The organism is Paenalcaligenes sp. Me52 (assembly GCF_050487965.1).
Classification (GTDB): Bacteria; Pseudomonadota; Gammaproteobacteria; order Burkholderiales; family Burkholderiaceae_B; genus Paenalcaligenes.
The window spans coordinates 2,243,972-2,300,066 of record NZ_JBKQFO010000001.1 but is presented as its reverse complement, the minus strand read 5'-3'; the positions used below and the strand labels follow the sequence as shown (position 1 = coordinate 2,300,066).

General features: G+C 50.0%; 58 protein-coding genes (2 of these 58 cut by a window edge). 34 read left to right on the top strand and 24 right to left on the bottom strand.

Features of this window, described 5'->3' with window-relative positions; genetic code table 11:
* Positions 1-272, bottom strand: the 5' portion of a protein-coding gene (locus ACLO87_RS10895; RefSeq protein ID WP_135866817.1) for a MarR family winged helix-turn-helix transcriptional regulator. It extends 220 nt beyond the left edge of the window; 272 of the gene's 492 nt are visible here — the first part of the coding sequence; the start codon lies at positions 270-272; the stop codon falls past the left edge of the window.
* A gap of 109 nt (positions 273-381) precedes the next feature.
* Between ACLO87_RS10895 and ACLO87_RS10890 the strand changes: the two genes are divergently transcribed.
* On the top strand, positions 382-1,305 hold the full coding sequence (locus ACLO87_RS10890) for a DMT family transporter (protein WP_135866815.1): 924 nt from the start codon (positions 382-384) through the stop codon (positions 1,303-1,305).
* An 8-nt stretch (positions 1,306-1,313) separates the two neighbouring features.
* Here the strand turns inward: ACLO87_RS10890 and ACLO87_RS10885 are convergent, their stop codons facing one another.
* On the bottom strand, positions 1,314-1,691 hold the full coding sequence (locus ACLO87_RS10885) for a SirB2 family protein (protein WP_135866813.1): 378 nt from the start codon (positions 1,689-1,691) through the stop codon (positions 1,314-1,316).
* Between the two features lie 208 nt (positions 1,692-1,899).
* Here ACLO87_RS10885 and ACLO87_RS10880 point away from each other — a divergent pair, with 208 nt between their 5' ends.
* Together ACLO87_RS10880 and ACLO87_RS10875 are read left to right on the top strand one after the other, a co-directional pair.
* Positions 1,900-2,331 (top strand): YeeE/YedE family protein, encoded by a 432-nt coding sequence (locus tag ACLO87_RS10880; protein WP_135865614.1) that lies wholly within the window; start codon positions 1,900-1,902, stop codon positions 2,329-2,331.
* 2 nt (positions 2,332-2,333) lie between these two features.
* Positions 2,334-2,747 carry a DUF6691 family protein gene (locus ACLO87_RS10875; RefSeq protein WP_430223667.1) on the top strand — a complete coding sequence of 138 codons (414 nt, stop codon included), beginning with the start codon at positions 2,334-2,336 and terminating at the stop codon, positions 2,745-2,747.
* Between the two features lie 30 nt (positions 2,748-2,777).
* Here the strand turns inward: ACLO87_RS10875 and cadR are convergent, their stop codons facing one another.
* Positions 2,778-3,209: a Cd(II)/Pb(II)-responsive transcriptional regulator gene (gene cadR / locus ACLO87_RS10870; RefSeq protein ID WP_135865616.1), complete on the bottom strand. Its 432-nt coding sequence runs from the start codon at positions 3,207-3,209 to the stop codon at positions 2,778-2,780.
* A gap of 94 nt (positions 3,210-3,303) precedes the next feature.
* On the opposite strand from cadR, the gene ACLO87_RS10865 reads away from it, so the two are divergent.
* Both ACLO87_RS10865 and ACLO87_RS10860 read left to right on the top strand, forming a co-directional pair.
* Positions 3,304-5,577 carry a heavy metal translocating P-type ATPase gene (locus ACLO87_RS10865; RefSeq protein ID WP_430223666.1) on the top strand — a complete coding sequence of 758 codons (2,274 nt, stop codon included), beginning with the start codon at positions 3,304-3,306 and terminating at the stop codon, positions 5,575-5,577.
* A 135-nt stretch (positions 5,578-5,712) separates the two neighbouring features.
* On the top strand, positions 5,713-7,407 hold the full coding sequence (locus ACLO87_RS10860) for a SulP family inorganic anion transporter (protein ID WP_430223665.1): 1,695 nt from the start codon (positions 5,713-5,715) through the stop codon (positions 7,405-7,407).
* Positions 7,408-7,542: 135 nt separating this feature from the next.
* On the opposite strand, the gene ACLO87_RS10855 is transcribed toward ACLO87_RS10860, so the two are convergent.
* Positions 7,543-8,022: a TM2 domain-containing protein gene (locus tag ACLO87_RS10855; protein WP_135865622.1), complete on the bottom strand. Its 480-nt coding sequence runs from the start codon at positions 8,020-8,022 to the stop codon at positions 7,543-7,545.
* A gap of 14 nt (positions 8,023-8,036) precedes the next feature.
* On the bottom strand, positions 8,037-9,530 hold the full coding sequence (gene glpK, locus ACLO87_RS10850; RefSeq protein WP_430223664.1) for a glycerol kinase GlpK: 1,494 nt from the start codon (positions 9,528-9,530) through the stop codon (positions 8,037-8,039).
* Positions 9,531-10,092: 562 nt separating this feature from the next.
* Between glpK and flhD the strand changes: the two genes are divergently transcribed.
* The 14 genes from flhD to flhF all read left to right on the top strand — a co-directional run bounded on the left by flhD (position 10,093) and on the right by flhF (position 26,324).
* Positions 10,093-10,413 carry a flagellar transcriptional regulator FlhD gene (gene flhD / locus ACLO87_RS10845; RefSeq protein ID WP_166408342.1) on the top strand — a complete coding sequence of 107 codons (321 nt, stop codon included), beginning with the start codon at positions 10,093-10,095 and terminating at the stop codon, positions 10,411-10,413.
* Positions 10,414-10,432: 19 nt separating this feature from the next.
* Positions 10,433-11,023, top strand: a complete 591-nt coding sequence (gene flhC, locus ACLO87_RS10840) for a flagellar transcriptional regulator FlhC (protein ID WP_135867233.1) — start codon at positions 10,433-10,435, stop codon at positions 11,021-11,023.
* A 185-nt stretch (positions 11,024-11,208) separates the two neighbouring features.
* On the top strand, positions 11,209-12,084 hold the full coding sequence (motA, locus tag ACLO87_RS10835) for a flagellar motor stator protein MotA (RefSeq protein WP_135866874.1): 876 nt from the start codon (positions 11,209-11,211) through the stop codon (positions 12,082-12,084).
* 2 nt (positions 12,085-12,086) lie between these two features.
* On the top strand, positions 12,087-13,001 hold the full coding sequence (gene motB, locus ACLO87_RS10830) for a flagellar motor protein MotB (protein WP_135866872.1): 915 nt from the start codon (positions 12,087-12,089) through the stop codon (positions 12,999-13,001).
* Between the two features lie 62 nt (positions 13,002-13,063).
* Complete coding sequence (gene cheA, locus ACLO87_RS10825) at positions 13,064-15,130, top strand: chemotaxis protein CheA (RefSeq protein WP_430223663.1); 2,067 nt, start codon at positions 13,064-13,066, stop codon at positions 15,128-15,130.
* A 23-nt stretch (positions 15,131-15,153) separates the two neighbouring features.
* Positions 15,154-15,654: a chemotaxis protein CheW gene (locus ACLO87_RS10820; protein ID WP_135862107.1), complete on the top strand. Its 501-nt coding sequence runs from the start codon at positions 15,154-15,156 to the stop codon at positions 15,652-15,654.
* A gap of 46 nt (positions 15,655-15,700) precedes the next feature.
* Positions 15,701-17,428 (top strand): methyl-accepting chemotaxis protein, encoded by a 1,728-nt coding sequence (locus tag ACLO87_RS10815; protein ID WP_135862104.1) that lies wholly within the window; start codon positions 15,701-15,703, stop codon positions 17,426-17,428.
* 12 nt (positions 17,429-17,440) lie between these two features.
* Entirely contained in the window at positions 17,441-18,289 is an 849-nt protein-coding gene (locus tag ACLO87_RS10810; protein WP_135862103.1) for a CheR family methyltransferase, read from the top strand.
* A gap of 44 nt (positions 18,290-18,333) precedes the next feature.
* Positions 18,334-19,389 carry a protein-glutamate methylesterase/protein-glutamine glutaminase gene (locus tag ACLO87_RS10805; RefSeq protein WP_135862101.1) on the top strand — a complete coding sequence of 352 codons (1,056 nt, stop codon included), beginning with the start codon at positions 18,334-18,336 and terminating at the stop codon, positions 19,387-19,389.
* 49 nt (positions 19,390-19,438) lie between these two features.
* On the top strand, positions 19,439-19,825 hold the full coding sequence (gene cheY, locus ACLO87_RS10800) for a chemotaxis response regulator CheY (RefSeq protein ID WP_135862099.1): 387 nt from the start codon (positions 19,439-19,441) through the stop codon (positions 19,823-19,825).
* 15 nt (positions 19,826-19,840) lie between these two features.
* Positions 19,841-20,488, top strand: coding sequence for a protein phosphatase CheZ (gene cheZ / locus ACLO87_RS10795; protein ID WP_135862097.1), 648 nt, complete (start codon positions 19,841-19,843; stop codon positions 20,486-20,488).
* Between the two features lie 177 nt (positions 20,489-20,665).
* The gene (gene flhB / locus ACLO87_RS10790; RefSeq protein WP_430223662.1) at positions 20,666-21,823 is read left to right on the top strand and encodes a flagellar biosynthesis protein FlhB; all 1,158 of its coding nucleotides are present in this window, start codon (positions 20,666-20,668) and stop codon (positions 21,821-21,823) included.
* Positions 21,820-23,934, top strand: a complete 2,115-nt coding sequence (gene flhA, locus ACLO87_RS10785; RefSeq protein ID WP_135862093.1) for a flagellar biosynthesis protein FlhA — start codon at positions 21,820-21,822, stop codon at positions 23,932-23,934. The genes flhB and flhA overlap by 4 nt, the downstream gene beginning before the upstream one ends.
* Complete coding sequence (gene flhF / locus ACLO87_RS10780; RefSeq protein ID WP_430223661.1) at positions 23,931-26,324, top strand: flagellar biosynthesis protein FlhF; 2,394 nt, start codon at positions 23,931-23,933, stop codon at positions 26,322-26,324. The genes flhA and flhF overlap by 4 nt, the downstream gene beginning before the upstream one ends.
* Positions 26,325-26,328: 4 nt before the next feature.
* On the opposite strand, the gene ACLO87_RS10775 is transcribed toward flhF, so the two are convergent.
* The 3 genes from ACLO87_RS10775 to flgA all read right to left on the bottom strand — a co-directional run bounded on the left by ACLO87_RS10775 (position 26,329) and on the right by flgA (position 27,896).
* Positions 26,329-26,796 carry a flagella synthesis protein FlgN gene (locus ACLO87_RS10775; RefSeq protein ID WP_430223660.1) on the bottom strand — a complete coding sequence of 156 codons (468 nt, stop codon included), beginning with the start codon at positions 26,794-26,796 and terminating at the stop codon, positions 26,329-26,331.
* 16 nt (positions 26,797-26,812) lie between these two features.
* On the bottom strand, positions 26,813-27,103 hold the full coding sequence (gene flgM, locus ACLO87_RS10770; RefSeq protein ID WP_430223659.1) for a flagellar biosynthesis anti-sigma factor FlgM: 291 nt from the start codon (positions 27,101-27,103) through the stop codon (positions 26,813-26,815).
* 106 nt (positions 27,104-27,209) lie between these two features.
* The gene (gene flgA, locus ACLO87_RS10765; RefSeq protein ID WP_135862087.1) at positions 27,210-27,896 is read right to left on the bottom strand and encodes a flagellar basal body P-ring formation chaperone FlgA; all 687 of its coding nucleotides are present in this window, start codon (positions 27,894-27,896) and stop codon (positions 27,210-27,212) included.
* 170 nt (positions 27,897-28,066) lie between these two features.
* Here flgA and flgB point away from each other — a divergent pair, with 170 nt between their 5' ends.
* The 15 genes from flgB to ACLO87_RS10690 all read left to right on the top strand — a co-directional run bounded on the left by flgB (position 28,067) and on the right by ACLO87_RS10690 (position 43,000).
* On the top strand, positions 28,067-28,474 hold the full coding sequence (gene flgB / locus ACLO87_RS10760) for a flagellar basal body rod protein FlgB (protein WP_135862085.1): 408 nt from the start codon (positions 28,067-28,069) through the stop codon (positions 28,472-28,474).
* Between the two features lie 8 nt (positions 28,475-28,482).
* Entirely contained in the window at positions 28,483-28,890 is a 408-nt protein-coding gene (flgC, locus tag ACLO87_RS10755; RefSeq protein WP_430219336.1) for a flagellar basal body rod protein FlgC, read from the top strand.
* A gap of 11 nt (positions 28,891-28,901) precedes the next feature.
* On the top strand, positions 28,902-29,591 hold the full coding sequence (locus tag ACLO87_RS10750) for a flagellar hook capping FlgD N-terminal domain-containing protein (protein WP_135862081.1): 690 nt from the start codon (positions 28,902-28,904) through the stop codon (positions 29,589-29,591).
* Positions 29,592-29,642: 51 nt separating this feature from the next.
* On the top strand, positions 29,643-30,887 hold the full coding sequence (gene flgE, locus ACLO87_RS10745) for a flagellar hook protein FlgE (RefSeq protein ID WP_135862079.1): 1,245 nt from the start codon (positions 29,643-29,645) through the stop codon (positions 30,885-30,887).
* A gap of 9 nt (positions 30,888-30,896) precedes the next feature.
* The gene (gene flgF, locus ACLO87_RS10740) at positions 30,897-31,643 is read left to right on the top strand and encodes a flagellar basal-body rod protein FlgF (RefSeq protein WP_135862077.1); all 747 of its coding nucleotides are present in this window, start codon (positions 30,897-30,899) and stop codon (positions 31,641-31,643) included.
* 32 nt (positions 31,644-31,675) lie between these two features.
* On the top strand, positions 31,676-32,461 hold the full coding sequence (flgG, locus tag ACLO87_RS10735; RefSeq protein WP_135862075.1) for a flagellar basal-body rod protein FlgG: 786 nt from the start codon (positions 31,676-31,678) through the stop codon (positions 32,459-32,461).
* A gap of 37 nt (positions 32,462-32,498) precedes the next feature.
* Positions 32,499-33,182 carry a flagellar basal body L-ring protein FlgH gene (locus tag ACLO87_RS10730; protein ID WP_135862109.1) on the top strand — a complete coding sequence of 228 codons (684 nt, stop codon included), beginning with the start codon at positions 32,499-32,501 and terminating at the stop codon, positions 33,180-33,182.
* 9 nt (positions 33,183-33,191) lie between these two features.
* A complete protein-coding gene (locus tag ACLO87_RS10725; RefSeq protein WP_430223658.1) occupies positions 33,192-34,313 on the top strand; it encodes a flagellar basal body P-ring protein FlgI in 1,122 nt (373 codons plus the stop codon).
* A 4-nt stretch (positions 34,314-34,317) separates the two neighbouring features.
* On the top strand, positions 34,318-35,274 hold the full coding sequence (gene flgJ, locus ACLO87_RS10720) for a flagellar assembly peptidoglycan hydrolase FlgJ (protein WP_430223657.1): 957 nt from the start codon (positions 34,318-34,320) through the stop codon (positions 35,272-35,274).
* Positions 35,275-35,371: 97 nt separating this feature from the next.
* Positions 35,372-37,051 carry a flagellar hook-associated protein FlgK gene (gene flgK, locus ACLO87_RS10715; protein WP_135862069.1) on the top strand — a complete coding sequence of 560 codons (1,680 nt, stop codon included), beginning with the start codon at positions 35,372-35,374 and terminating at the stop codon, positions 37,049-37,051.
* Positions 37,052-37,077: 26 nt separating this feature from the next.
* Positions 37,078-38,367, top strand: coding sequence for a flagellar hook-associated protein FlgL (flgL, locus tag ACLO87_RS10710; RefSeq protein WP_135862067.1), 1,290 nt, complete (start codon positions 37,078-37,080; stop codon positions 38,365-38,367).
* Between the two features lie 65 nt (positions 38,368-38,432).
* Positions 38,433-39,899, top strand: coding sequence for a methyl-accepting chemotaxis protein (locus tag ACLO87_RS10705; protein ID WP_430223656.1), 1,467 nt, complete (start codon positions 38,433-38,435; stop codon positions 39,897-39,899).
* Between the two features lie 3 nt (positions 39,900-39,902).
* The gene (locus ACLO87_RS10700) at positions 39,903-40,211 is read left to right on the top strand and encodes a hypothetical protein (RefSeq protein ID WP_135862063.1); all 309 of its coding nucleotides are present in this window, start codon (positions 39,903-39,905) and stop codon (positions 40,209-40,211) included.
* A gap of 171 nt (positions 40,212-40,382) precedes the next feature.
* Entirely contained in the window at positions 40,383-42,308 is a 1,926-nt protein-coding gene (locus tag ACLO87_RS10695; RefSeq protein WP_430223655.1) for a DUF294 nucleotidyltransferase-like domain-containing protein, read from the top strand.
* Positions 42,305-43,000, top strand: a complete 696-nt coding sequence (locus tag ACLO87_RS10690) for a 3'-5' exonuclease (RefSeq protein ID WP_430223654.1) — start codon at positions 42,305-42,307, stop codon at positions 42,998-43,000. Before ACLO87_RS10695 ends, ACLO87_RS10690 begins: the two co-directional genes overlap by 4 nt.
* 15 nt (positions 43,001-43,015) lie before the next feature.
* On the opposite strand, the gene fliR is transcribed toward ACLO87_RS10690, so the two are convergent.
* From fliR to fliK, 16 genes are all read right to left on the bottom strand, one after another.
* Positions 43,016-43,804 (bottom strand): flagellar biosynthetic protein FliR, encoded by a 789-nt coding sequence (fliR, locus tag ACLO87_RS10685; protein WP_135866319.1) that lies wholly within the window; start codon positions 43,802-43,804, stop codon positions 43,016-43,018.
* Positions 43,805-43,813: 9 nt separating this feature from the next.
* Positions 43,814-44,083: a flagellar biosynthesis protein FliQ gene (fliQ, locus tag ACLO87_RS10680; RefSeq protein WP_135866321.1), complete on the bottom strand. Its 270-nt coding sequence runs from the start codon at positions 44,081-44,083 to the stop codon at positions 43,814-43,816.
* Between the two features lie 10 nt (positions 44,084-44,093).
* Complete coding sequence (gene fliP, locus ACLO87_RS10675) at positions 44,094-44,897, bottom strand: flagellar type III secretion system pore protein FliP (RefSeq protein ID WP_430223653.1); 804 nt, start codon at positions 44,895-44,897, stop codon at positions 44,094-44,096.
* Positions 44,875-45,195 (bottom strand): FliO/MopB family protein, encoded by a 321-nt coding sequence (locus tag ACLO87_RS10670; protein ID WP_430223652.1) that lies wholly within the window; start codon positions 45,193-45,195, stop codon positions 44,875-44,877. Before ACLO87_RS10670 ends, fliP begins: the two co-directional genes overlap by 23 nt.
* Before the next feature lie 5 nt (positions 45,196-45,200).
* On the bottom strand, positions 45,201-45,746 hold the full coding sequence (gene fliN / locus ACLO87_RS10665; protein WP_430223651.1) for a flagellar motor switch protein FliN: 546 nt from the start codon (positions 45,744-45,746) through the stop codon (positions 45,201-45,203).
* On the bottom strand, positions 45,727-46,749 hold the full coding sequence (gene fliM / locus ACLO87_RS10660) for a flagellar motor switch protein FliM (protein ID WP_430223650.1): 1,023 nt from the start codon (positions 46,747-46,749) through the stop codon (positions 45,727-45,729). The genes fliN and fliM overlap by 20 nt, the downstream gene beginning before the upstream one ends.
* Positions 46,750-47,349, bottom strand: coding sequence for a flagellar basal body-associated FliL family protein (locus tag ACLO87_RS10655; RefSeq protein WP_430223649.1), 600 nt, complete (start codon positions 47,347-47,349; stop codon positions 46,750-46,752).
* A 157-nt stretch (positions 47,350-47,506) separates the two neighbouring features.
* Positions 47,507-48,775: a flagellar hook-length control protein FliK gene (locus ACLO87_RS10650; protein WP_430223648.1), complete on the bottom strand. Its 1,269-nt coding sequence runs from the start codon at positions 48,773-48,775 to the stop codon at positions 47,507-47,509.
* 12 nt (positions 48,776-48,787) lie between these two features.
* Positions 48,788-49,237, bottom strand: a complete 450-nt coding sequence (gene fliJ, locus ACLO87_RS10645; protein WP_430223647.1) for a flagellar export protein FliJ — start codon at positions 49,235-49,237, stop codon at positions 48,788-48,790.
* Positions 49,234-50,682: a flagellar protein export ATPase FliI gene (fliI, locus tag ACLO87_RS10640; RefSeq protein ID WP_430223646.1), complete on the bottom strand. Its 1,449-nt coding sequence runs from the start codon at positions 50,680-50,682 to the stop codon at positions 49,234-49,236. The genes fliJ and fliI overlap by 4 nt, the downstream gene beginning before the upstream one ends.
* Positions 50,679-51,446 (bottom strand): flagellar assembly protein FliH, encoded by a 768-nt coding sequence (gene fliH / locus ACLO87_RS10635; protein ID WP_430223645.1) that lies wholly within the window; start codon positions 51,444-51,446, stop codon positions 50,679-50,681. The genes fliI and fliH overlap by 4 nt, the downstream gene beginning before the upstream one ends.
* Positions 51,439-52,443, bottom strand: coding sequence for a flagellar motor switch protein FliG (fliG, locus tag ACLO87_RS10630; RefSeq protein WP_135865348.1), 1,005 nt, complete (start codon positions 52,441-52,443; stop codon positions 51,439-51,441). The genes fliH and fliG overlap by 8 nt, the downstream gene beginning before the upstream one ends.
* Positions 52,427-54,112 (bottom strand): flagellar basal-body MS-ring/collar protein FliF, encoded by a 1,686-nt coding sequence (fliF, locus tag ACLO87_RS10625; RefSeq protein WP_135865349.1) that lies wholly within the window; start codon positions 54,110-54,112, stop codon positions 52,427-52,429. Before fliF ends, fliG begins: the two co-directional genes overlap by 17 nt.
* A gap of 125 nt (positions 54,113-54,237) precedes the next feature.
* A complete protein-coding gene (gene fliE, locus ACLO87_RS10620) occupies positions 54,238-54,570 on the bottom strand; it encodes a flagellar hook-basal body complex protein FliE (protein ID WP_135865350.1) in 333 nt (110 codons plus the stop codon).
* A 120-nt stretch (positions 54,571-54,690) separates the two neighbouring features.
* Positions 54,691-55,008 (bottom strand): EscU/YscU/HrcU family type III secretion system export apparatus switch protein, encoded by a 318-nt coding sequence (locus ACLO87_RS10615; RefSeq protein WP_135865351.1) that lies wholly within the window; start codon positions 55,006-55,008, stop codon positions 54,691-54,693.
* Positions 55,005-56,095 carry the 3' portion of a flagellar hook-length control protein FliK gene (gene fliK / locus ACLO87_RS10610; RefSeq protein WP_430223644.1) on the bottom strand. Its footprint extends 154 nt past the window's final position, so the window shows 1,091 of its 1,245 coding nt (coding positions 155-1,245); its start codon lies off the right edge, out of view; it ends in the stop codon at positions 55,005-55,007. The genes ACLO87_RS10615 and fliK overlap by 4 nt, the downstream gene beginning before the upstream one ends.

The window sequence follows — 56,095 nt, the reverse complement described above, 5'->3', positions numbered from 1 at the left end:
AACAAGCCTTTAGCTTCCAGTCGGTCTAGTGTGCGCGTCATAGCTCCTGTGTCCATACCCATTTTTTTGGCAAGACCGGCAGGTGTATTAATGTGCTCGTGATAGCGCAGAGTGACTAGAGGGCGCCATTGCATGGCAGTGAGCCCTAAGTGTGCAATGCGCAACGCAATCACCGCATGTATGGAACCCAATACATGTTTGGTGAGTAGCCCCAAGTTGGCCTGGGTTTTCAGAACATCTGTTCCTTCTTTGTAGAAAGAAGATTTTGTCATGGCGTCGCGTATATGTAGCACTGCATGCAAAAAATTGCGTGAAGAATGCATTGTATGGTGTACTTATCTGCCTAGGCAATCTTTTTTACATCTTTAGCATCAAACCCCCATGCATAATGAAGCTCGCGCGGCGTTGCGCTCTAACTCTTTGTACACCGGGCTGTTACTGGCAGGCCTTGGTTCCATTTTGTTTTCAGCTAAAGCCATTGTGGCCAAGCTGACGTATCAATATGGCGTCAATGCACTGACGGTGTTGGGGTTTAGGATGCTGTTGGCGCTACCCGTGTTCTTGCTGATTGCGTATTGGCAGATGCGCAAAGTGAAAGCAGGGCAGCTAAAGCCTTTAACGCTTAAGCAAATGTTCGAGCTGCTGGTGTTGGGCTTTTTAGGCTATTACTTAGCTAGCTTGCTGGATTTCATGGGCTTGGAGCGTATTTCAGCCAGTTTAGAGCGGCTGATTTTGTTCTTGTCACCCACCTTTGTTCTGTTGTTATCGGCAGTATTTCTGCGTAAAAAAATCTTGCCCAAGCAGTGGTTGGCGCTTGCGTTATCGTACTTAGGAGTAGGGTTGGTGTTTGTGCAGGACTTATCCTTTTCTGGGGATGATGTACTGCTAGGTTCGTTTTTTGTGCTGGGTTCAGCGCTGTCTTACTCTATTTATTTGATTGCTTCTGGTGAGCTTATTAAGAATATAGGTTCGACGCGATTGGTGGCGTACGCCATGAGTATTTCCGCTGTGTATACACTGATCCACTTGATCTCGGCACAAGGGTGGGGCGTCTTGATACAGCCGGCTCCCGTGTATGGGTTATCGGTGTTGCATGCTGTATTTCACACTGTATTGCCAACGTTTATGACCATGTGGGCAGTAGAGCGCATTGGCGCCCCCATGAGTGCTCAGATGGGGTTGGTAGGGCCCGTCTCTGTACTGTTCTTGGCCAGTTGGTTCTTAGACGAGCCCATCACCGTGGTGCAAATTCTCGGTACGGTGTGTGTGTTAGCCGGGGCTTTAGTATTAGGTAAAAAACGCTAATTTCGTGCTTAGATAAACCACGAAGCTGGGCTGCGGTAAAGGGCTACACCGACTATATACATAAAGATCAGCACCGCAATGACGGCTGCAATGGCGCGGGTTTGTGGTGTGCGACCACGCTTAATGGCGTAGGTGCCCACAATAATATACGCCACTAACAATACGATTTTGGTGTATAGCCACGGGGCTGCGGCGGCGGCTCCCAACATGCCAGCCATCCCCAAACCACAGGCTAACAGCACGGTATCAATCACATGAGGGGCGATGCGTACAAATTTCTTTTGTAGCAGCGCAGAGCCTGATACCGACCACCAGGCACGAATAATGAAAAAACAGATGCTGAGTACGGCAGCCGTGACGTGAGTGTGTTTGAGGGCTAAATACATAAAAGTCCTGTTTTAAAGGCGATAAAGTGGTCTCAGTATAGGTCACGATTTTGCACGGCGACCACCAAACCCTACAGTCTTTCACGTCATTGATTGCCGCTTCATTTTAATATTATAAAAACATAATATATAATTATGTATATTGATTGAGACTATGTGGAAATATCTCCATAGCGTTTCACATGTGTGGTGTGTTTAAGGAAAGGCAATGCATATCAATTGGGAGGCGTTTACGCCCTGGGCGTCTTTGGCTGGCGGCGCATTAATAGGTGCAGCGGTCAGTATTTTGCTGTTGATGAACGGTAGAGTATTGGGAGTAAGTGGCATCGTAGCGGGGCTATTTAAAAACTCAGGTGTGACATGGCGGTGGTGGTTTATTGCCGGTGTTTTTGCTGCACCTTGGTTGTATGGTTTGATAGGTGGTGCGTTGCCACAGCCGTCAGAGCAATCCGTACTGGGTATTGTGGTGGCAGGGTTATTAGTAGGTGTAGGTACTAGATTGGGCTCTGGCTGTACCAGTGGTCATGGGGTGTGTGGTCTAGCGCGTTTATCGAAGCGCTCGTTGGCGGCAACAGTGATGTTTATTGTGGCAGGTGGTGCAACGGTATATCTCTTGCGTCACGTATGGGGAGGGCTGTAATTATGGGAGCGCTAGGTGCATTAGTAGCAGGGCTACTTTTTGGCGTGGGGTTAATGCTATCGGGCATGGGGCAGCCTACCAAAGTGCAAAACTTCTTGGACTTTTTTGGTCAGTGGGATCCCTCGCTGGCATTTGTGATGGTAGGGGCAATTGCTGTCGCTTGGTGGCCTTTTCACACTGCTAAACATGCAGTCAGTCCACCTGTTGCTGCGGTGGCGTTTGAGTTACCTACTTCAACGAAAATTGATGCTCGCTTGTTGATAGGGGCTGCTTTGTTTGGCGTAGGTTGGGGTCTAGCGGGCTATTGTCCGGGGCCAGCCTTAGTGTCATGGAGCGCGCTTATCGGCACTGCATGGTGGTTTGTACCTGCCATGTTGGTGGGGATGTGGCTAAGTGATCGTTTCTTAGCTAAATAAGTAGGTGCATCGCTCGCAAAGCAGCAGGGCTTAACCTAGATGGCTTTGCGAGTTTCTTTCTTCTAGCGGCAGTTTGCTGAGATTTTCCAAAATGCCGCAGTCACTAACCTGCCCAGGGTGCTGGCACTGTTGGTACAAATCACGCAATTGCGTTTCCAAAGATTGCAGCTCTTGAATGCGTATGGTCACGTGCTGCAAGTGTTCTTGTATTAAGTCATTGATGGGGCTGCAGTCTGGCGTAGGACCAGCTTTGCTGTAATCCAGCAGTGTACGAATCTCTTCATGTGTCATGTCCAGGCTGCGGCAATTACGTATAAAGCGCAGTTGCTCTACATGTTTGTCGGTGTAACGGCGGTAATTGTTGTCACCCCGTATCGGTGGCGGCAGCAGTCCTATACGTTCGTAATAGCGTATTGTTTCTGTACCGCAACGGGCTAATTGAGCTAATTCACCAATTTTCATGATGTTTGTCATCCTGATAAAGAATGAGGGCTTGACCTTAAAGCCACTACAAGGTGTGTACTGTTCAAAACATTGTGAGAAAGAGGTTTTGTGTATGACACGTTTACCGCATGAACATAATCATGATCATAACCATGATCACAGCGATCATGAACATAATCATAGCGATAGAGCTGAACAGCAGCCTACATCGTGCTGCGTGCCCTCAGATTTGACAGCCTCTGCGGTTGAGAAGTTTGCCGGTGCGGGTGATAACCAGCAACAAACTATTTTGCGTATTGAGCAAATGGATTGCCCTAATGAAGAGGCTCTGTTGCGCAAGGCATTAACACCACGCGCAGAGGTTGCTGGGTTGGAGTTCAACTTGATGCAGCGGCAATTAAGTGTAGTGCATCAACCTGGTTTTCGCGAGGCTCTGATTAAGATCGTATCCGGTTTAGGGATGAGTCCTGAACTGTTGGAAAGTAAGGGCGCAGCTCTATCGTCGCGCTCATCTGCTGATACCAAACCCTCATGGTTTGCTGCTTGGGGGCGTATTAGCGCTGGGGTTGGCTTAGCCTTGGCGGCAGAGGTTGCCGCATGGTCCTCGGCTCCCTTCTGGTTAGTAGTGACGATGTCCGTAGCGGCGATCTTGTTGTCTGGTTTGAGCGTATACCGCAAAGGCTGGATCGCCATTCGTTATTTGGACTTGAATATCAATGCCTTGATGAGCATTGCGGTAACGGGTGCCGTATTGCTAGGTGAGTGGCCTGAAGCCGCGATGGTGATGTCGCTATTTAGCTTGGCGGAAATTATCGAAGCTCGATCGTTAGACCGAGCACGACAAGCGGTAGACAGTCTCTTAGCCTTGGCACCCGAAACCGTAGAGGTATGGAATGATGCTGATGGCTGGGTATCTGCACATCCCTCAGAAGTGGCATTAAATACACTGGTTCGCGTAGTGCCAGGTGGCAGGCTGGGGTTGGACGGCGTTGTTGAAACCGGTCAATCCGCGGTGAACCAAGCATCCATTACGGGCGAAAGTTTGCCGGTTAGTAAAAGTGCAGGTGACAGCGTGTTTGCAGGCACTATCAATGGTATGGGTGAGCTGCAATACCGCGTCTCCTCGGCTTATGACCAAAGCTTGTTGGCTCGCATTACCTATGCGGTACAAGATGCGCAGCAAAACAAAGCGCCTGTACAGCGTTTTGTAGATAAGTTTTCGCGCATTTACACGCCTATAGTGGTGTTGTTTGCGATTGCGATTGCTGTGATCCCTCCGCTGTTCATGGGTGGTGTGTGGGCCGATTGGCTGTACCGTGCTCTGGTGTTGCTGGTGATTGCTTGCCCATGCGCCTTGGTGATCTCTACGCCTGTAGCAGTGGTGAGTGCTTTGACACACGCCGCTAGACAAGGGCTGTTGGTGAAAGGTGGGGCGTATCTGGAAAAACTGCGTCAAGTGCGTAATTTGATGGTGGATAAAACAGGTACGCTGACTGAAGGTAGACCTGTATTGCGTGACCACTTCATCCGTGAGGATGCAGAGCCTAGCACTACCTTAGCGGTAGCTCATGCGTTGGCAAGTTTGTCTGATCATCCAGCATCACAAGCCTTGGCCGAAGCGAAATTGTCTGATGACCGTTTGGCCATGGTTGGGTTTGAGGCCATTCCTGGTAAAGGCGTGCAAGCGGTACTAGTAGAAAAAACCTACAGTTTGGGTAGCCGCGCGTGGGCTGAGGCACAAGGTGCAGTTGATAACTCCACGGCATTGCAAGAGTGGGAGCAGCGTTGGCAGTCGGAAGGGGCAAGCTTTGTGTTCCTGTATGACGGCAAACAGATTGTGGCTGCTTTTGCCATCAGTGATCCAGTGAAAGCGGGTGCGCCAGCAGCATTACAAGAACTGAAGCGATTGGGTGTAAATGTGTACTTGGCTTCGGGTGACAATCCTTATGCGGTAGGTTCGGTTGCCAACACATTGGGTATTGCGCAGTACAAAGCTGAAATGCTGCCAGAGCAAAAGTTGGAGTGGTTGCAGCAGTTGCAACAACAAGCCCCAACAGCGATGGTAGGTGACGGTATTAATGATGCGCCAGCCTTGGCTAAAGCTGATGTGGGTTTTGCGATGGGGGCGATGGGGTCTGATATCGCTATTGAAACCGCCGATATTGCCATCCTGAATGACGATTTAGCAAAACTACCTGCTAGCTGGAAATTGTCTCAAGAGCTACACGTAGTGTTGGTACAAAATATTACAGCAGCACTAGCCATTAAAGCCGTGTTCTTAGTATTAGCGTTGTTTGGTAATGCGGCCATGTGGATGGCGGTATTGGCTGACGTAGGGGCAAGCTTGCTGGTGATTATGAATAGCTTGCGTATCTTAAAGAAGTAAATTTCATCGCATAAAAAGCCGCTGTATCGCAGAGTAACGTTCTGTGATACAGCGGCTTTTTGTGTCTTGCTGCATTGCATATTATGATAGTGCGATGCATATGCTCACGTTGATTCTTAGTTCTGAGGTTCATACATGATTGCCATTTTAGAAGCCAAACGGGCTGGTTTGCTGGAACGTAAACACTGGTTGCCCAACATCGTGGCGGGGATCATTGTGGGGATCGTGGCGCTACCCTTGGCAATGGCATTTGCGATTGCATCAGGAGTGAAGCCAGAACAAGGTATTTATACGGCTATTATTGCCGGTTTGGCTGTATCGCTTTTTGGCGGTAGTCGGGTACAGATTGCAGGGCCTACTGGTGCCTTTATCGTGATCCTGTCGGGTGTGGTCGCCCAGCATGGCATAGATGGTTTGCAAATTGCCACTTTGATGGCCGGCGTCATGCTGCTCATCCTTGGTTTCACGCGTATGGGGGCGGTGATTAAATTCATTCCAGCGCCTGTGATTGTGGGATTTACCGCAGGGATTGGGATCATCATTTGGGTAGGGCAGTGGAAAGACTTCTTCGGGTTGCCTACGCCTGATTCCAATGCCATGTTTCATGAACAGCTTTGGTTTTTAGTGCAAAGCCTACCGTCGTTAAGTGTCACCACTACTTTGCTGGCGCTGCTGTCTTTGTTTTTGGTGATTATTACCCCGCGTATCAAACGTATGGAGCGCGTGCCAGGCCCGCTGGTCGCGTTAGTTGTGGCTAGCTTGATTCAAGCCGTTTTTCAGTTCGAGTCAGTGGCGACCATTGGTTCGGCTTTTGGTGAAATTCCTAGAGGCTTACCGGGCTTTCAATTACCTGAAATTACGCTCAACAGAGTATTGGATTTAGTGGGGCCTGCTTTTGCGATTGCTATGCTAGGGGCGATTGAGTCCTTGTTGTCTGCCGTGGTAGCTGACAACATGAGCCATACACGCCACAACTCGAACCAAGAGCTGGTGGGGCAAGGTCTTGCTAACGTTTTAGCACCGTTGTTTGGCGGTATTGCAGCAACTGGTGCAATCGCTCGTACTGCTACCAATATACGTAACGGTGGCACCAGCCCTATCGCCGGCATTGTGCACGTGTTGGTATTGGTTTTAGTGCTGCTAGTGTTGGCCCCTTTGGCGGTATACATTCCATTAGCCAGTTTGGCGGCCATCTTGTTTATGGTGGCGTGGAATATGAGCCAACCTAAAACGGTGTATGCGCTGGTGCGTGAAGCGCCTTGGGCGGATGTTTTTATCTTGGTGGTGACACTGCTGATCACGGTATTTGCCAACTTGGTGGTAGCCGTGAATATAGGGGTGGTGTTGGCGATGCTGCACTTCCTCAAACGTATGTCAGATAGTGTGTCCGTAGAAAAGATAGAGAAAAAACGTTTACATGGTTTGGTGGGGCCAGAGCTGCTGTCTCAATACAATAGCGATGAAGAAATTAAGGTGCTGTCGGTTGAGGGGCCGTTCTTCTATGCGGGTGTAGATGTATTTGAGCGCCGTATAGAGAACCTGAAGCCAGTGCCAAAGGTGCTGCTTTTGCGTATGCGCTATGTGCCTTTTATGGACGGTACAGCATTGCAGGTGTTAGAAAAAACTATTCTAGATCTACAGCGTTTAGATTGCCGTGTGGTGATGTCAGAGCTAAACCCGCATTTACGTAGGCAAATAGCCAGAGCCGGGTTGCTGCGTAAGGTACGCCAACAACTCTTGTTTGAAACCGTAGAGCAGGCACTGCAAGCGGCACATGAAACCTTGCAGGAAAAAGAGACAGTGAGTGCAGAGGTGGAGTCTACTGACTAATTCCGCTAGACAATATAAAAAGGCAGGCGTGATGCCTGCCTTTTTTGTGGCTGATGATATCGCTTTAGCTACAAGCCGTTTATATCTAGGCGGTATTCTTTGTCTTTACCGCGCGTTCTTCGATCGTGTTAACACTTAGGAAACGCGTCGTGAGTAGCGTAGTGTAAAACCTTGGTCTGTCATGCTGAAATACCGTATGGCATCCATCCAGCCCAATAGCACGGCCAGCGGCGGGTAAATGGCACACAGTAATATATACAGTATCCCACTACCGTACTTACCTAGATAGAAACGGTGCACGCCTAACCAGCCTAAGAAGAACGCCAGCAAAATAGCGGTTTTACGCTGAGAGGGTTCGTGTTCGCCTTTTTCTTTGTCGCGACGGCTTAACCAGTAATAAGCGGGAACGGTCAGGATAAGTGCAAGCACCACTTTAAAGGGTTGGGCACTGACGTAATTGGCAGTGAGCACATAGAGGTCATTAACGTTCTGCACTAATGAGCCTGTTAGCCAACTAATCCAACTAAAAAATGACGCGAGAATACTTTCGCCAAAGCTTAGCGCAAGTAGGATCACGAGAAATAGGGCGATAGCGACGAGGATTTTCTGAAGCATAAGCAAATATATAGTTAGAGGGTTCGCGTACGGCGTACCGCTTGCTCCCAGTGTTCAAATCGTTGGGCGCGTTCACTTGCCGAGGTACGGGGGGAAAAGCGCCTATCAATGCGCCAGTGTTGACTAAGCTCTGCTTGAGAACTAAACAGCCCACACCCCAAGCCAGCTAAATAGGCTGCACCTAATGCTGTGGTCTCTATCATGGCGGGGCGTACCACATCTATGCCCAGTAAATCAGCCTGTAGTTGCATCAACATATTGTTGCTGCAGGCACCACCATCTACCCGTAACTCTTTCAGCACAATAGCATTTTTCTGTGCGTCATGAAGCATTGCTTGCAGTAACGCTGTGCTTTGAAATGCAATACTTTCTAAAGCTGCATAGGCAATGTGCGCCATAGAGGTGTTGCGGGTAAGCCCCGTGATACTGCCACGAGCATCGGGGTCCCAATAAGGGGCGCCTAAGCCGGTGAAAGCGGGGACGAGAATCACGCCGTCAGAATCAGAAACTGTTTCGGCAAGCGCTTCTACCTCATGGCTAGCGGAAATGGCTTTTAGACCATCGCGTAACCACTGCACCACAGCGCCACCAATAAATACACTACCTTCTAGTGCGTACTGTGCTGAGCCGGAAGCAGGCTGAGCGGCTTGCGTGCACAGTAGCCCATGTTCAGAGTTCAGTGCGTGGTGGCCGGTGTGCATCAGCATGAAGCAGCCTGTGCCGTAGGTGTTTTTCACCATACCGGCTTCAAATCCAGCTTGTCCAAATAGAGCTGCTTGCTGATCGCCTGCAACGCCTCTAATAGGAATGGCTGTACCTAGTAAGGCCGGATCAGTGTGGCCAAAGTCATCGCTGGATGCGCGTACGGTAGGCAGCAGGGCAGGAGGGATATCAAAGAGTTGCAGTAATGTAGTGTCCCAGGTTTGGGTATGTATATTGAATAGCATGGTGCGTGATGCATTACTGACATCACTTAGGTGTTGTTGACCGCCTGTGAGTTTCCAAACTAGCCAGCTATCTACCGTACCAAAGGCCAGTTCGCCTTTTTCTGCTCTAAGGCGAGCGTTTGGCACGTTATCGAGAATCCAACGCAGTTTAGTTGCCGAAAAGTAGGGATCTAAACGTAACCCTGTGCGAGCCTGAACCTCATCTTCTTTGTCTGCGTCCAGCAATTCCTGGCATAAGGGTTGAGTGCGCCGGTCTTGCCAGACAATGGCGGGGTATATGGGTTCACCCGTGTGCTTATCCCATACCAGTGTGGTTTCGCGCTGGTTAGCTATACCTATAGCGGCAATCTGTGAGGCTGAAATTCCACTTTCTTTCAGTACACGGGTAGCAGTCGCTAACTGTGATTCCCAAATGGCCAATGGGTCATGTTCCACCCAACCTGACTGAGGGAAGTGTTGGGCAAACTCTTGCTGCGCTTGAGCAACGCAACGACCTTCTCTATCAAACAAGATACTTCTAGAGCTGGAAGTACCTTGGTCTAGGGCAAGTATGTAAGTCATGGTCCTAAGAGGTGCCGCTTCTTGATAAAAGGGCTTTTATCATACGGCCGTACTAGGTTTTGTGCCATGCGTAGGTGATCTTGCGGTTGTTTCTAGTCTAGAGCGTAGTTGAGAAGAGATTGGGAATGGCAAGTAAATAGGGGCGGGTGAAGTCATTACGCATAAATCGAATATGAAATGTACATACATGCATGAACCACATAAACGAATGTAACAAAAAAATGCAAAATCAAGTGTTGTATCTACTGGTGAGTGTAATGTTATGTTGCTTTTATTACATCGAAATGTAAATTTACTGACATTGTTTGATTTTTGTCATGCTCAGAGCGGGCTTGCAAGTAGGACTTTTCATTGGCTTCTGTTAATATTCGTTAAGAGTTATACGTAAAACGCATAATGTGAAGCTCAATTATTAGACTTTTATGTATAAAGTCCGAAAATTTGCGATTTTATGTATTGTTTGATTGCTTTTGTTTCGGTTTATTGTTTTTTGTTACTTTTCTGATAATGTTTTTGTTGTGTCAGAAATGTGTCATTTGTTGTTTTAGCAAGGGAAGGCGCCATGTCCGTCACGGAAAACACGTTGTTAAGCGATATTCAGGAAGTAAATCTGTCTTATCTCATGCTGGCGCAGCGCCTCTTGCGTGAAAATTTTGCGGCAGGCATGTATAGATTAGGTTTTGACGCAGATGTGGCTGAAACTGTGTTGCGTCTGTCGCCTGCCCAATTGGTCAAGTTGTCTGCCTCCAATACCTTGTTGTGCGCATTCAGACTGAATGACTACGAGTTGCTGTCCACCTTGACTCAAGATGTATTGGGTGGCGTGCTGCAGCAAGCTCACTCTACGATTTTGCTTTCCCAGCGCACAATGGTAAGTGCCTAATATTTTCAGGTAGTGGTGTATGGCTACGCGCAGTGTTGCTAAAGAAGCTGAAGACATAGGCTTGGCAACAGAAATGATCAAACTGGGGGCAAGGTTGCAAGTGTTGCAAGCTGAAACCTCCTTGAGTTACGACAGGTTGGCTAGGTTATACCGTGAGGTTAGAGGGTGTTCTCCTCCCAAAGGTATGCTGCCGTTTTCGGTAGATTGGTTTATGACATGGCTGCCCAACATACATTCCAGTATGTTTTACAGTGTCTACCGTTATATGGATGTGGTTACTCCAGCTCGTAAAGCGCAGGCGTTGGTTGAGGGGTACCGCATCTATCTGGAACAGGCGAATGCTGGTCGTGATGGGATAGACCCTGACGAAGAGCCTGTGCTCAGTTTTACGCGTGCATGGATGCTCTTGCGGTTTTTTGAAAGTGGCATGGTGCAGTTGTCTACCTGCGAACAATGCGCGGGGCAGTTTGTGGCACATGCTCACGATCCGGCTGCTGGTTTTGTGTGCGCTATCTGTAGACCACCTCCACGGGCGGGGAAGACCCAAGCTAAACGAGCTCGCAAAACGACAGCGAGCAAAAGTGCTACTAAACCTACAGCATCACTCTAAGCGATAGTGCTCAAGCGCTTTCTCATTTTTATGAGAAGGCGCTTTTTGCGTCGCTAAGTGCAGGATTCTGAAAAGTTTACTGTGCTGAATGGATGAAATGCCCATAAAAAACCCGTCTTAAAGGCGCTTTCCCTAGTAGGGATTAAGGCGATCATAAGAGGGATACACTAATTTAAAGGCGTACCGTGTTCATACTGCTTGGCTATCTTATTGTCTTTTTCTCAGTATTCGGCAGCTATGTGGCGCTGGGTGGGCACCTGGGCGCCCTGTACCAGCCCTTTGAGTTGTTACTGATCGGTGGAGCTGCTTTAGGCTCTTATATTGCGGCGGGAAGCGGCAAGTCGTTCAAGCTCATGATGGGGGCTATTCCTACCGCTATGAAGCGTACTCCGTATAGCAAAGCGTTGTATATGGAGTTGATGGGGCTGCTGTATGTATTGCTGAATAAGGCGCGACGTGATGGACTGATGTCTATTGAGGGGGATATTGAAGACCCTACACAAAGCGCTATTTTTACGGCTTACCCATCAGTCATGAAGGAAAAAGAGCTGATTGTATTTGTGTCGGACTATATGCGACTGATGATCAGCGGCAACATGAGTTCCTTTGAAATTGAGACCTTGATGGATCAAGAAATCGAGGCTTTTATTGCTGAGCGCAATACCCCCGGACGCGCCATGCACGTCGTGGCTGATGCACTACCAGCGTTTGGTATTGTGGCGGCGGTGTTAGGTGTGATTAAGGCCTTGGCATCGGTAGATCAACCGCCTGCTGTGTTGGCTGATTTGATTTCCAAAGCGATGGTAGGGACATTCCTGGGTATTTTGATGGCCTATGGTTTTGTGTCGCCTTTTGCTAGCGTGATTGAGCGACGTACCGAAGCTGCTGCCAAAGTATTGGAGTGCATCAAAGTTACGTTGTTAGCGAACCTGAATGGTTACCCTCCGCAACTGGCCGTAGAGTTCGGCCGTAAAGTGCTGTACGCCACAGACAGACCTTCTTTTGCCGAGTTGGAAGAGCACGTACGTCAATCCCGTAGTACTGCGAACAAACAGGGCTGATCATGAGTGCGTCCAGACCAGACCGTATTGTTGTACGGCGTAAGAAAGTCGTTGAGTCACAGCACCACGGCGGTAGTTGGAAGATTGCCTATGCCGACTTCGTGACCGCGATGATGGCATTTTTCTTGGTGATGTGGATTCTGTCGCTGATTCCACGCGAAGAGCTGCAAACCATTGCCGAGTATTTCCGTATGCCATTGGCCGAAGCGGTGTCTGGCGGGATGCGTTCTGATGCGTCGCGCTCTGTCATTCCAGGCGGGAATCCCAGTGTGATTCCTAGTGTGATGCCTTTGAATGGTGCCGATCCTGATAGTCATCGTCGTGATATAGAGCGCTTAGAAGACTTGCGCCAAGAGTTGCTAGATGTCATTGATAGTGACGCTATTTTGAATGAGTTTAAAGATCAATTACTGATAGACATGACACCAGATGGTCTGCGCATACAGATCATTGATAAACAAAATCGCCCTATGTTCATGCTGGGTAGTGCCACGGTAGAACCGTATATGCGCAGTATTTTGCGTGCGCTAAGCGGCCCATTAAATGCCTTGCCTAACCGTATACAAGTAGCGGGTCACACCGACTCTTTCCAATACGCACGTGGCGAGCGGGAATACTCCAACTGGGAACTGTCGGCAGACAGGGCTAATGCGGCCAGACGTGAATTGGTAGCTGGTGGCTTGGGGGAATCCAAAATCAAACAAATGCTGGGTTTGGCCGACACCATTAGTTTAGTTAAAGATAATCCGGCTGCAGCCGTAAATCGACGTATCAGTATTGTCGTATTGAATCGGAGAGCCGAGCAAAGGCTAGACACTCAGAATCAGTATGAAGACGTAGGACACGATCTGCAAAGTCTGATTAAAGCTGGCGAAACAATGGTGCCAGAAATTGCAGGTCCGTTTTACGACCCCTGATGTAGTTCAAGCAGTGCAATGACTACTCTTGTTCGGACCCTATTTCTACGAAGGAATCACGCATGAGCTCCGGCGTTGATTTAAGCCAGTTTTTTGAGACGTTTTTTGATGAAGCAGATGAACTGCTGACAGACATGGAAAGCTTGCTGCTGGAGCTCAATCTTGAGAATCCAGACATAGACAAGCTGAACGGCATTTTCCGTGCCGCCCATTCTATCAAAGGGGGAGCCGGCACCTTTGGCTGCTTTGGTCACTTAGCTGAGACCACCCATTTACTAGAGAATTTGCTGGATTTGGTGCGCAACGGTGAAATGTCCTTGCGTAAGGAAATGATTGATTTATTTCTTGAGACTAAGGATGTGTTGACGGATCAAGTAGCAGCCTACCGTCAGGAAGAAGAGCCTGATGAAGAAGCCTATCAGCGCATTTGTGCTCAGTTGCGTCAATTGGCTGAAGAGCACAAGAACGGTGCGGCACCAACTGCGGTGGCTCCTGCCGCAACGCCAGCTGCTCCTGTAGTTGCTGAGCCAGCTAGTGCTGCGGCAGCTCAGGCTGACCAAAGTCTGCCGTTGTGCGTGCGTGTACAGCGTAGTAGCGCCAAAGATATTGCTGTACTGAAAGACGAAATGGCCATTATGGGTGACGTGCTACATGAGCAAAGCACAGACACCGATTTAGCAGTGTGGTTGCAAACCACCGCCAGTGCTGATGACCTGATCGCTGTATGTTGCTTCGTGGTGAACGAAGACCAAGTGAGCGTGCAGCGAGAGGCTTTGCCTGCCGCTAATGCTGTTCCAATGAATGTAGAGGCGCAGGTAGAAGAGCCCGTAGTAGCTCCAGTTGTGGAAGAAAAACCGGCGGAGCCAGCTCCAGCAGCAGAAGCAACCGAAACCAAACCTGCACCAGCAGCTAAAGCTAAAAGTAACGCTAGCAATAATGCCCGTAGCGAATCCAGCACCATCCGCGTTGGGGTTGAGCGAGTAGACCAAATTATTAACTTGGTGGGTGAACTGGTTATTACTCAAGCGATGTTGGTGCAAACCGCATCCACCTTGGATCCAGTGGTACACGATAGATTAATCAACGGCATTGAGCAGTTAGAGCGTAATGCTCGTGATTTGCAAGAGTCCGTGATGTCTATACGCATGATGCCAATGGATTACGTATTTAGTCGCTTCCCACGCGTAGTACGCGAGAACGCTGCTAGGCTGGATAAACAAATACGTTTGGTGACCAAAGGGCAAAGTACTGAGCTAGATAAAAGTTTGATTGAGCGCATCATTGACCCGCTTACTCACTTGGTGCGTAACAGTATTGACCACGGTATAGAAACACCAGAAAAACGTGAAGCAGCAGGCAAGAGCCGTGAAGGTACGCTGACGCTGTCTGCTCAACATCAGGGTGGTCATATCATCATTGAAGTGATTGATGATGGTGGTGGTCTGAACCGCGAAAAAATCCTCAAAAAGGCGATGGCCCAAGGCTTAGTCAGCAATGAAAACATTCCTGATGAAGAGTTGTGGCAGTTGCTGTTTGCACCCGGTTTCTCTACAGCAGAAAAAGTGACCGACATTTCCGGTCGCGGTGTGGGTATGGACGTGGTGCGTCGAAATATCCAGAGTATGGGCGGGCACGTACAAATGTTCTCGCGTGAGGGCAATGGCACCACAACACGTATCGTGTTGCCACTGACCTTGGCCATTCTGGATGGTATGTCGGTGCAAGTGGGTAATGAGACCTTCATCCTGCCGCTGAGCCATGTGACCGAGTCCATGCAGCCTACCACTGAACAGTTGCGCCAATTGTCCAACGACGACCATGTGATCCATGTTCGTGGGGAATATCTACCTGTGATTTCTTTGGGGGATATTTTCTCTGTGGAAGGTGCAGAAACCGATATGACCAAAGCCATTGCCGTCATTCTACAAGCTGAAGACATGCGCTTTGCCTTGTTGGTGGATCACCTTATTGGTCAGCACCAAGTGGTGGTGAAAAACCTAGAAGCTAATTACAGAAAAATACCGGGTATTTCTGCGGCCACCATTTTGGGGGATGGCAGTGTTGCCCTGATCGTAGATGTTTTTGCCTTGCACCGACTAACGCGTGACCGTGTTGGTTCGCTGAGCTAAAGAAATTTCAGTACGGAGTACACATGTCGACTATAGAAAGCAAACACGATAATCAGAACGAAGGTGCGGGTAAGGAGTATCTGGTTTTTATCCTTGCACAGCAAGAGTACGGTATTGATATTCTGAAAGTGCAGGAAATCCGCGGGTATGACGCTCAAAGCGTGACACGTATTGCGAACGTGCCTTCCTTTATCAAAGGGGTGACAAATCTACGCGGGGTCATCGTACCTATCGTGGATTTGCGCATCAAATTCAATCTGGATGAAGTGAGTTACGACCACCAGACCGTGGTAGTGATTCTGAACTTGGGCTCCAGAGTCGTAGGCGTAGTGGTAGATGGCGTATCAGACGTACTGGTTTTGCAAAACTCGCAAATCAGTGATGCGCCACAGTTTGGTACCGCTTTTTCTACCGAATACTTGACTGGCATTGGCACATTGGATGAGCGCATGCTGATTCTGGTGGATATAGAGAAACTGATGACCAGCGATGAAATGGCGCTAATGGATAGCGCATTGGTGTAACGCCCACACGAGTTTCTGGATAAAAAGCAAAAAAGAGGAGATGTATATGCTGAAAAGGTTAGGGCTTGCTAATTTGAAAGTACGGACCAGTTTATTGCTGGTGATGTTTTTCTTTATGGTGATGTTGTTGGCCGGTGCGGCATTAGGCATTTTCTCTTTACGTGCTAATAACCAGGCGTTGGACGTGATTGTGACCAATCAAAAGGCCAATGAGTTTCTGAATCGCAGTATAGGTTTTTATAAAGATACGCAGACGGCATTGGGTAGGGCGTCGGCAGCGTATCTTTCCAATCAAAACAATCAGAGCTACACCACAACGAGTGAGTGGGTGAGTGGCACAGATGGGGCAGCACGTAAGCTGGATGACAACACGATACGGTTATTAAACCGCGTGGATATGGACTATCAGCGCACCAAAATGGCGTTTGATGAGTTCAAAGAGTATTCCAGCGAATTTGAAGATACGAATAACGCGTATGTGCCAGTATTTGCTAGCTTCGAGAAGTTGCTAGAAGCGATTCCGCCCTTGTTGGATTTAGTTAAACAAGGGCGCATGGAAGAGTTTCGTGTGCATCTGGCCATTCTGGCATCGGGTGCAGAGTCTGACATGTATTATGCCGCTGAACGTTTGCAGCAGTTCCAGCAAGCTTACATCGATGAAAGTTTTGAGAAAGAAGAAAAGCAGTACGACCTAGTTATTCAGTTGGTGGGTGTAGCTCTGGCGTTGTGCGTACTGATTTGTTTGGGCGTGTATGTGTTCTTGCGCAGTATGGTGCTAACACCTTTGCGTACGGCCAAAGAGCACTTTGATCGTATTGCTAGTGGTGATTTAACGCAGCGCATTGAAGTCACGTCAGATAACGAAATTGGTGTACTAAGCGAAGCTGTGCGCCGCATGCAAGATAGCTTGCGGAAAATGGTGCAGGCCGTACGTGATGGTGTGCATGCTATTGAGCAGGGCTCGCAAGAAATCTTCCAAGGCAATACGGATTTAAGTAGCCGTACTGAGCAACAAGCAGCAGCCTTGCAAGAAACAGCAGCCAGCATGGAAGAGTTGTCTAGCACGGTACGTCAGAATGCGGAGAACGCACAGCAAGCTGATCGCGTCACACACGATGCGGCGGCTGTCGCTGAGCGCGGTGGTGACGCCGTATCCAAAGTGGTAGATACGATGAATGACATCGCGGCAAGTTCCAATGAAATTGCCAATATCGTGAATGTGATTGATGGTATTGCGTTCCAAACCAATATCTTGGCACTGAACGCGGCAGTGGAAGCTGCTCGCGCAGGTGAGCAAGGTAGAGGTTTTGCAGTGGTGGCAGGCGAAGTACGTTCTTTGGCGCAGCGCAGTGCGCAGGCGGCCAGAGAGGTCAAAGTCCTGATCGAAGGCTCATTGCAAAAAGTGAGTGTAGGTGCACGACAGGTAGACGATGCTGGCGGCATCATGCAAGAAGTGGTGGGTTCAGTGCGCGGTATTACCGTGTTGATGGACGAAATTTCTTCGGCGTCGCATGAGCAGTCAGAGGGTATTGATCAAGTGAATCAAGCAGTATCCCAAATGGATGCTGTGGTACAGCAAAATGCGGCATTGGTAGAACAAGCTGCAGCGGCAGCAGGTTCACTACAAAGTCAGGCAGCGCAACTGATGGAAGTAGTGGCCGCATTTAAGATTAATTCGGGCGAAATAATTGAAATGCAGGCAGATGAGCTGGGATATGACTACGACGAATACGAAGCCGTGTCCTCAGTGCGTCCTCAGGTGCTGGCGACTTAGTATTAGAGGCTTATGACTCATCTTACGTCGGAATCTTTTGTCTACTCCTTGCCGGTGATACCGCAAGCGACAAGGGATGACTTCACTCGTACGGCCCGCATGCTTAAAGAGCGAGCGGGCATTGTGCTGGGCGAGCACAAAGAAGATATGGTGGCCCGTAGTTTAGGGCTTGAGGCCAAGAGTTTGGCCGTAACGGAAGTGCGCCAGTATTTGGATTTTCTGGAGCATAACCCTAGAGCCCCTGAGTGGGAGCGGTTTGTAAATACCTTCACTATCAACCACACGGCTTTTTTTAGAGAAAGCCATCACTTTGGTACGTTGGCTGAGTTTGTGAAAAAGCGCAGTAAACCGTTGTCGGTGTGGTGTGCGGCAGCCTCTACGGGCGAAGAGGTATACACCATTGCCATGGTATTGCAGGAGAACGTCAGCAACGCAGATGTTAGCTGTAGTTTGTTGGCGTCTGATATTGATACACAGGCGCTAGTACGTGCTCAAGAGGGCGTGTACTCGCAGGATAGAGTGCAACCCGTAGAGGATCATTTGCTGAGAAAGTATTTTCAGCGCGGAGTAGGTAAGCGTGCGGGCATGGTGAGAGTGAAGCCTGTGTTACGCAATATGGTGGATTTCAGAATGATTAATCTGGTGTCTGCCGAAAACTGGCCTACAGACCAAAGTTTTGATGTGGTGTTCTGTAGGAACACCATGATTTATTTCGAAAAAGAAACGCAAAGCAAACTGTTGGATAAGTTTGCTCAGGTGATGAAGCCAGGGGCTTTGTTATTTGTTGGGCATTCGGAAAATATTTCTCATTTGAGCAAGGCATTCCGTTTACAGGGACAAACCGTTTACGTGCGCGTGTAATGACAAAGCGCATGCGGCTCTCCCTTTAACTGATTGAACGTAACATGAAAAAAATTCGAGTGATTTGTGTTGATGACTCGGCGTTAGTACGTAGTTTGATGATGGAAATCATCAATAGCCATTCTGATATGGAGGTTGTGGCAACGGCGCCAGATCCTCTAGTGGCCAGAGAATTAATCAAACAGCACAATCCGGATGTATTGACCTTAGACGTGGAAATGCCACGTATGGATGGGCTGGACTTCCTAGAGCGCTTGATGCGGTTGCGGCCTATGCCCGTGGTGATGGTGTCTTCCTTAACTGAGCGTAACTCAGATGTCACCATCCGCGCTTTAGAGCTAGGCGCCGTGGACTTCGTAACCAAACCTAAGTTAGGTTTGCGTGACGGTTTGTTGGACTACTCCGATCTGATTGCAGACAAAATTCGTGCTGCAGCCATGTCCAAACCCCGTCAAAGTACGGTGGCGTCAAGCAGTGAACCACGTTCGCGTTTAACTCACCACTTCTCCACGACAGAAAAACTGATCTTAATTGGTGCCTCCACAGGGGGGACTGAAGCCATACGTCAGGTGCTAGAGCCTATGCCGGCAAATAGCCCTGCAATTTTGATTACGCAGCATATGCCTGCAGGGTTTACTCGCTCGTTTGTACAGCGTTTGGATAGCTTGTGCGCGGTGCAAGTGCATGAGGCCGAGCATGGGCAGCGTGTGTTGCCGGGGCATGTGTATTTGGCACCAGGTGGTATTGCCCACATGAAACTGGCGCGTTCCGGTGCGAATTATGTGATTGAGTTGGAAGACAGCGAACCTGTGAACCGACATCGTCCAGCTGTAGATGTGCTGTTTCGTTCTGCCGCTGAAGTGGCTGGGAAAAATGCTGTGGGTGTATTGCTTACTGGCATGGGCAAAGATGGTGCACAAGGATTGTTGGCCATGAAGCAAGCAGGCGCTGTGACGTTTGCCCAAGATGAGGCCACCAGTGTGGTGTTTGGTATGCCCCGTGAAGCCCTGGTGATTGGTGCGGCAGATGAGGCTGTGCCATTAGGTGAAATCAGCGCAAAGTTGCTGGCGAGTGCAGGATCTTACGGACATAGGGTTTGATTTGGCGAAAGGCCCTCGCCTGTGCTTTATTTATGATGGAGAGCTTTTGATGGCTAATAAAAATATAAAAATTCTTGTGGTAGACGACTTTCCTACGATGCGTCGCATTATCCGCAATCTGCTGAAGGATTTAGGCTACGAGAACGTGGATGAAGCAGAGGATGGCGCTATGGGCCTAGAAAAACTGCGCAATGGCAACTTTGATTTTGTCGTATCAGACTGGAATATGCCCAATCTGGATGGCTTGGAGATGCTCAAGCAAATACGAGCAGATGCCAACTTGTCTACCATGCCCGTGTTGATGGTGACAGCAGAAGCCAAAAAAGAAAATATCATCGCAGCAGCTCAGGCAGGCGCCAGTGGCTATGTTGTTAAGCCTTTTACCGCCGCTACGCTTGAGGAGAAGCTCAATAAGATTTTCGAAAAAATGGGCTAAAGCAGGAGAGTTGGGATGGATGAAGATCATAGCAGTACAACTACTGTCGAACCATTGGGGCAGATGTCTCTTGATGTAGTGCAGCGTATCGCACAGCTGATGAGGCTGGTGCGCGAGAGCATGCATGAGCTAGGGCTAGACCAGGCGGTTAAGGACGCTGCACATGCCATCCCCGATGCAAGGGATAGGCTACGTTATGTAGGGCGCATGACAGAGCAGGCCGCCAATAAAGTGCTCACCGCAGCGGAAGAAACCGGTCCGCTGCAAGAGCAACTGTCTGCAGGTTCTCAAAATCTGGGTCAGCGTTGGCAGCAATGGTTTGATGCACCCGCTGAGTTGCCCGTTGCCCGTGAGCTGGTGGATGACACTAGAGACTTCTTAGATCTAGTGGGCAGACACAGTAAATCCACTCAGGAAAACCTGATGGAAATCATCATGGCGCAAGACTTCCAAGACTTAACCGGTCAAGTGATTCAGGGCATGCTGAAAGTCATAGGCACAATAGAAACCGAATTGGTACAAGTGCTGATTGATAGTGTGCCTCCTGAAAAACGTGAAGAAACCGCCGGTTTGTTAAACGGCCCTGTCATCGACACGGCCGCAGCCGATGTGGTCACCGACCAAGACCAAGTGGATGATTTGCTATCCAGTTTGGGCTTCTAAGCATCGTATAGCTCCTCAGTTTTATATCCGGCTTTATGAATAAAGCCGGTTTATAGCCCTTGCTTAGTCCTTAGCTTGCTGCGGCTTGCCTCTACAATTTTTACGCTTGGATACGTGTGCCAGCACGATAACGGTCTGGAGTGATATGTATCCGTAATTTTGTTGGCAACGCATAGCATGGCTGAGGACAGCGATCTAGAAAAAACCGAACCGGCCTCACCCCGGCGCCTAGAGAAGGCGCGCGAGGAGGGGCAAGTTGCGCGTTCGCGTGAGCTCAGCACATTTTTAATTTTGGCCGTAGGGGCAGCCACTCTGTGGTTGTCCGGCGGTTTGCTGTACAAGGCGTTGTCTGGTGTTATGCGCAGCAGTATGTGGTTTGATGTGCGCATTTCCAGAGAAGCCACGGTCATGACGGCGAATGCAGCGACGCAAGCATTTGAAGCCCTGCTAGGGTTATTGCCTTTGTTTTTGGCACTAGTGGTCACCGCTATTGCAGGGTCTGCGTTATTGGGTGGTTTCTTGTTCTCATGGAAATCCTTAGAGCCCAAGTTTGAAAAAATGAACCCGCTGAAGGGAATCAAGCGGATGTTCTCGGCGCAAACCTTGATCGAGTTGATTAAAGCGCTGGCGAAGGCTGGCTTGATAGGCGCCGTGGCGGTGATGGTGATCTGGCATTTCAGAGATCAAATGACTGGTCTGATGCACGTGAATCACACCGAGGCGTTGGTGAAGGGTTTAGGCTTGGTGGCCTTAAGCTGTGCACTGATTATTTCTAGTTTGATCGTGATTGTATTGATCGATGCACCGTGGCAGTTGTTCAGCTTCTTTAAGAAAATGCGTATGTCTAAGCAGGATCTAAAAGAAGAACACAAAGAAAGCGAAGGTGATCCACACGTTAAAGGACGCATACGCTCGCAGCAGCGTGCGATGGCACAGCGACGCATGATGTCTGAAGTACCTACCGCTGATGTGGTTATCACCAACCCTACGCACTATGCCGTGGCGTTGCGCTACGCCGAAGGTGAGAAAGGGGCTCCGCGTGTGGTGGCAAAGGGAACGGGGCTAATTGCGCAGCGTATACGTGAGTTGGCGGCGGAACATCGTATTCCTAGATTGGAAGCGCCTCCGTTGGCACGAGCCTTGCATGGCCACGTTGAGTTGAATCACGAAATCCCTGTTGAGTTGTATGCCGTTGTTGCCGAGGTTTTGGCCTGGGTTTTCCAGTTACGTCACTGGAACCAAGGTGTAGGACTGGAACCGCAACAGCCTGTTAATTTGGAAGTACCCAAAGGTTTTGATCCTTTGGCGACTTCAGCCAATGTTTCTGCTGAATGAATAGCTTTATAACCTTACTGAAAACCAATGGTTCGGCTCATGCCAAGATGCTGGCAGGCCCGGTACTGATCCTGCTGGTGTTGGCGATGATGGTATTACCATTGCCGCCATTCTTGTTGGACTTGCTGTTCACCTTCAATATTGCGTTGGCCGTGATGATTTTATTGGTGGCGATGTTCACCAAAAAGCCGTTGGATTTTGCAGCATTCCCCTCGGTATTGCTGTTTGCGACCTTACTGCGTTTGGCGCTGAACGTGGCCTCTACCCGAGTGGTATTGCTAAATGGCCATAAAGGGCCAGATGCCGCTGGTCAGGTGATTGAGGCTTTTGGTCACTTTTTGGTGGGTGGTAACTTCGCGGTTGGTTTAATCGTTTTCATTATTTTGGTGATCATTAACTTTATTGTGATCACCAAAGGTGCGGGACGTATTGCCGAAGTTGGTGCCCGCTTTACGCTGGATGCGATGCCCGGTAAACAGATGGCGATTGATGCTGACTTAAACGCAGGGTTAATCGGTGAAGAAGAGGCGCGTCGTCGTCGTAAAGAAGTATCGCAAGAGGCTGAGTTCTATGGGGCAATGGACGGGGCCAGTAAGTTTGTGCGTGGTGATGCGGTAGCTGGTCTGCTGATCATGGTCATCAACATTATTGGTGGTCTGATCGTAGGGGTGATGCAGCACGATTTGTCCTTTGGTGAAGCAGGTCACGTATACACCTTGTTGACCATTGGTGATGGTCTGGTTGCCCAGATTCCTGCGTTGGTGATTTCCACTGCAGCGGGTGTGGTGGTGTCTCGCGTTGCTACTGACGAAGACGTGGGTCAACAGATGGTAAGCCAACTGTTCAGTAACCCTCACGTGATGTTTCTGACTGCCGGTATTTTGGGGTTGATGGGCTTAATTCCTGGTATGCCTCATTTGGCGTTCCTGACCTTTGCAGCCATTGTGGGGGCTATTGGTTGGTCTCTGTACAAGCGTCAACAACAAGTAGAGCAGGCGCAAATAGTAGGGCCTAGCGAGGCAGAAAGAGCGGCTGATGCCGCTGCCTCAGAAGCCAGTTGGGATGATGTGGCGATGGTAGACCCCCTTGGTTTAGAGGTGGGCTATAGGCTAATTTCGTTGGTGGATCACGCGCAGAATGGCGAACTTTTGCACCGCATCCGCAGTTTGCGTAAAAAGTTTGCCCAAGATGTGGGCTTTTTGCCGCCGGTGGTGCATATACGTGACAACTTAGAGTTGAAACCTAATGACTACCGTGTGCTGTTGTATGGCGTAGAAGTGGGGCGGGGCGTGGCCATGCCAGGTCAGTGGCTGGCTATAGATCCGGGCGGTGTCACCATGACGTTGTCGGGTACTCCTACTACCGACCCAGCGTTTGGCTTACCCGCTGTATGGATTGATGTATCGCTGCGCGAGCAGGCACAAATCGCTGGTTACACCGTGGTAGATGCCAGCACCGTCGTGGCAACGCATTTGAATCACTTGCTGCATCGTCATGGTGCGCAGTTGTTGGGCAGACAAGAAGTGCAGCAGTTGCTGGATCGTGTGGGCAAAGAGTTGCCACGATTGGTGGAAGATTTTGTGCCCAAAACGGTCAGCTTGGGGCTGTTCCATAAAGTGCTGCGTGGGTTGTTGGATGAAGAGGTCTCCATCCGCGATATGCGCACCATTATCGAAGTGGTGTCCGAAAACATTTCCCGTTTGCAGGCCCAGAATCAGTTGGGTGCAAACTTGGATGAAGCTGCTGAGTTGCTGGCAATGGTGCGTACAGCATTGGGTAGAGCCATTACGCAGCAGTGGTTCCCAGGTGAAGGCGAATTGCACGTCATTGGTTTGGATGCGCGTCTTGAGCGTGTCTTAACGCAGGCGTTGACCAGCAGTGGGGCGTTGGAGCCAGGTTTGGCTGAAACACTACTGGCAGAAGCGCAACGTGCCACGATGCAGCAAGAGCAGCGTGGTGATGCGGCTGTCTTGGTGGTGCCAGCCTTGCTGCGCCCATCGTTGTCTCGCTTCTTGCGTCACCATTTACCGCAGTTGGGTGTGTTGTCTAACCAAGAAATTCCAGATGAACGAGTCATGAAAGTGACTGCAGTGATAGGTAATCAGGCATGAGTGTAAGTCGTTTTTTTGGTAGTACCAGTAGGGAGGCAATGCGTCAGGTGCGTTTGGCGTTAGGGCCAGATGCTTTGATCGTATCCAATAGACGTGTCAACGGTGGTGTGGAGATCCTGGCAACAGATGCCACGGCAAGTGCCGAGCCCACACCCGTAACCATGCCTGTGCCGGAGCAGGCTCAGGGCGCAGCGACGAGCATGCCTGACAGTATGCTAGCACCCACTGCTGCACCGTATGCTGGTATCAATCAGCAGCAGCCTGCAGAGTTGATGACTGCTATTGGTGCGATGCGTGGTGCACTGGAAAATCGTATTGATGAACTGTTGTGGAGCAATCAACTACAACGAGCGCCAGAAACCTTATCGCTATTCCAAACCTTACTGGGATATGGCTTTAGTACGGCGTTGCTGCGTGCCATGTTGAAGCGTATGCCTGCGCATCTGAATGACAGAGCGGCGTTTGAGTGGGCCAGACACGAATTGGATACTCACTTGCCTGTGTTGGCCAGTGAAGAAAGATTATGGCAACCCGGCTTGGCGTTGGCGTTAGTGGGGCCTACTGGTGTAGGTAAAACCACCACCATTGCAAAGTTGGCAGCCCGCTGTGTTAAACGTTTTGGTCCAGATAAGCTGGTGCTTATCACTACCGATACGTACCGTATTGGTGCTCACGAACAGCTGAAAATTTATGCCGATATCCTGCGTGTACCTGTACACGTGGTGCAGGACTCTGCAGGATTACGTCAGTTGCTGCTGAGTATTCGTTCTGACCAGATTATTTTGATTGATAACGTAGGTATCAGCCAGCGTGATCGTTTTGTGGCCGACCAGGCTGCCTTGCTGTCTAGTGCAGGGCGTCGTATACAGCGTCTGTTGGCATTGAATGCTTCTAGCCATGGTGACACCCTAGACGAAGTAGCGAGGGTGTACAAAACTGACGGTGGTACACCATTGTCTGGCTGCATTATTACTAAGGTGGATGAAGCTAGTCGTTTAGGGCCTGCGCTGGATACGGCTATACGCTATCAGTTGCCTGTGCACTATGTGTCAGATGGTCAGAAAGTCCCAGAAAATCTACGTTTTATGACTGCCAAGCAGTTGGTGGATTTGGCATTTACTCGCACGTCTTATAACAGCAAAGCGTTGTACGCCCCTACGGCGGGTGACTTAGCTGCCTTGCTATCAGTGGCCGAGCAAAAAGAATCAGTTAGCGATGCTGATGAACAAGCGCGTAAACAGAAACTGACGGCATTGGTCATGAGTGGTGCAGGCATGCGCAAGCTAGATGTAGAGGGCTTGCGTAAGCACACATCGACTATTGAGCATTCGCTGGCATTGTCAGCCGCCTTTGATAGTTGGCGCGACTTGTCTGTGGGCCCGCAAGATAATGCCTACTTGACTGAGCAAGCAGAAGACTTGATGCGTTCTGCTTTGCATGAACTGAGTGAGTCAGCGGCGACAATGATGCTAAGCAGTTATCAGTCGGTCAATATCGCACTAGATAACGACCAAGATAAGAGCAAAGTATTGCTGACTAATCTGTGTACAGAGCGCGGTGAAGCGCTAGCTGCACCGTTGCAGCAGATAGCTGGTCCTATGGGTTGGCTAAATACGGTGGGTGAGCATGTGCTGCAAGAGCCGCAGTGGTCGGATCAATTATTGCAGGCAGTGCGGTGGGTAGAGCAGCGTCGTAACGCTACACCGATTATGCATATGTTGGAAGGTTTTACACCAGCGGTATGGCAGGCGTTAGCGGCTGAGGGTACAGCCTTTATGGCGAGCGTGCCGCTGGGTAGCCGCTTTTGGCATGAGAATGGAACTACCAGTGCTGCGGCTAGAATTAAGCAAATGCAGTTCCATGCAGTATCCGATTTATCACGTAAGCTGCAGCTACAGCAGTTAGCTGGGCAGGCCATCCCTAGCTTAACGTTGTGGGTGGCTAAAGAGCGCGTCTCTATCCGTCAGCGAGGTGTCGCTGAACTCCCCTTAGACCTTATTGCGGTACGTTTGACCGATCGCTATAGCGGTGCTGTATTGCGAGATTCCGTAGTCTTGCTGCATGCGAGCGAGTTTACCGGCCTATCAGATGCTGATGTGGCGATGTGGGCAGTGCTGCAACATGAACAGCGTCTAGTAGGACGTTTGTTAGCGCCTGCGTGGCGCGCGGTGCAAGAGGATGCTGCGCAAGAGTTGTCAGTAGCACAGCAGTTGCGTGCATCGGCGTTGTTAGCGTTAGCGGGCAGTGACGTGCGGTATTCGTCGCAACAACAAGGTTTGTATGGTCAGTTGCAGGCATTGCTGCAGCAGCGCAGTGCGTTGACTGCGCCTAAGCTGATTGAGGCAATATTGCGCTGCTTTGCATTGAAAGAAGCGCTGCAAGAGGCCTAAGTAGTTAGGCCTTAATAGCAGAGTGTTGTAGTTTGTGCGGACGGGTTTTGCCTTGGGCGGTATAAACCTGTTCCGAACGCTGCATCATGCTGGTGATGGCTTGTAAGGCTTGTTGGTTATGCTCCAGATAGGTCTGGATGATAATGCCGTTCTGATTATTTTGATGTTGAGCAGTTTCAGCCAACTCAAAGAAACGCTGCACGATAGTGGCCAATTCTGCATCGCTCTCGGCTGCAGTGACTAACCCTTCGTGCGAGTTTTCTAATCCCAATGCGCTTAACGCGCGACCACATGCTTCGTGTTGTGTTTCTAGTTCTGCCAAGAACTGGTTTTTTTTCTGCGTGAAAGCGAGCAAGTCGGAATCATCATGCGTCGTGAGCAACAGGTCGTTTTCTTGTGACAATGTCTGGTTAAACGATTCCAAGACGGTAATGGCTTGGTTCAGACAGGATTGTAGAGACTGTGTGCTCATGATGATGTAACTCGCGCTATTTCAGAAGCTCTCTGGCGCTGGCAATTAATGAGTCCGCAATGCGGCTGGTATCAATTTCCAATTTGCCAGAAGCAATGGCGTCCTTAATGGACTGGATTTTTTCAATATTCAGGTCGTGCTCGGACGATTGCAGATTTTGCAATTGTCTGGCGGTGGTGCTCAGATCAACCTGACTGGAAGAGGGGGTGTTGCTTGCCTGATAGGCATCCGTCATGGCACGTTTGTTTTGACCAACACTAAGCCGGTCAGTAGCGGGCTGTTTGCTGGAGCTGATATTAATTTTCATGGCAGTGAACGTAAAAGGTCAGAAGCTGGGTTCCAACAGTAACGGCAGTTACTGCTGTTTCTTTAATGGTGCCGTGTAGCGCTGTAAAGAATAGGATCATTTTACGTTAAAGCGGCACTTGAACCGTAGAGGAATCAAGCACTGTGCCAGTAATTACCTGCCCGGAAGCAACACGTACTTGTACTTGGCTGCCAGGCGCTGCTGTTTGTAGCGCCTGACCTTCATTGCTGATCACAAACCCGTTGCCTCTGGCAATGGTGCGTACGCTTTGGCCGCGTTGTACCGATTGCGGGTTTTGCAGCAATGTAGATTTGATGGTGCTGCCTGTGTTCACGCGCTGACCAGCCATGTAGCCCACAATCAAACTGGGGTCGGTGACCACGTTAGGAGGAAGGCGTAGCAAATCGCCTTCTCTAGTGATTAAGTCATCCAGCGAAATCAATTCGCCTTTGTTAATGGTTTTGTTGCTGACGTAATAAAAGCCTTGGATGTTCAGCGCTACTTGTACCGGTACCGTCCACGTTTCAGGGGCTAAACAAGTAACAATTACGCGCATACGTGAACGCAATGCCGCATTGCCTGGCACCGCATAGCTCAAGCTCTCACATGCGGGTTGTTGTTGCAAGCGTGGTGGTGTCACGGTGATAGTGGCAGTGCCTGCTAATGACTCTGCTTGTTCCATGAGGTAATTGCTTACGCCTTCTACGATCTCCTCTGCTGATTGCAGGGGGGAGGCGTAAAGAGATTGGCTGCCCAGCAGGGCCATGAAAACTAAAGCAGAAACGTGTCGCATGACAGCATTGTAGTCAGTGCAATCAGCAAGCAAGAACTGAACTAGCAAAGAAATACTGTCTTATTTCCTACTTTGTAGAGAAGGGCGCGCGGCTACCATTATGGCATTCGGTGGCAAATGGCTGCTGCCTGCGAGTTTCCTTCAGGGAACGCAAGACAAAGGTATACAACATGATCGACCGTATCGGTGAAGATTTCAGTTTTTACAAAACGGCATTAAGTTTGCGCCAACAGCGTCAAGAAGTATTGGCGGCCAATATTGCTAATGCCGACACGCCGCACTACAAAGCGCGGGATATAGACTTTAGTCAGGCCTTGCAGCAGGCCATGGGCAACAGCATGAACTTGCCTGCCGTTAAGTTGGATATGACTTCCACTCGCCATATTGCCGGCGCTGGCTCTACGGCACTGCAGAACGACTTGCTGTACAGACAGCCGCTGCAACCTAGCTTGGATGGCAATACGGTAGATATGGATGTAGAACGTATGGCCTTTGCTGATAACAGCATGCACTACCAAAGTTCGTTGACCATTCTGTCGCAGCGTATCAAAGGGCTGATGACTGCGTTGCAGCAATAAGGTGACTCATGAGTAATTTCAGTATTTTTCAGATTGCAGGCTCAGCATTAAATGCTCAGTCGCAGCGCATGAACGTCAGCGCCAGCAATATTGCCAACGCAGACAGTGTGGCTGGCCCAGATGGCTTGCCATATAAAGCACGCCAAGTGGTGTTTCAAGTGTCGCCATTAAGTCCACAAACAGCGGTGGGTGGTGTGAAAGTAGCGTCGGTGGTGGAAAGCAATGCGCCTGCTCGCATGCAGTATGACCCTCACCATCCCCTCGCTAACGATCAAGGTTATGTGGCCATGCCAAACGTGGATGTGGTGGCTGAAACCGTCAATATGATTTCGGCCTCGCGCTCGTATCAAGCCAACGTGGAAGTGGTTAACACCGCTAAAAACTTGATGATGCGTACGCTGAGTCTAGGTCAGTAAAAGGAAAGCAAATGACTACTGTTAATGGCACGGATGCGGCTGCTAACCCCATGAACTATGCGCGTCAGCAAAATAACAGTTTGATGGCTGAAACGCAGGACAGGTTTCTGACATTGCTGATTACGCAGATGCAAAACCAAGATCCCATGAACCCTATGGATAACGCTCAGGTCACTAGCCAGATTGCGCAAATGTCCACAGTGCAAGGTATTCAAGATTTGAATAACACCTTGTTGGCGGTGTCTGGGCAGTTGGATGTGTCTCAGTCCATGCAAGCGGCGTCGCTCATTGGAAAAGAAGTATTGGTGCCAGGTAGCAAGATCAAAGTGGGTACCAACCCCGACGATAACAGCATCAAGTCCACCACCGGTTTTGGGGTGGATATCACTGCACCTGCACAGAAAGTGGTTGTGTCTATTACTGATCAAGCGGGTCGTGTTGTGCGTCAGCTAGAGCTGGAAGACATGAAGCTGGGTATACACAGCCTAGAGTGGGATGGTCTAGACGACGCTGGAAATCCTGTTCCCGATGGTGCGTACAACACCAAGGTAGAGGCATTGGATGCTGATGGTAAAGCCGTAAAAGCTGAAATGCTGACCTCAGGCAAAGTGGGCAGCGTGTCCTATAGCACCAAAGGTTTGCTGTTGGATCTGGGTTTGGCTGGTACGTATTCGCTGTTGGATATACGCAAGATTATGTAAGGCTTCACCGTGGGTGGTGAAGAATTCAAACGAATTTAAGCGAGAGAAATCATGGGTTTTGGACAAGGTTTAAGCGGGTTAAATGCAGCGTCACAGAATTTGGACGTAATTGGTAATAACATTGCGAACTCGTCTACGGTGGGCTACAAGTCTTCCAATATTCAGTTTGCCGACGTTTACGCAAGCTCCCGTGTGGGTTTGGGTGTGAGCGTGGCAGGTGTGAACCAGCGTTTCACTATTGGTACCGTATCCATTACGGGTAACCAGTTTGATATGGCCATTGACGGCGAGAAAGGGTTATTTAGGCTGGTGGATCAAAGCGGTGCCGTGGTGTATTCGCGTAATGGTCAGTTTTCACCCGATAAAAACCTGTTTCTGACTAACTCACAAGGTCACCGTCTGACCGGCTACTTGCCTGGTTCTACTGATCCGCAGCCTATTCGTATTCCTACTGGCAACATTGCACCTAAAGCAACCAGCAACATGAGCTTGCGTGCCAACCTGGACTCCAATGCGAAGGTTGTGCCAGCAGGTACCAAAGTAGACCCTGCTAACCCAGATACCTATACCAGCTCTTTCCCTTATAACGTGTATGACTCGTTGGGTAATGCCCATCAGGTGACACAGTATTTCATTAAGCGTGACGCGGTGAATGGTGAGTCGGTATGGGATGTGCAGTACTTCATGAACGGTAAGGTACTGGGTACGCCTGATCCTAACAGCGCTGATCCAGCCAATCCAGATATCATCCCTACCACCAACACATTGACCTTCAATAAGGCTGGTGAATTGGTGTCGCCTACAGGTGCTGTGACGCTGAGTTTGACCGTGGATGGTGGTAACTCGCCGGCTGAAAACCTAGACATCAACTTGTCCTACGCTGGCTCCACGCAGCTGGGTGGCCCATTTGCCGCAACGCCAGATCAAGACGGCTACAAAATGGGTGAATACGCCAGTATGTCCATTGCGGCAGACGGCAGCATTGTTGCTAACTACACTAATGGCCAAACTCAAACTATGGGTACATTGGTCTTGGCTGATTTCTACAACATGCAAGGTTTGCAACCACTGGGCGGCAACGTGTGGTCTGAAACAGCAACCTCTGGTCAGCCTATTTTGGGCAGACCTGGCGAAAACGGTATGGCAGTAGTTCGTGGTCAGTCGGTGGAAGAGTCCAACGTAGATATGGGTCAAGAGCTGGTCAATATGATTATTGCGCAGCGTACTTACCAGGCGAACGCACAGACCATTAAAACGCAGGATCAGGTGTTGCAAACACTGATCACCATGCGCTAAGGCTGAGTCATGGATAGGATTATCTACACCGCCATGAATGGTGCTCAGCGCTTGCTAGAACAGCAATCTTCGCTGAGCAACAACTTGGCCAACATCAATACTTCAGGCTTTAGAGAGCAGTTAGCGTTGCAACGAGCAGTGCCCGTTCAGGGCGCTCCTGGTTTGCCTACACGTGTGTCTACCGTCACGGTGACACCAGGTAGTCGCATGCAAGCTGGCCCGCTAAGCGAAACCGGTAACCCACTGGATGTGGCAATTGCCGATCAAGGCTGGTTTGCTGTGCAAACGCCTGAGGGCGAAGCCTATACCCGTGCGGGTGACTTCTCTATTGATCAAGACAATATGCTGGTGAACCAACGTGGGCAATTTGTATTGTCTGCCGACGGTGCACCCATTGAGATTCCTGATCGTGCGGTACTGACTTTTTCGTCTGATGGTCAGATCACGGCATTAGGGGCTGGAGATAATCCTAGGGATATACAGGTTTTGGGTCAGCTAAAACTGGTGAATCCGGACCCACAAACCTTGCAACGTAGTGATGACGGCTTGTTCCGTACCACTACCGGCCAAGCGCAGCCTATGGATGAAAGCGTGAAAGTGGTTTCAGGCTTTGTGGAAAAAAGTAACGTCAGCGCGGCAGAAGCCATGGTGGGCATGATCAACAACGCTAGACGTTTTGAAATGCAGATGAAAGTCCTGCAAGACGCCAACACCAATGCAGAACGGGCTAATTCCATTCTGTCTATGAACGGTTAAGTCATGCACGCGTTGCATGTGAAGGAATACAAATGATTAGATCTCTTTGGATTGCCAAGACAGGTCTGGAAGCACAACAGACTGGTATGGATGTGATTTCCAACAACTTGGCTAACGTGAATACAGCAGGTTTCAAGCGTGGCCGTGCCGTCTTTGAAGACTTGATGTACCAAACCATTCGTCAGCCTGGCGCTCAAGTGGGGGCCGCCAACCAGTTGCCTACCGGTTTGCAGTTGGGTACAGGTGTGCGCACCGTATCGACTGAGCGTATTCATACGCAAGGCGACTTGCGTCACACCGGCGGCACGATGGATGTGGCAATTGAAGGTCGTGGTTTCTTGCAGGTGGAAATGCCTGACGGCACCTTTGCCTACACACGCGCTGGCACTTTGCAGATGGATCAAAACGGTCAGTTGACTACGGCAGGTGGTTATCCCATTCAGCCGCCTATCAACATCCCTGATAACGCTTTGGAAATCAGTATTGGCCGTGACGGTACGGTGTCTGTGACTCAGCCAGGTGCAGTAGGTACCAGCGTTGAAGTAGGGCAGTTGCAGTTGACGACGTTTGCTAACCCCGGTGGCCTGCAAAGCATGGGAGAGAACCTGTACGTAGAAACCGATTCTTCTGGTGCGGCCAACTTCCAGCAACCTGGTTTAGATGGTGCCGGTATTGTGCGTCAGCATTACACAGAAACCTCTAACGTGAACGTGGCTGAAGAGCTGGTCAACATGATTATTGCTCAGCGTTCTTACGAAATGAACAGTAAAGCGGTGTCCACATCGGATCAGATGTTGGCGCGTTTGACGCAACTGTAAACGGTTGATGGATAACAGCGTGGTAGTAATGAAAGTGATGATGCGTAGTCTGCTGGGGGCTCTGGTAGGAGCCGTAATGCTGATCCAAGGCTGCGCTCTGGTGCCTCCTGAGCCTGTGGTAACAGGGCCGTTGACAGCGCAACCGCCTGCACAAATTTTGCCGGAAGTGGTCGCTAATGGTTCTATTTACCAGCCTAGCGCTTACGGTAACTACCCGCTGTTTGAAGATCGTAGACCGCGTAACGTGGGCGATATTGTGACCATCGTCATACAAGAGCGTACGAACGCGGCGAAAAACGTTTCCACTAGTACCAACCGTAATTCCAGCGGTGGTTTGAATTTTGGTGTGGATCCTTCTATTTTGCCTAGCGAACTAGGGTCCAGACAAAACTTTGAAGTGGAAGGCAAAAACCAAGCCAATGGTACCGGGAGTAGCCGTGCCGACAATATGTTCTCTGGCACGTTGACGACTACCGTGATTGGCGTCTTGCCTAATGGCAATCTGCAGATTGCAGGTGAAAAACAAATCGCCATCAACCGAGGCAGCGAATACATGCGCTTTTCGGGGGTGGTAGATCCGCGCTCCATTTCGGGCAGCAATACAGTCAGTTCCACTCAAGTGGCTGATGCGCGTATTGAGTTCCGCAGCAAAGGGGTGATGGACGAGGTGCAAACCATGGGATGGTTGCAGCGCTTTTTCCTGAATATTTCTCCGTTCTGATTAATGACTATGACTATGCCTATACGAACGGTATTACGCGTATTGTTGGCTGGCGTGTTGCTGGGCTTGCAATTGCCTGCACATGCGGCTGACCGCATTAAAGATTTAGCCACTATCCAAGGGGTACGTGATAACCAGTTGATTGGTTATGGTTTGGTGGTGGGTTTGGATGGCAGTGGTGACCAAGTGCGTCAAGCACCCTTCACCCAACAGAGTTTGACGAACATGTTGTCGCAGTTAGGGGTAACTATTCCTCAAGGCAGCAACATGCAGCTGAAAAATGTGGCGGCAGTCATGGTAACAGCGCGTTTGCCGGCATTCTCGCAACCTGGGCAGTCCGTCGATGTGGTGGTGTCCTCTATGGGTAACGCCAAAAGCTTACGCGGTGGTACGTTGTTGATGACCCCACTTAAAGGTGCGAACGGCCAAGTGTATGCCTTGGCGCAAGGTAACTTGTTGGTGGGTGGTGCTGGCGCTGAGTCGGGTGGCTCTAGTGTGCAGGTAAACCAACTAAATGGTGGCATTATCCCTGGCGGCGCTATCGTGGAACGCGATGTGCCTACTACCTATATCCGTGACGGTCTGATTTCGCTAGAACTGAATAGCTCCGATTTTGGCACAGCACAAAATGTGGTAGCAGCATTGAACAGGCATTTTGGCAGCAACATTGCTACCGCACTGAATGCGCGTGTGATTCAAGTGCAAGCACCGTTAGGGCCTGAAATGCAGGCGGGGTTCTTGTCTCAAGTAGAGAATTTGCAAGTGAACTTGCCGCCAGCTAGAGCTCGTGTGGTGGTTAATGCCCGCACAGGTACGGTGGTGATGAACCGTACTGTGACTATAGATGAGGCTGCCATCGCTTATGGCAACTTGTCTATCGTGATCAGCAAGCAGTCTGAAGTCAATCAACCTAATACGCCATTTACTGAAGGCCAAACGGTGGTTACTGATCGCACTGACATAGAAATGCGATCTGACGGTGGGGCGTTGCAGCGAGTGAGTACCAGTGCCAACTTGGCCGATGTGGTACGTGCATTGAATGCGCTGGGTGCTACCCCTCAAGAATTGCTCTCCATTTTGCAAAACCTGAAGAGTGCAGGTGCCTTACGTGCCGACCTAGAGGTAATTTGATCTCATGAGTATCCATTACTATCCCCGTCCTGGTTCTGGTGCAGAACAACCTGTTTCTATGTTTGATGCCGAGCAATTGGCGCAGTTGAAACGTAATGCTCAGGACAATAAAGGCGGCACAGCAGAGCAACAGCAAATCGCTCAGCAGTTCGAGGCATTGTTTATACAGCAGTTGCTTAAGCAGGCGCGTGCTAATGCCAGTGGTAATGGATTGTTTGATAGCGAACAAGTACGCATGACACAGAACATGGGAGATGAACAGTTATCTCTGCAATTGGCGAACCCCGGTATAGGGTTGGCAGAAGCCTTGATACGCCAGATGCAGGGGGGTGAAACGGGTATGGGGCAACCTGACTCCAATGCGTGGCAGCAAGGTTTAGCCAATAGAGATCAAGGCGTGGCACGTCATGTGGATGCCCCTTCTATTAGCGCGTTAATCCGTAAGTTAAGTGCTAAAGGTAGCTTGGATCAGGTGTATTCCGCAGTGCGGGGTGCGCCCGAGCATGTGCGTAACTTTGTAGGGAAAATGCATGCTGCTGCAGAAGCGGTGGCAGAGAAAAGTGGCGTACCGATGAAGCTACTGCTTAGCCAAGCTGCGCTGGAGTCTGGCTGGGGTAAGCGTGAAATTTTGCATGAGAATGGTCAAAGTACGCATAACCTATTTGGCATTAAGGCAGGTAAGAGTTGGACAGGCAAGGTGGCACACATCATGACCACCGAATTTGAGAATGGTGAATACAAAAAAGTAAAACAACCGTTCCGTGCCTATGACTCGTACGAAGATTCGTTGGCTGACTATGCGCGTTTAATTAGTACCAGCCCACGTTATGAGTCGGTTATGCAGGCATCTACTCCTCAAGAAGCAGCACAGCGTGTGCAAGATGCCGGCTATGCCACCGATCCTAACTATGCGCAAAAGCTGATAAAGATCATGGCGTATTTTGATGCGGGAAGCCGTTAATCTCCCCTAAAGATTCGCTGCTGTAGCCCGTTAATAGTCCATTGATCGTGTTTGCGTTGCCTTGGTTGGCAGCGCTTTCTCAAAAACGGAATTTGTTATGAATTTATCCCGCCTCGGTTTGTCTGCTCTGCAAAATGCGCAGCAAAATCTTCAGATAACCGGCCATAACATCAGCAACTCAAAAGTTGAGGGTTATAACCGTCAAACGGTGTTGTCCCAAACAGCGGGCGCTCAGAACATAGGGGCGGGCTATGTGGGGCGCGGCGTGCAAGCGGTTACTGTGCAACGTGCATACGACTCTTTTGTCTGGAACCAGTTGGTGCAGTCACAAAGCGCTGGCGCGTCCTTGATCACTTACGGTAACGAGATCTCTCAGGTGAATAACCTGTTTGGCGACCGTACTGTGGGTATTAGCCCTGCTATTCAGAATTTCTTTGATGCGATGAACGCTGTGGCATCCAGCCCTAGCGATCCCGATGCTAGGCAAGAGCTGTTAGGTAGAGCACAAAGCTTGGTCACGCAATTCAATGACGCGCAAAGCTCATTGCAAGCGCAGCGCGACAACATTAATACACAAGTGCGTACTACGGTTTCACAGATTAATAGTTACGTAGAGCGTATTCACGATATGAACCAACAGATCACGGCAGCCAAAGCGGCTACACCGGATCATAGTCCTAACGACTTGTTGGATCAGCGCGAACAACTGGTGATGGAGTTGAACCAGTTGGTAGACGTGAAAGTGATTGAGCAAGACGGCGTGTTCAATTTGACCTTGAACAACGGCCAAGTATTGTTGGGCGGTAGTCAAGTGTTCCCGCTGCAAGCGCAAACGTCTAACAGCGACCCCTCTAAAGTAGTAGTGGCGTACACCGCTGCATTTGAGGATGGCGTAGGCAAAACAGTGCAGTTGCAAGATAGTAATTTCAAAGGCGGCCAATTGGGCGGTTTATTGAGATACCGCAGCGAGTCTTTGGATGCCACTCAAAACTATTTGGGTAGATTGGCGGTAGGTATTACCAGCGCTATTAATGCCGTGCATGCTGAAGGTTTTGATTTGTCGGGCAACGCAGGCGGTGATTTCTTCCGCATCGAGTTGGGCAAACCTATTCCTAGCAACAAAAGCGGTGTGTCGCCTGCTCCTGATCTGAATATCTCGTTAACCGATGCAAATAAGTTGACCGCTTCGGATTACCAGATTGAGTTCCGTAATGGCGAGTACAGCGTGAAAACGCTGCCTAATGGCCCGACCAAAGTCGTCACACCAACCGAAGCCGAAAACGGTTTTGAAATTGATGGTGTGCAGTTCAAGTTTGATGGCGCTTCGTCGGCAGTAGACGGTGATAGTTGGTTGGTGCAACCTACTCGCGATGCCGCTGCACGTATAGAGCTAGTGTTGGACGACCCAGCAAAAGTAGCAGCTGCAGGTAAAGATGCCGATGGTAACCCATTGGGTTCTGCTAATGGCGATATCGCCTTGAAATTGGCCAAGCTCCAAGAGCAGCGCACGTTGGGTAATGGCTCATTGAACTTCAACGAAGCTTATGGCCAGTTGGTGAATAAAGTAGCGGTGCAAGCGCAGCAAAATGCAACAGCGGCTAAAGCACAAGCCAACTTGATTCAACAAAATTATGCATCGCAACAACGTATTTCTGGCGTAAACGAAGACGAGGAAGTACTGAATCTGGATAAGTTCTTGCAACAGTATCGTGCAGCGTCTCGCATGATCGAGGTGAGCTCGAACATGTTTGATACTTTGCTGGGTTTGCGTAACTAACCCGCGGTCTTAACAGGAAAACACTCATGCGTATCAGTACTAATCTGTATTTTCAGACCGGCTTGAATTCCGTTAACCGTCAGCAGTCACAGTTGATGGAAATCTTCCAGCAAATTGGCAGTGGGAAGCGCTCCTTGTCACCAGCGGATGACCCATTGGCTGCGGCACAAAGTATTACCTTGGCTCAGGCACAAAGCATGAATAAACGCTTTGCAGAAAACCGCCATGTGGCTACTCGCATGCTGAGCGAAGAAGAAAATATTCTGAACTCCTTAACCTCACAGGTACGTGATGTTAAAACGCGTTTGGTGGAAGTAGGTAACGGCACCTTGTCTGATGCCGACCGCTCCACACTGGCAAACGTGTTGCGCGATAGTATGGAATCGTTGCTGGGCTTGGCAAACAGCAAAGATGCTGCAGGCCAATACCTGTTTTCGGGTAGCCAAGGTAACGTAGCACCGTATGTGTATGACGGTACTTCTGTTACCTATCACGGTGACGAAGTAGAGCGTTTGGTACAAGTAGATCAAACCCGCCAGTTACCGACTAGCAACCATGGTGTAGACGTTTTTTCTCGCGTAACGCCTGGTGCAAACTCTTTTATTACTGGTGCTGCGTCTGGCAACAATGGTACTGGGGTTATTGCTCAACCAAGCATTGTGAATCCTAAAGCCGCTCAAAATATGGTGAGCTTTGAAGTGCGATTCACGGATAGTGATACCTATGAAGTAGAGGCCAACTACCTTGAGGCCGATGGTTCTATTACAACGGTGGTGTCTGATCCGCAGGCGTATACCGTTAATGAAAAAGGCGAAACCATCATCAATCTGCCTGCTGGCAACGATGATTCTGGTATCAGCATTTTCTTTGCAGGTAAGCCTGCTGCAGGCGATAGCTTTAGCGTAGAACGTGCTACGGCTACGGCGCGCGGTGATTACGACAAAACGGATGTAAACCTGTTCAACACATTGAGCGACCTGATTAATGTGTTAGAGCAACCCTCATCGGGTGATCCAGTGGCTCAGGCAGCCCTGCGTAACCAGCTAAATGGTGCTATGCAGCGTTTGGACATCAACTACGACAACATTCTGACGGTACGAGCCTCGGTGGGCGGACGCATGAATGAGATCGCTGCATTGAATGACAACGGTACGTTACAAGCCTTGCACTTGAGCAAAGAGCTGATTCGTATTGAAGATCTGGATTACTACACAGCGTCTTCGCAGTTAGAACAACGTAGTGCGGCGTTGGAGGCCTCTGTGTTGGCATTCAAGAAAATCCAAGCTGCAAGTTTGCTGGCAATGAGAGCAGGTTAACCGATCATTTTCGTCAGAGTTTTGGTTCGTAGTGGGCAGTTGACTATCTAAACTGGGTAAAGCAGATGTTATTCAAAAATATTAAAATCAAAACGGGTGCTACCGTTTTGCTGGCAGGGTTGTTCTTGTCGGCATTGCTGATTGCCGTACTGGGGCTGTATTTTCATGCACAAAGTCTGGCTGCTTTACAGCAGTTGGCAAGTGGTAGCGTGAATGCATCGGCCTTGAAAACACATTTGCTGCAAGCGGAAAGCTTGTACCAGGTTAGTTTGTACTGGTCTATTGGCTTTGGCGTGTTAACCGTCATTTTGGCTATCTTGATGTACCAGTACTTATCAGTGCGTGTGGTACGTCCTTTGCACCAAGTTATGCAGCATTTTGAAAGCATGGCTGCTGGCGATTTAAGCCAACGCGTAGTGGTGAAAACAGATAACGAAATGGGCAGCATGTTCTCGGCCCTGCGCAGATTGCAAGATGCGTTGATTCGCATGGTTAGCGCGGTGCGCAACGGTATGGATGAGATCAGTGCTGGTTCTATAGATATTGCCGATGGCAACCGTAACTTGAGTGATCGTACTAGTGACCAAGCCGCCGCTTTGCAACAAACGGCTGCCAGTATGGGGCAACTAGCAGGTACTGTACGTCAGAATGCTGATAACGCTCATCAAGCAAACCAACTGGCTGCTACAGCATCTGACGTAGCGCAACGTGGTGGTAAAGCGGTAGGTGAAGTGGTTGCCACGATGCAAGGCATTTCAGCTAGTTCCAGCAAAATTGCCGATATTGTGGGTGTGATTGATAGCATAGCTTTCCAAACGAACATCTTGGCGTTGAATGCGGCGGTGGAGGCAGCGCGTGCTGGTGAGCAAGGTAGAGGTTTTGCGGTAGTGGCTTCTGAGGTGCGCGCGTTGGCTCAACGTAGTGCGCAGGCTGCTCGTGAAATTACTGCATTGATTGATGACTCCGTCTCCAAAGTAAGCGAAGGCTCAGGTCAGGTAGAACGCGCTGGCGCTACCATGCAGGAAATCGTAGATTCCGTGAAACGCGTGACTGACATCATGGGTGAAATTACGGCAGCGACAATCGAACAGTCGTCAGGTATTGATCAGATCAACCGTGCTGTAGGTCAAATGGATGAGGCCACACAATACAACTCACGCTTGGTAGAGCAAACAGCCAGAGCGGCTACCACCTTGAATGCAGAACTCAAGCATGTACAAGATGCCGTGACCAGCTTCAGATTGCCTGAGTCCGAAGTCATTGATATTGCGGCTCGCCAAGTACGTGCAAAGCAGGCTAGAAAGGTACAGACCAATACCGAACACCGTTCTGCAGCAACAACTGGTACTGCAGGTAAACAGCTAACTTCTGCTCGTACAGCTAGCAGTGCAGCGGCAGCACACAGCAGTGCTACCTCTAGCTTGCCTAAGAAAAGTAGCAGTGCCGCCGTTAACGATATGACATTGTTGCGTCCTGATTTAAGCGGTAGCAAGAAAGCGCAAAACAGTGATGATGACTGGGTGGAGTTCTAAAACGTGAAATCGTTGTGGCGTGCATCTTTAGTGGCGTTAACGCTGATGCTGGCAGCTTGTTACAGCACAGGTAATGCGTATAACAGTAATACAGCATGGTTAGAGCCTGGCGTTACCACGGTAGCTGATGCACGTTTGGGGTTAGGGGCTGCGCCGGTGACGGTGTACCCTCAACCTGATGGTGGTTCTATACAAGTCTGGCATTCTAGCCGTGCGTTGGTACCTGATGCGATTTATATGGAACGTGACTTATGGTTAGAGTTCGGCCCAGATCAGGTATTACGCCAGATATTGCGCCGTTCAACCAGCTAGTAAACTCGTCATACACACAGCAAAAAGCACGCAGAATAGGCGTGCTTTTTTTATTGGGTCTACTGTGCTTCTACGACTTTAGGTTCATCGTGGAAAAAGAGCTTTTATGCTAGGGTAAGAGTAGGTGGATAGCCCATGACTTCCACGTTTACTCCCTAGGCAGATTACGCTATGTGTTCTCTCTTTGTATCCAAGCCCTCTGCTGTATTGACCACTGGCCAAGAGGCCGTGCGCCAAGGGCTGCAATCGCTTATACAGCTTTTCAAGCAGTATCCCCCCTTTAGTAATTTGTCAGCAGAGGAAATGCTGCAGTTGTTAAAGCGTGGGCAGTTGGTGTTTTATGCGAAAGGCGATGTAATTGCATCGCCTGCACAAGGTACGTGTGAGCAGTTGTGGATAGTGCGTCAGGGGATGGTACGTATCGCCAGTGTGGAGCATGATGCTGCCGGGCAATGCTTAGAAAAACAGGTGATAGGGATGCTAGGGGTGGCAGACTGCTTTCCTCTGGGGGCGCTGATGGGGGAAAGGCCTACTAGCCGTTTGTATGTGGCAGCAGAAGATGTGTTCTGTGTGCAGGTAGATAAAACCGATTTTCTGCATGTGCTGCACCAGTCTGAAAGCTTGCGTCATTTTGTGTTTAAAGGGGTGAGCAGCTTATTTGGGCAACTGTATGAGCAAACGCGTACCAGTGCTTACGAGCGTAATGCGGTAGGAGCAAACCTTAATGCACCACTCGATACACTACTATCCCGCGAACCCATTACCTGTACTCCCGAACTGCCACTACGAGAAGTAGTGCGACACATGCATGAGCAGGGTATCAGCAGCATTGTGGTCATGGAAGATGAGCATCCTGCAGGTATTTTTACCTTACGTGATTTGCGTAGAATCGTAGCGCAAGGAGGCAACTTAGAGCAGCCTGTATCGCAGGTGATGAGTGCTCAACTGATTGCGTTGGGTCTGGATGCTACGGTGTTTGATGTGGCGCTGCTGATGGCCAAACACCGTATAGGCCACGTATGCATCATCGAGAACGGCCGATTGTACGGTGTGGTGTCGGAGCGTGATGTATTTGCGTTGCAGCGGGTGGATTTGGTCAGCGTATCGCGCAGGCTCTATCATGCAGCAACGGTAGATGAGCTAGCGGCTGTTTATCGCAGCGTGCAGCCTGTGCTGACGACGATGCAAGCCCATGGCGCCGATGCTATACAACTAATGGAGCTTATTAGCGGACTACGCGATCACTGCATTAGCAGGGCGATTGCGCTGTGTTTACCAGACCATCCTGCTGTTGATTTTTCGTTTGATTGGGTAGTGTTTGGTGCGGGTGCTAGAGGGGAGCAGTGGCTATTTAGCAAGCAGCAAAGTGGCATCGTATTTGAGGCAGAGAATACCGCGCAGGGTGTAGAAAGGCAGAAAAAACTGTTGCCATTAGCAGCGCAGGTGATAGAGGTATTACAACTGTGCGGCATGCAATTATGCCAAAGCGAGAAACTGGCTAGCTCTCCAGAATATTGTCAGTCTGTGCAAGGATGGCAGCAACACATGACAACATGGCTAGAGTCGGGGTCTGCCAGAGACTTATCCAAGCAGCAATCGTTGTTGGATCAGCGCTGTGTGTGGGGCAGTGGTTTGGCTTGGGAGCAATGGCATAGCCAGTGGTTGCAACGATTGCAAGAGCATGGTGATGCGCTACGACGATTGAAGAAAACGGTGTTGCGCTATAGATTGCCCTCGGCCGAGCAGTTACAGCAGTTTCTGGAAAGTAAGCAGTTTGTGGTGGCAGACCAAGATTTTCGTAAACAAGGTTTACGCGTACTCACACAAGCAGTACGTGTGCTAGCGCTAGAGCACGGCTGTAATGATACGAACACCTTAAAACGGCTTAGTTGTTTGGTGCAGCATCAGCTGATACCGCTAGCATCGGCACATGCATTGCGTCAGGCCTTTAATTATTTGCATCTACTCAAGCATCAGCAAGAACTGAAAAACGAATTGGAGCAAGATGAGTCCACTAAGCTCACACCTTTAGAAAAGCGACTGTTCCGTGAAGCATTGCGGCAGATTATGCCTTTGCGTGAAGCACTAGAACAATGACTACTACACGCGTCAAAAAGTTCTTACAGCGGTATTTGAAAAAGGCAGAAGTAAGGCCAGATGTTGCGTTGCCGTGGCTAAGCCCGTGGGAGCGGCCTTTGCTAGGCACACGATATTTTGTATTGGACCTAGAGTCTGATGGTTTGCAGCGCAAAAATAATCGTATTTTGTCGGTAGGGGCTATAGCGGTAGTAGAGCAATCGTTGTGCTACGGCGAGGCTTTCTATCATGTACTGCAACATACAGGTACGTTGCAGGCAGATGCAATGTTAATTCATGGGTTGTCGCCTAGTGCGCTACAGCAGGGTGATAACACAGCAGAAGTATTGCAGGCGCTCTGTGAGCATGGGCAGCAGAGCGTATGGGTGGGTTTTCATGCGGGGTTTGATGCCTTGTTATTGCAGCAGGCCTTTGAGTCTGCGCTGAAGTGGCCCTATGAGCCGCAGAGCCTGAATGTGGCAGAGTATTTGCCTGCGCTATTTCCGGATAAAGCCAGTACACAGCATAGTCTGGATGACTGGGTGGAGCACTTTGCGTTGCAAGGCATAGAGCGTCATAACGCATTGGGTGATGCCATGGTCACTGCGGAGCTACTGCTGATTGCTTTGCGTAAAGCGTCTCAACTAGGGTTAACGACATGGGGTGAGGTGCGACAGCTACGCCAGCAACAGCAGAAGAAGCGTGGCTATTAATGAATGGCTAGAGGCTTATAAACCGGCCAAGCCTCTGGCCATACGCAGCATGGCGCTGTAACCAGAGTCAAAAAAGCGCATTAAGAATGGTGTGATCTGTGGGACTACCACGGTTAACAACGATAATCCTACTAACAAGCTAATGGGGAAGCCCACAGCAAATACAGTAAGTTGCTGTGCTGTACGGTTCAAAATCCCAAATGCTAAGTTAATCGTCAGCAACACGATAATCAGAGGTAGGGCGAGTAGTAGCCCGCTGATCATGAGTTGGGCACTCCACTCTAAAAGCACCCCCCATCCGTTACTGTTCAGACTGCCTGGTTGTATGGGCAAGATCTCAAAGGTTCTAAACAGTACTTGCAGCATAATCAGGTGGCCGTTTAGGGCTAAAAAAACCAGCATGGCGACTAGGTTTAGAAAGCGCGATAGTACTGCGGTATTGGAGCCTGTGGCGGGGTCAAAAAATGAGGCAAAGGACAAGCCCATTTGCAGGCCGATGAACTCACCAGCGGTTTGCACAGCAGCAAACACAATACGCATGATTAAGCCTAATGCTACGCCTATTAAGATTTGCTGTATGCCTAGCAGCAAAGCGGGGTAGGAGCCTGTAGGCAGTGTTGGCATAGTCGGTAAGCTGGGCGCAATGACTATCGCCATGAGTGCGGCTAAGCCTATTTTTACTTTTTTGGGCACAGACGATTCACTAAACAGCGGTGCTGTGGCAACTAGCCCTAATAGCCTAAAGAAAGGCCATATGAAGCTATTGAGCCAAAGGTAAGCTTGTTCAGTAGTGAACTGGATCATGTAGAAGCGCTACTGCACCAAGCCTGGTATAGAGGAAAACAGGCTTTGTATGTAGTCCACTAAGGTACTGATTAGCCAAGGACCTAGCAGCACAATGGTAATGCCTACCGCTAGTAGCTTAGGAATGAATGACAGTGTCATTTCATTGATCTGTGTAGCGGCTTGGAAAATACTGATGGCCAAACCTACGGTTAGCGTGACTAACAACAGAGGGCCTGCGATGGTCAGTGCTATTTTCAGCGCCATGTAGGTCATGGTCATGACGGTTTCAGGAGTCATGCTCTTTACCTCAAATATAGAAGCTACGTGCTAGAGAGCCCAGCAGCAAGTTCCAACCGTCTGCTAGCACAAAAAGCATGAGCTTAAACGGTAGCGAGATGGTGACTGGCGGCACCATCATCATCCCTAGCGACATCAAGACACTGGCAATCACCAAGTCTATGATGAGAAAGGGGATGAAAATAGTGAAGCCTATTTGAAAAGCGGTTTTCAGTTCACTGGTGATAAATGCTGGCGCTAAGACACGCAACGGCACATCTGTAGGGGATTCCAGATTACTGACCCCGGCCATTTCGCTAAACAGTTTCAGGTCGGTTTCACGTGTTTGGTGCAGCATGAAGGTTTTCAGAGGCTGGCTACCGCGTTCTAAGGCTTCCGGAAAGGAAATCTCGGCGCGGGATAGCGGCGCATAGGCCTGCTCGTGTATTTGCTCGAACACTGGCCCCATCGTAAAGAAGGTCAGAAACAGCGCCAGGCCAATTAACACCATATTAGGTGGGGCGCTACCCGTACCCATGGCGTTACGCAGCAAGCCCAGCACAATCACAATACGTGTGAAGCCTGTCATCAATAACAGGATGGCTGGCAAGAATGACATCATGGTCAGTAAAGCCAAGGTTTCTAGGCTTAATGACCAGCGTTGCCCACCGTCGTCAGTGGGGGTAGTGGTAAAGGCGGGTAGGCTGGCTTGTGCCCAGACATCCAGCGGATACAGATACAGCAGCATAGCGATCAAAGCACAGCCCGACAGTAGCCAAAAACGGCGTAGGGGCAGGCGATCAGCCAGCTGATTAAGAGGTTGGATTCTGCTCATGTTGGTGTTGTTGCAGATGGTGTTGAAAACTCTCTGGTGTCGCAGCGGAGGATTCAAAACAGTGCAACAAATTGATCTGCTGAGGTGTGACACCCAACAATAGTTTTTGGCCTTCACTTTCTAGCAGTAGCACATGCATACGTGGCCCTACACCCTGTTTGTCTAGTATGGTAATCAAGGGTTTTTTACCAGTAGGGCGTAAGAGCTTGGTGCGTTTGGCCAGCCACCCGCCTACTACGATCAGTAGAATGACTGCAATCAGGCTTGCGCTGATTCGTAGTAGGTCGGCTTCGTTCATGGTGCTTATCTACGCGTATTCAGGCGTTGGATACGGTCGGAAGGGGTAATGATATCGGTTACGCGAATACCGTATTTTTCATCCACCACCACGACTTCGCCTTGGGCTATTAAGTAGCCATTCACGAAAATATCCATAGGCTCACCGGCTAGGCCATCTAGCTCTACAACGGAACCTTGCCCCAGTTGTAGGATGTTTTTGATGGTCAAGCGGGTGCGGCCCAGCTCTACAGACAATTGAACTGGGATATCCATGATCATGTCTATATCACTGTGGCTGCTACCGGCAGCACTGCTCAGTGGCGGGAAAATCGCGTTAGATTTAGGTGCACCGCTTTCTGGCTCTAGCGAAGTAGGGGCAGCAGCAGTTTGCTCCGCTAATGCGGAAGCCCAATCGTCATTCAGATTTTCCAGACCGGCCGCTTGGGTAGATGAGGATTTATCGTCATTCTGACCAGCCAGTTGTTCAGCCATGGCAGCATCCCAGTCTAGCTCGGTGTTGTCGTCAGAAGAAACAGGCTGTGTGGGGTTGTTATTCTGAGGTTCTGTCATGTAAGTTCACTTTTCGGAAATCAGGTTCTGTATAGGTCAGAACTTTTTGCACGCGCAGTGCCATATGCCCATTGGAGGTGCCATATTGGCATTCCATGATGGGTACGCCATCAACGTGTGCAAAGATGCGTTCGGGAATATCAATAGGGAGTACATCGCCCACTTGCAGCTGCATCAACGAGGAAATAGAAGTGTGGATTTTCTGGAAATCCGCGACCAGTTCCACATCGGCGCTACGTACTTGACGAGTCAGTTGTTGGGTCCAACGCTGATCAATCGCGCTGCTGCTAGTGTCTTGCAGAGGGCGTGTCAATAAATCACGTACCGGTTCAATCATGGAGTAAGGCAGGCAAATATTCAGATTGCCACCTTGTGCACCAAACTCGATGTTGAACGATGTCACGACCACCAAGTCGTTGCCTGAGCTAATGCTGGCGAACTTGGTGTGCATTTCTGAACGCACATATTCGTACTCAAGCTTGTAGACGTTTTCCCAAGCTTCACAATAGTTTTCCAGTGTGTGCGTGAGCAAACGTTGAATAATGCGTTGCTCGGTAACTGTGAAATCTCTACCTTCTACGCGAGTGCTGTAACGACCGTGACCGCCGAATAAGCTGTCAATGATCAGGAACACCAAGCTGGGGTCAAAGGTGAATAGCGAAATACCACGCAACGGCTTCAGGTTCACCATGTTCAGGTTACTGGGCACCGGCAAGTTACGCTCAAAGTCACTGTATTTTTGTACTTTGATGGTACCAACAGTAATGTCCGCATTACGGCGCATAAAGCTGAGCATAGTGCTGCGCAAACGACGTGCAAAACGTTCGTTAATCAGCTCAAGCGTTTGCATGCGATGCCGGATGACTCGCTCGGGTGAGGCTAAGTCATAAGGTCTTACACCGCTGGATGGCTGTTCTTTGCTGGTGTTCTCGGCACCTTCACCGGTGACACCCGCCAGCAGGGCATCGACTTCGTCTTGTGATAAAAAGCTTTGGTACGACATTTACTGGACCACAAAAGCGGTGAATAAAACGTTGGCGATGCGCGGTTTTACAGAACTAGGCTCGTAAGGTGCATTCAAAACCATCGTGAGTGCATTCACCAGCTCTTCTCTGCCTTGCGGTGTTTGCACATGGAAAGGATTCTGAGCTGATAGGGTTTTGAGTACGCGATCGCGAACCACTGGCATAAATTCACCTAACAACAAACGGGTCTCTTCGTCTTCTACACGTAGCGTCAAGGCGGTGTAAAGAATACGCGAGCGCTGACCGTCATTTAGCGTGACAGTGAAAGGCTCAAGCGAGGTGAAAATTGGTTTGGGCGCAACAGCAGGAGCCGCTGGTTTGGCTGCAGGCTTTTCTTCATCTTCTGTTGCTTGCTCGGTAGCGTTGGCGTTAGGTGCGGCAAAAAAAGTAATGCCTCCTTGTTGCCACGAGTAGTACAACGTTGCCCCTACGCTGGCTGCAATAATCAGCAAGACGATAAGCAAATTCTTTAGAAAGCGAGAAAACCCGGAACGCGCTGGGCGACGACGTGGTCGCTCAACGGGAGTAGTCGCAGATGAGGATGCGTTTTTGGAGCGAACTGTAGTAGAAGTAGCCATAGTAACAATGTCGCGCGAAATTCTGTGTCGCAGCAAAAAAAGCCCTAGGACATTGTGCCCCAGGCGGTCAATTCAAATGCAGTGGAATAAGGCAGGTATTGCCGTCTTAATCCACTCTTTATGGTGTGCTAAATAAAGACGTTGAATCAGGGATGCCTTACGCAAAAGTGTCAATCAAGGCATCCGGTATGGCTCGTCTAACAGGTGGAGCAATGGTCTCGGTATTGGCAGAGGATCGTCCGTGTAAGAGATCATCAAAGCTACTGGACGATGCAGCGTTGGAATCTGAGCCGTCACCTTGTTGTTGAGAGAGAAACGCTTGATCAGAGGGTTGGTCACTGACATCCGCCTGACCCAGAGACAATCCGTTTTGTGCCAAGGCTTGTTGCAACTGAGGCAGGGCTTGTTCAACTGCCTGACGTACATTGGCATGTGCTGACACAATGTAGGCATGGGCAACGTTGTCGCTGAGTTTTAAGCTAATACGCAGTGGGCCAAGCTCAGGTGGGTCCAGTCGCAATTCGGCGTGTTGTACTCCTTGTCTAGAGAAGCTCAGCATGGTTTTGCTGAATTCTTGCCCCCAGGTGGTGGAGTCTAACGGTTGATTCAAACTGGCTTGCAATACAGGTGATGTGCTAGGTGCCGCAGCGGTGGTAATAGACGATGCTGCACTGGTGATGGCTGTGGTGACCGCAGGAATATCTGCTGTTTGAGCTGCAGTGTCAACATGCGCAACAGGCTGTGTAGTTGCAGCAGCTGGCACGGTGGTTAACACCGCCTTGATGTTGTCAGTATTGCTTGGATTCTTGTTGTTAGTTTGTGCAGTACTGAGCAATGTCGCGGTAGTGTCTGTTTTGCTTGTGGCAGGTTTGACCACTTCAGTCATGGTTGCAGCATCAGTTTCAGTCGATGTATCAGCACTGCGAGCAGCAGGTAGCGTAGCTGCAATGGCTGTTGCCTGTTGAGGGATACGTATATCAGCAACCCGTTTTTCTGTTGCTTGAGCCGTTGTTTGTAGACGTGCTTCCGTACCTTGTAGCAGTTTTTCTGTAAGCAGATTGCGAGGCTCAGATGTGTTGTGCTCTGCGCCTTCAGTGGCTACAGGTTGCTGACGTAAGCCTTGTTGTATGCTGGCAGACTCTGCTGCAATGAATAGCGTAGTAGCAATTAGATTTAAGGCGGAGTCAGTGTCGTCATCGGACTGTGATGATGGCTCAGACGATGAGTCATTTTTTTGTTTGTTAGAAGGTAGCTGACCGGGTGTGGCTAGTACGGAATCCGTTGCCGCTTCGCTGCCGTCAGCCACGTCGCTCTGCGAGGCCAATACCGAAGCAAAACTCTCTGTTTCGGTGCTGGATTGTGCAGCGGAAGTGGAGGGCGCACTGGCTGGAACGGAAGTAACCAGAGTAAGAGCCTGTGTAGTCATAACTGCCTCGGACTAATTGGTAGGGTGTAAACGCTGGAATAAAGCTGCTGAAAACTCATCGTTTAGGCGTTGTTCTTGGCGCGCTTGTGTGCGCTGCCATTCGGCCTGACGACGGGCATGCAAAGTTTCATAAGCATGTAGGCGTTTCTTTTCTTCTAGCCACAGTGCTTGCTCTTTGCTGATTTTTTCTGACAACTGACCCAATATAGTATTTTGCTGCTGAATGGCTTCATCCAAAGTGCCGATGAAGCGCTGAAAATTCATGTAGTTCGACATGGCAACGCCATTTTGGCCTGCCTCTAGCAAACGCTGGGCATAGTCTTGTCGGTACTCATGCAGCATAGTGAGCTGCTGTTGCGCGGCATTATGGCTTTGATTCAGGGCTGCCAAGCGTTGAGCGATTTCGTCACGACGATGTTCGCCAAGCTCAATCAACATCGCTAGAGAGTGCTGCGGTTTCATAGGCTATTGCTCCCAGAGTTCAGGACAGTACGTAGCAGCGCAACGGAGTCGTTGTAATCCACTTGCTCATTGACGTCCTGTTTAAGAAAACTCTCCAACCAAGGGAAGCGATCTATGGCTTCATCAATGGCTGGGTCATTACCTTTGGTGTAAGCACCTACTGCAATCAGGTCATGATTGCGTTGATAGCGAGAAATCAGCCCTTTGAAACGGTGCACGCACTGTATTTGTTCAGGAGGCACCACGGCCGACATTACGCGTGAAATGGAGGCTTCAATATCTATAGCAGGATAGTGGCCGGTTTCGGCTAGGCTTCTGGACAGCACAATGTGGCCGTCTAAAATGGCACGAGCTGAGTCGGCAATAGGGTCTTGTTGGTCATCGCCTTCAGTCAGAACGGTGTAGAAGGCAGTGATAGAGCCAGCTTTACCTTGTTGGTTTACCGCACCATTACCGGCGCGTTCTACCAGTGCGGGTAGCTTGGCGAAAACGGATGGTGGATAGCCTTTGGTGGCCGGTGGCTCGCCGACGGCCAAGGCAATTTCCCGCTGTGCCATGGCGTAACGGGTCAGGGAATCCATGATCAGCAAAACGTGTTTACCTTGATCACGGAAGTGCTCTGCAATACGTGTGGCGTACACCGCACCCTGTAAACGCAACAAGGGGGAAACATCTGCTGGTGCAGCCACGACTGCGGCACGCTTCAGGCCTTCAGGCCCTAAGTTGTGCTCGATAAACTCTTTAACTTCTCTACCACGCTCACCAATCAAACCCACCACAATAATATCGGCTTGGGTATAGCGGGCCATCATGCCTAACAGCACACTTTTACCTACCCCTGAGCCAGCAAAAAGCCCCATGCGTTGGCCTCTGCCTACGGTCAGTAAGGCGTTGATGGCTTTGACGCCCACGTCTAGCACCGTATCAATGGGGGCTCTCGCTAAGGGGTTAATGAGCTCGCTGTGCAGGCTCGCAGTTTTAGCGGTAGACGGTTCTGAGAAACCATCTAATGCTCTACCGGACGCGTCCAGCACGCGCCCTAATAAATGATCGCCCACCGGTAGATGGTGGGTGATGGCGGGTGGTGGTGGAGGCGTGGCTTGCCCATCTTTGGGTAGGGAAATGGGAGCATCATAGCTAGCCTCTAAAGGCAGCACGCGAGCACCGGGTGTTAGCCCGGCGGTATCGCCTTGAGGCATCAAAAACAGTTTGCCGTTTTCAAACCCAACTACTTCAGCATCGGCCCATAATCCTTGGGCTGAAGACAGCTCAATACGACATGCCGATCCTACAGGTAAGCGCAGCCCCGTTGCTTCAATAACCAATCCGGTCGCGCGTACCACACGGCCGCTATACAACAGTGGATCGGTAGACTCTACGCGCAAGACTGCATTTTGCAGTTGAGCTTGCCAGCGAGAAGGAAGGGGGGCTGGCAGCGTGCTCATGATAGTTCCAGTGCGCTCGCTTCAGGTGCTGCAAGATTGAGAGTGTGTATTGCTCTGTGCCAGCGCGTTTCTAATGTGGCATCTATATCGCCTAGCGCTGTGCGTACACGGCAACCGCCAGCGCTGATGCTGTCATCTTCCACTACGCGCCAGGAAGGCAAGTGCTCTTGTCGTTGCAGGTAATCGTGTACCAAGGTGTGATCACTTGGGCTCACATAGAGTGTGATGCCGCTTTGGTCATCCATGTTGGACTCTAACAGCGTACGTATAAGGTGCAGGAGCTGTTCTGGTTGTGATGCCAGAGTTTGTTGAACCACATGACTGGCGATGCGCACAGCAGTATTAAGTAGCGCTTCGCCCATTTCACCATACAGGTTTTCTAGATGGTTTTGGGTGCCACTTAATAGTGTGCTTAATTGCTCAGCTTGTTGCTGCGCCAGATGTTGGCCTTCAGCAAAGCCTTGCTCTTTACCTTGGGCTAGGCCTTCTTCGTGACCTTTGCGTTTGCCCTCTACTAACCCCTCAGCAACCCCTTGTTCGTGGCCTTTTGCATAACCTTCTTGGTAGCCTTCGGCATGGCCGCGTTGAACAGCAGCTTGGCGCAACTGTTCAATTTCGGCCATGAGTTGTGCCACATCCGGCATGGCAGGTTTGGCCGTGTCATCGCGTTTACGCTGTTTGCCTGCCACTTCTGGCAGTTCAAACGCCTGCATTTCCCAGCGTTGCCAATGACCGTAAGGGGAGGAGGGGGCGTGATCAGACATACTCGTCGCTTCCTAAGCCACCCAAGGTAATTTGACCGCTTTCGGCCAAACGACGGGCCACTTCCACAATGGCTTTTTGCTCTTGCTCCACCTTGGACATACGTACAGGGCCTTGCGCATCCAGATCTTCGCGCAGCATATCGGCGGCACGGTTGGACATGTTCTTGAAGAATTTGTCGCGCAGCTCGTCCGTTGCGCCTTTTAGCGCAATGGTCAGGGATGCAGTTTCTGTTTCTTTGAGGATGAGCTGGATGGCCGTATCTTCAATGTCTGCCAAGTTATCGAAGACAAACATTTCTTCCACGATACGGTCGGTCAGGTCATTATCAATACCACGCAAACTCTTGATCACAGACTCTTCGTCGCTGGCGCTCAAGTAGTTCAGAATCTCTGCTGCAGTACGAGTACCACCCATTTTGCTGCGTTTGGCGCCTTGACCAGACAGCATGCCGTTTAGCACTTCGGTTAACTCGTGCAAGGCATTAGGCTGTACACCACCAAAGGTAGCGACACGTAGAATGACGTCATCACGCAAACGCTCAGGCAGTTCTGTCAGAATGTCGGCGGCGCGATCACGCTCCAAGTGCACCAAAATGGTGGCAATGATCTGGGGGTGTTCGTCGCTAATTAGTTCGGCAACACTGTGTGCATCTAGCCAGTTCAGTGCATCTATCCCGCTACTAACGCCGTCACCAGCTTCCAGAATATCTTCGATCAAGCCTGCGGCTCTATCTGTACCTAACGCTTTATTGAGTACCGAACGAATGTACTCGTTGGAGTCCAGTGTGACGGCCATGAACTGATCGGCTTCCTGTCTGAACTCTTCCAAAATAGCGTCCATGTCGGCACGAGTCAGTTGCTTCAGGCTAGCCATGGCTGAACCCAGCTCTTGAACCTCTTTTGGGTTCAAGAACTTGAACACTTCTGCGGCGGCATCTTCGCCTATGGCCATCATGAGGATGGCACTTTCTCTCAGTTTATTATCCGCGCTTTTCATCTTTATTTTCTTTGCTCATCCAACTGCGCAATACCATGGCTACGGCTCGTGGGTCTTGCTCAGCCATAGAACGTGCGGTGCTCAGGTTGTCTTCATAACGATTGATCTCAGTAGCTCGGTCTTGGGCTAATTGCTGGCGCTCCAAGTCTTGCTCTTGTTCAGCACGACGGGCATCTGCTTGCGCAGAGGCTTGGATAAACCCTTGGATGATTGGGTTGACCACAATGCGCCAAAACACGAAGAACAGTACCGCTAACAACAGATATTTAATGAGGGACATGCCTAGCTCTAGATAGTCGTTGTTTTTCCAGAAAGGAACGGAGGTATCGGGTACATCACTGAAACGGCTGTTTACTACGCTGATGCTGTCGCCTCGGTCTACGGAAAAGCCCACCGCTTGCTTAACGAGCTCACGAATGTTTTCCAATTCGTTTTCGTCCAAAGCGACTAATTCGCCTTGGTCTAAGCGGTAGTTCACCACTACAGCCACGGACAAACGTTTCAACTGGCCATTAGGGCCTTTGATGTGGCTGATCGTGCGGTCTACTTCGTAGTTGGTAGTGACATCACGACGGGCATTACCAGTAGCGGAGACTTCCCTGGCTTGCTCGTTCAGGTTACGCAAGCTGTTTTGTTGAGGGTCTTGCTGAGTAGCGGTGGCCGTTGTATTGGCATCGGCTGGGGCTTCAGGCGTAATAATCGGGGCGACAGGATCAACTGGGGGTTGATTGCTGAGTGCGCCCGGTACACCTTCGGCAGGCAGGCTATTGTTGTTGATGGATGTGCTGCTTTGCTCACTGCGTACAGCGGCTTCACCAGGGCGTTGGTTGGGTCGGTAAATTTCCGATGTTTCTTCACGCTTGGCAAAATCCATGTCGGCACTGACTTGGGCGCGTACATTGCCCGGACCAAGAATGGGATTTAACAGCGTCAAAATACGTTGTACAGAACGGTGCTCAATATCGTTAACCAGATTCTGCTGTTGGCTATTCATGCCGCCTTCGCCGGCAGGCATAGTCAGCAATCTACCGTTCTGGTCTACCACGGACACGTTCTGAGCGTTTAGGTTTGGTACGCTAGACGATACCAACCATGTAATAGCAGATACTTGATCTTCGCCCAAACTACGGCCGGGGTACAGGCTTAACAGTACCGAGGCAGTGGGCTCTTGGCGATCACGCACAAACAGCGTTTCACGAGGAATTGCCAAATGCACACGCGCTTCCTGTACAGCGTGCAGTGCTTGAATGGAGTTAGCGAGTTCGCCCTCAAGTGCGCGTTGGTACGTCACTTGCTCGGTAAATTGACTGGCACCAAAACGAGATTGATCCAGCAATTCAAAACCAACGTTTCCTGCTTTGGGTAAACCTTGGCTTGCCAGTTGCATGCGGGCTTCAGGCACTTGCGCCTGAGGCACCAGAATGGCTGTGCCATTATCCGAGAACTGGTAAGGGATATTGAGTTGCGTCAGTGCGTTCACAATGGCACCGCCATCGCGATCATCTAAGTTGGAAAACAACACACTGTAGTCGGGTTTGCGGGCCCACATGGCTGCGACAGCAACCAGAGCAATCACGGCAGCAGCAATACCCAACTGCAGAGGTCGGGGAAGGGCCATGATTTTAGAAAAACCGGGAACGCGCGAAAAAATCTGCACTGCCTGATTCACGACAGATTACCTCATCTTAATGCATCGCGATGTCGCGACAGGACTGTGCGGGAGTAGTGGATACGGCCATGTAAAAACATGAAAACGAGAGTGACTTTAATAAATGCAAAGCTAAAAGCCTGGGCTTATACCGGCATGCTGGCGATCTCTTGGTAAGCCGCTACTAAGCGGTTACGCACTTGAACAGTAGTTTGGAAAGCAACGCTAGCGGTTTGCATATCAATCATTACGTCGTTTAGAGCAATGCCTGGTACACCGGCCTCAAACGCTTTGGCTTGATCTTGAGCTTGAGTTTGCATGGCTGACAGGCGTTGCAGAGAACGTGACAGTTCGGCTGCAAAACCGGATTCGGTAGAGCTGGCCTGACGGGCGCTGGCAGGGCGATTGCCTGCAACGTCGCTAAGGGCCTGCATTTTTGCCAAGACAGACTCTAGGCTGGAAAGCATGGAGGTAGACATTTAAAACTCGTCCAAAGTGGTGCACGGAACCCATTGTCATAATGAGTCGATTACACAGCCTACTGTACCTGTGTACGCACTAAGGCAAGCGGTGTATCTACCGCCAAAAAAGTGGGCTTTTCAAGCCTTATGGTTTTTTTCAGATGAGGTGAGGGGCTGAGTATCTAGATTTTCAATGCTGTATACCCATGCCAGTAGTTCAGCCACAACTTGATAAAGCTGGGGAGGAATATGGGCATCCAGATCAACTTGCATCAGCAAACTCACCAGTTCACGCGACTCATGTATATGTAGTCCGTTGGCTTCAGCTGTTTGGATAATAGTTTCAGCAATGTTGCCGTAGCCCTTTGCAACAACCTTGGGGGCGGGGTCGTGTGCATCGTAGCGCAATGCGACAGCGCTAGGGCGTAACGGTGGCGAGAAAATTTTATCCGTCATGATGCGTCAGAGTCTGGTGGCGATAAGGGGGTATCTTGCAGGCTTAGTGTGTGCAAATTGAAGCCTAATGCAGAAAGCCTATCTTGTAGGGCAGGTAAATGCGCATTCAAGGAGTCATGGCCATCAGGAGCGGTGATGCGTAGGGATAGCTGTTTATCTACTAAGGTCAGCGCCACTTCTACAGTGCCTAGTAAGGGGAGCTGCATGCGTAAATGGCTATCCCATTGTTGGCTACTGACGGTGCGTTTGTGATTGGCGGAGCCTTCGTGCTGTTGCTTGCGTTGAATGAGCCAGTCCAGTGGCACATTTTGCCAAGCTTCACCGCGCCATTGAAATTGTTGATTAGCGAGTACTTCAAGTTGCTGTCGTATGAGCAACGAATGCGGGGAGTCGCTGCCATCTGTGGCAGAGAGTGCAGCAGTGGTGTGGGCGGTAGGGGTAGCGCTGCTCTCGGGCTTGGCATGCTGCGTACCTTGCGATGAGTTCGGTGCGGTATTGTTTGTCTGCTGATTTTGTGGCTGCTGCGTTAAGGTTTGCAGCGACCCTTGGCCGAAGGCAAAACGAGCAAGCTGCGCTTCATAGAACATGCCACTGTGCTGTACGGTTTGCTGTAGGCCTTTCATGAGGTTTTGTGCTAATGCCGTGGTGTCCAGCTGTTGCAACAGGCTTGTAGAGACTACCGCTGGACGCATGAGTTGCGCAGTAGAGGTTGATTGTTCTGCAACTGGCGATGAGGGCGTTGGTTGCTGAGCTTGCGGTGAGCCTAGCGTGTGTGAGCGTGCTTGCGCTAACGCTGTCTGTAGTAGTGTGCGTAGGTCGCCATTGTTCGCCAGTGGTTGCCTACCTTGTAGCCCTTGCTTGATCTCTGGATAACGATCAATGATTTGCAAAATGGTTTGCGCCGCCTTACCTAGCGTGGTGGGGGCAGACTTGGTTGCCGAGGTACTGGTTTGTCGCAGCAGCGATTCTATGGCTGCTTGTCTATTTAGACCTACATCTTGCCCAAGCTGCTGTTGTTTGCCCTGCTGTGCATGGCGGGTAGCCTGTTCCACGCTTTGCTGTGGATGGCGCGAGGTGGTGTTTTCAC

What these genes read in the sequence shown, in the direction of transcription:
- ACLO87_RS10890 (WP_135866815.1), top strand. Translation starts at nt 382, where the DNA reads ATGCATAATGAAGCTCGCGCGGCGTTGCGCTCTAACTCTTTGTACACC.
- ACLO87_RS10885 (WP_135866813.1), bottom strand. Translation starts at nt 1,691, where the DNA reads ATGTATTTAGCCCTCAAACACACTCACGTCACGGCTGCCGTACTCAGC.
- ACLO87_RS10880 (WP_135865614.1), top strand. Translation starts at nt 1,900, where the DNA reads ATGCATATCAATTGGGAGGCGTTTACGCCCTGGGCGTCTTTGGCTGGC.
- ACLO87_RS10875 (WP_430223667.1), top strand. Translation starts at nt 2,334, where the DNA reads ATGGGAGCGCTAGGTGCATTAGTAGCAGGGCTACTTTTTGGCGTGGGG.
- cadR (WP_135865616.1), bottom strand. Translation starts at nt 3,209, where the DNA reads ATGAAAATTGGTGAATTAGCTCAATTAGCCCGTTGCGGTACAGAAACA.
- ACLO87_RS10865 (WP_430223666.1), top strand. Translation starts at nt 3,304, where the DNA reads ATGACACGTTTACCGCATGAACATAATCATGATCATAACCATGATCAC.
- ACLO87_RS10860 (WP_430223665.1), top strand. Translation starts at nt 5,713, where the DNA reads ATGATTGCCATTTTAGAAGCCAAACGGGCTGGTTTGCTGGAACGTAAA.
- ACLO87_RS10855 (WP_135865622.1), bottom strand. Translation starts at nt 8,022, where the DNA reads ATGCTTCAGAAAATCCTCGTCGCTATCGCCCTATTTCTCGTGATCCTA.
- glpK (WP_430223664.1), bottom strand. Translation starts at nt 9,530, where the DNA reads ATGACTTACATACTTGCCCTAGACCAAGGTACTTCCAGCTCTAGAAGT.
- flhD (WP_166408342.1), top strand. Translation starts at nt 10,093, where the DNA reads ATGTCCGTCACGGAAAACACGTTGTTAAGCGATATTCAGGAAGTAAAT.
- flhC (WP_135867233.1), top strand. Translation starts at nt 10,433, where the DNA reads ATGGCTACGCGCAGTGTTGCTAAAGAAGCTGAAGACATAGGCTTGGCA.
- motB (WP_135866872.1), top strand. Translation starts at nt 12,087, where the DNA reads ATGAGTGCGTCCAGACCAGACCGTATTGTTGTACGGCGTAAGAAAGTC.
- cheA (WP_430223663.1), top strand. Translation starts at nt 13,064, where the DNA reads ATGAGCTCCGGCGTTGATTTAAGCCAGTTTTTTGAGACGTTTTTTGAT.
- ACLO87_RS10820 (WP_135862107.1), top strand. Translation starts at nt 15,154, where the DNA reads ATGTCGACTATAGAAAGCAAACACGATAATCAGAACGAAGGTGCGGGT.
- ACLO87_RS10815 (WP_135862104.1), top strand. Translation starts at nt 15,701, where the DNA reads ATGCTGAAAAGGTTAGGGCTTGCTAATTTGAAAGTACGGACCAGTTTA.
- ACLO87_RS10810 (WP_135862103.1), top strand. Translation starts at nt 17,441, where the DNA reads ATGACTCATCTTACGTCGGAATCTTTTGTCTACTCCTTGCCGGTGATA.
- ACLO87_RS10805 (WP_135862101.1), top strand. Translation starts at nt 18,334, where the DNA reads ATGAAAAAAATTCGAGTGATTTGTGTTGATGACTCGGCGTTAGTACGT.
- cheY (WP_135862099.1), top strand. Translation starts at nt 19,439, where the DNA reads ATGGCTAATAAAAATATAAAAATTCTTGTGGTAGACGACTTTCCTACG.
- cheZ (WP_135862097.1), top strand. Translation starts at nt 19,841, where the DNA reads ATGGATGAAGATCATAGCAGTACAACTACTGTCGAACCATTGGGGCAG.
- flhB (WP_430223662.1), top strand. Translation starts at nt 20,666, where the DNA reads ATGGCTGAGGACAGCGATCTAGAAAAAACCGAACCGGCCTCACCCCGG.
- flhA (WP_135862093.1), top strand. Translation starts at nt 21,820, where the DNA reads ATGAATAGCTTTATAACCTTACTGAAAACCAATGGTTCGGCTCATGCC.
- flhF (WP_430223661.1), top strand. Translation starts at nt 23,931, where the DNA reads ATGAGTGTAAGTCGTTTTTTTGGTAGTACCAGTAGGGAGGCAATGCGT.
- ACLO87_RS10775 (WP_430223660.1), bottom strand. Translation starts at nt 26,796, where the DNA reads ATGAGCACACAGTCTCTACAATCCTGTCTGAACCAAGCCATTACCGTC.
- flgM (WP_430223659.1), bottom strand. Translation starts at nt 27,103, where the DNA reads ATGAAAATTAATATCAGCTCCAGCAAACAGCCCGCTACTGACCGGCTT.
- flgA (WP_135862087.1), bottom strand. Translation starts at nt 27,896, where the DNA reads ATGCGACACGTTTCTGCTTTAGTTTTCATGGCCCTGCTGGGCAGCCAA.
- flgB (WP_135862085.1), top strand. Translation starts at nt 28,067, where the DNA reads ATGATCGACCGTATCGGTGAAGATTTCAGTTTTTACAAAACGGCATTA.
- flgC (WP_430219336.1), top strand. Translation starts at nt 28,483, where the DNA reads ATGAGTAATTTCAGTATTTTTCAGATTGCAGGCTCAGCATTAAATGCT.
- ACLO87_RS10750 (WP_135862081.1), top strand. Translation starts at nt 28,902, where the DNA reads ATGACTACTGTTAATGGCACGGATGCGGCTGCTAACCCCATGAACTAT.
- flgE (WP_135862079.1), top strand. Translation starts at nt 29,643, where the DNA reads ATGGGTTTTGGACAAGGTTTAAGCGGGTTAAATGCAGCGTCACAGAAT.
- flgF (WP_135862077.1), top strand. Translation starts at nt 30,897, where the DNA reads ATGGATAGGATTATCTACACCGCCATGAATGGTGCTCAGCGCTTGCTA.
- flgG (WP_135862075.1), top strand. Translation starts at nt 31,676, where the DNA reads ATGATTAGATCTCTTTGGATTGCCAAGACAGGTCTGGAAGCACAACAG.
- ACLO87_RS10730 (WP_135862109.1), top strand. Translation starts at nt 32,499, where the DNA reads ATGATGCGTAGTCTGCTGGGGGCTCTGGTAGGAGCCGTAATGCTGATC.
- ACLO87_RS10725 (WP_430223658.1), top strand. Translation starts at nt 33,192, where the DNA reads ATGACTATGCCTATACGAACGGTATTACGCGTATTGTTGGCTGGCGTG.
- flgJ (WP_430223657.1), top strand. Translation starts at nt 34,318, where the DNA reads ATGAGTATCCATTACTATCCCCGTCCTGGTTCTGGTGCAGAACAACCT.
- flgK (WP_135862069.1), top strand. Translation starts at nt 35,372, where the DNA reads ATGAATTTATCCCGCCTCGGTTTGTCTGCTCTGCAAAATGCGCAGCAA.
- flgL (WP_135862067.1), top strand. Translation starts at nt 37,078, where the DNA reads ATGCGTATCAGTACTAATCTGTATTTTCAGACCGGCTTGAATTCCGTT.
- ACLO87_RS10705 (WP_430223656.1), top strand. Translation starts at nt 38,433, where the DNA reads ATGTTATTCAAAAATATTAAAATCAAAACGGGTGCTACCGTTTTGCTG.
- ACLO87_RS10695 (WP_430223655.1), top strand. Translation starts at nt 40,383, where the DNA reads ATGTGTTCTCTCTTTGTATCCAAGCCCTCTGCTGTATTGACCACTGGC.
- ACLO87_RS10690 (WP_430223654.1), top strand. Translation starts at nt 42,305, where the DNA reads ATGACTACTACACGCGTCAAAAAGTTCTTACAGCGGTATTTGAAAAAG.
- fliR (WP_135866319.1), bottom strand. Translation starts at nt 43,804, where the DNA reads ATGATCCAGTTCACTACTGAACAAGCTTACCTTTGGCTCAATAGCTTC.
- fliQ (WP_135866321.1), bottom strand. Translation starts at nt 44,083, where the DNA reads ATGACTCCTGAAACCGTCATGACCATGACCTACATGGCGCTGAAAATA.
- fliP (WP_430223653.1), bottom strand. Translation starts at nt 44,897, where the DNA reads ATGAGCAGAATCCAACCTCTTAATCAGCTGGCTGATCGCCTGCCCCTA.
- ACLO87_RS10670 (WP_430223652.1), bottom strand. Translation starts at nt 45,195, where the DNA reads ATGAACGAAGCCGACCTACTACGAATCAGCGCAAGCCTGATTGCAGTC.
- fliN (WP_430223651.1), bottom strand. Translation starts at nt 45,746, where the DNA reads ATGACAGAACCTCAGAATAACAACCCCACACAGCCTGTTTCTTCTGAC.
- fliM (WP_430223650.1), bottom strand. Translation starts at nt 46,749, where the DNA reads ATGTCGTACCAAAGCTTTTTATCACAAGACGAAGTCGATGCCCTGCTG.
- ACLO87_RS10655 (WP_430223649.1), bottom strand. Translation starts at nt 47,349, where the DNA reads ATGGCTACTTCTACTACAGTTCGCTCCAAAAACGCATCCTCATCTGCG.
- ACLO87_RS10650 (WP_430223648.1), bottom strand. Translation starts at nt 48,775, where the DNA reads ATGACTACACAGGCTCTTACTCTGGTTACTTCCGTTCCAGCCAGTGCG.
- fliJ (WP_430223647.1), bottom strand. Translation starts at nt 49,237, where the DNA reads ATGAAACCGCAGCACTCTCTAGCGATGTTGATTGAGCTTGGCGAACAT.
- fliI (WP_430223646.1), bottom strand. Translation starts at nt 50,682, where the DNA reads ATGAGCACGCTGCCAGCCCCCCTTCCTTCTCGCTGGCAAGCTCAACTG.
- fliH (WP_430223645.1), bottom strand. Translation starts at nt 51,446, where the DNA reads ATGTCTGATCACGCCCCCTCCTCCCCTTACGGTCATTGGCAACGCTGG.
- fliG (WP_135865348.1), bottom strand. Translation starts at nt 52,443, where the DNA reads ATGAAAAGCGCGGATAATAAACTGAGAGAAAGTGCCATCCTCATGATG.
- fliE (WP_135865350.1), bottom strand. Translation starts at nt 54,570, where the DNA reads ATGTCTACCTCCATGCTTTCCAGCCTAGAGTCTGTCTTGGCAAAAATG.
- ACLO87_RS10615 (WP_135865351.1), bottom strand. Translation starts at nt 55,008, where the DNA reads ATGACGGATAAAATTTTCTCGCCACCGTTACGCCCTAGCGCTGTCGCA.